Here is a 57671-nt window from a genome sequence, read left to right as displayed (position 1 = left end):
AGGGACGTGTCGGAATGCAACCTCCTGTGGCCTTTAAGCTTTGTTAACCATCCAAGGCCCATTTTCCGGTCTGGCGCCTCGAACCGGGAATGCACGCATGTTTCAGCTCTTCTTGCGGGCCCGCACACACAATTTCCTAAAAGACCGTTTCGGCGGTGAGCAGATGTTCCGCGCCCGTTCGCCCGAGCGCGACGCGGACACCGATCGCGCGCGCATCGAAGCCATCATGGTCGCAATCGAGGACGCGTTGCATGCAGCGGAGCGTGAGCAATCAGGCCTGAACCGCCGGGTGGAGGACGTGCTGGCGCGCGCGGCCGTGACCATCGGCAACGGCGACGACGAATATCTCGAGCGCGAAGCGTTAGACAATTACCATCACGATTTGTTCGACAAGGAAATCCTGAATGGTCAGCGCAGGCTCAAGGAGCTCAGCACCTCGATCGCCCATTTCAAGTTCCTGAAGGCTGCGATCCTCAGCCGGTTCCCGGACTACCGGCCGGCGGCCAATCACACCAATTGACGCTTCGCGGGCGCGAAGACCTCATTAGATCGCGAGCATGCTGCTGCCCTGAATCGAGAGCAGCGTCAGGTTGCCGGTGGCGTACGCCCCGGTATCGATATTGGCGCGGTTCTCGAGCAGCTCGGCCTGGCGCACAGGGGTGTGGCCGTGCACGACGTATTTCCCAAAGCGCTTCTTGCTCTGGAGAAATTCGTCCCTAATCCATAGCAGATCCTGCTCGCGCTGATCGGGCAACGGTATTCCTGGACGAACGCCGGCATGGACGAAGAAGAAGTCGCCACAGGTGAATGTCGGCCGCAACTGCCGCAGGAATGCTATGTGCTGCGGTGGCATCGCGGAGGTGAGTTCGCGCACGAGATCGAACAGCTCGTCCTTGCCGAGGTCGGGCGCTACCGAGATTCCATAGGACATCAGGGTCTGGATGCCGCCGAATCGGAACCAGTCGGCGGCGCGCGAGGGGTCGTCCAGTACCGAGGTGAAGTAGGCCTCGTGATTGCCCTTGAGAAAGACTGTGTTGCGGCGGCGGCTGCGGTCGATCAGGAGATCGAGGGTATGACGCGAGTTCGGTCCGCGGTCGATGTAGTCACCGAGGAAGACCTCGATCGCCCGATAGGGGCGGCTGTTCGCCATGTCCGCATCGATCACTGCGAACATCTGTTCGAGCAGATGCGCGCAGCCGTGGATGTCGCTGAGTGCGTAGATGCGCACGCCGTTAGGGAGCTTCGGCCGAGGCCGGTTCTGAGTTGGGGTTGTGACCATGAGGCCCACCTCTTTCAGAGAGGTTCGCTCGAGATGTCAATACGCGATGGACAAATTCGGTCATCCCGAGGGCCTTTTCTCGTCCACGCCGTGTGAGCGTCCGTTCGCGCGGCGGTAGCATCACGTGTGGTTTGATGAGGGGGCTGATTCGACGGGTCCCGGCCCCTCAGCCGAAGCTACGGCTGTCGAACGACGACGCGGGTTTGGTACGATACGGTGTCGCCCGCGGCCGGATCAGAAGCGCGCCGCAGAGATAGCCGAGCTGGAGCACGGCCGCAAAGACAACGATCGTGACGACAATGTGAAGCGCGCCCTGTCCCTCCCAATCGGAGACGGCGCCAATCATCCCTCCACCAAGCACGATCGCCGGTGGCAGGATGACAATCCGGAACCGGCCTCCCAGCAGCGATCCGATCAGCAGACTGAAAACAACAACTGTGCTCACGCTACAACTCCCCCAGATGGTGGGGAGTGTTAATGATGGCGACCTAATGGCGGCTTAAACAACGTGGTTGAATAATGGTTCAAATGCTTTCGAAATATGCGTGAAATAAAATCGTTGTGGCGCGAAACGCGGCGTGATGCTCGCTTAATGTCAAGCTTGTGACAGGACTCTGGGCATTCAGGTCTCCGCGCAACAGCGTTGCAGAAAATAGATTTATCTTTTTGGTGCGGTGCCGCATTCTTGCTTTGTTTAGTTAAGAGATTGCCGACGGTGCATCGCGAATTAAGGTCGACTGCTCAAAGTGAGGCAGTCGAGAGCGCGTGACGAGGCAGCGAGGTCCGGATGGCTGTAGCAACTTATGGTTCGGAAAACTATTATGCGGTTTTGTCGAGCCGTCGAGGTGCCCTCCAACGCCCCCTCCAGATCGCTCTGATCGCGGGTGACTTCGTCGCGCTCCTGCTCAGCTATTTCGTGGCGAGTAATTTGTATCGCCTGCTCGTCGCCGAGCAGGATTCGTCGGTGGGTGCCGGTCTTGTCGTTGCCGCGGTGTTCGTGACGATCTCTTACTTCCAAGGCATCTACGATCATCATCGCCTCCTGAATGCCGTCTGGCAGCTGCGCAAGACACTTGCAATCTGGATCATCTCGCTGACAATTCTTGCGGTTGAGGCATTCCTGCTCAAATCGTCAGCAGATCTGTCGCGCGGAACCACGCTACTATTTGCCGCGACCGGCGGCGTTGCGCTTGGCGGGCTCCGAGTGCTCTGGCGCAGCGCGCTGAACTCGAGCTATGCCAGAGGTCGCCTGGTCGATCGCAAGGTCGTGCTGCTGAGCCTGAAGCCGCTCGATTTCACGTCGAGCCGATTCAAGGATTTGCGCAAGCACGGCTTCAATGTCGTACGCCATTTCGTTCTCAGGCCGTCCGAAGCCGGCTGGGATCACGAGATTCGCGACATCGTGCGTCAGGCACGCGCGGCCGATGTCGAGGAGTATCTCTTGGTCATCGACTGGGATGAGATGCCTCTGCTCCAAAAGGTGAGCCAGCACCTGCGCATGGTACCCCAGCCGATCCGGCTGCTCCCGGACTTTCCGATCGCCGATCTCGTCTCGCGTCCGTTCCAGCCGGTCAGCGGCACGGTTGCCATCGAGATCCAGCGCGCCCCGCTAACCGTGTTCGAGCGAGCGCAGAAGCGCTGCCTCGATGTCGGACTTGCCTCGGTTGCGCTGTTGCTGCTGGCGCCGCTGCTGGCGACGGCTGCGGTCATGATCAAGCTCGACTCGCGCGGGAACGTGATCTTCAAGCAGTCCCGTCGCGGGTTCAACGGCAAGCCGTTCCAAATCTGGAAGTTTCGTTCCATGACGGTGGCAGAAAACGGCCACACCGTGACCCAGGCGACGAAGTCCGACACGCGGGTCACTCGTGTTGGTCGTATGCTGCGCCGGACCAGCATCGACGAGTTGCCGCAGCTCTGGAACGTTCTTCGCGGCGAGATGTCGCTGGTAGGACCGCGGCCACATGCGCTCGCGCATGACAATTATTACGACCAGCTCATCAGCAACTACGTCTATCGGCATCACATGAAGCCGGGGCTGACGGGTTGGGCCCAGGTCAATGGTTTTCGTGGTGAGACGCCGACTATCGATCTGATGGAGAAGCGGGTCGAGTACGATGTCTGGTACGTCAGCAACTGGAGCATCTGGCTCGATATCAGGATCATCCTGAAGACCGCGCTGGCGCTCATCCATCAGGAGGCCTACTGAGCGTCCGCAGCGGTTGGCGCTGGTGAACCGACTGAACGCGAACGCTGCGTCCGGTGTTCAACGCCTCTTAGTTGTCGAGCAGATAGGGCGCAGGTCACAGATCTCATCCACCAGCCTAACTGCGGGCGACTGGAGGAAGAGGGCGGCCGCGCTGCTGACAGACGATCGTAAAACGCGTCGTTGAAATCCAGCAGCGAACTGTCCGTCAGCTCCCGCGAATTGGCCTGGAGCGCTCGAAAAGCGAGCGGCACGCCTACCAGTTGCAGTCAGAGTTCCTGCGGGGCCGAGCCTTAGAGATTGGCCGAGAAGCGCGAGGATTCCCCGCTGTGACCCCCTCCTGGCGTATGCCGGACCAGAATGCCTCCAACCATTCGAGCGGTTAGCTTGGCGCGCGCGCCAGCAGGCTTCTGCTCACCCGCTGCACGGCATCAACGTCCGCATCCGCCCGCGCCAGATCCAGTTCCACTGACGGTCATGTCAGGCGCGAGAAGCGCCTTTCCTTAGGCGCCCTCGACATAATAGGCGTTGTAGTGCGAGCCTTTGTAACCCTCAATGCGCTTCAGCATCTTCGGGTTCGCGCCGTTGAGCACGGCGCCCACTACCTTTTTCTGAATGCCTTCGGAGCTCGACATAGATTCCTGCAGGGCGGTCCGGGTCGTCCGACTCCATTCGATGACGTAGACGAACGCGTCCATGAGATGGCTGATGGCCTTGGCGTCGGTGACCGGCATCACCGGCGCCAGATCGATGACGATGTAATCGTACTCGTTTCGCAGCAATGACAGCAGATCGGCCATCGCCTTCGAGGCCATGATGTCGGCCGAGTTCACCATGCGCGAAACGGCGAACGAAGGCAGGAAATCCAGTCCGGTCTCCGGGCTGCGCCTGATGTGGTGTCCGACCGACTGCGGATCCTTGAGGGCCTCGAGCAATCCGCTCTTGGCGGTCGGGTCGAGCTCCTTGGTCAGCGAACGCGTGTGAAGGTCGCCGTCGATCAGCAGCACGCGCTTTCCGGTAAACGCGGTCAGGTGCGCGAAGTTGGCCGAAACCGTGGTTTTCCCTTCCTTCGGAAGCGAGGACACGATGCCGATGATCTTCACCTCGCGGGAGAGGCGAGCGAGATCGATTGAGACCTTGATGTTGCGCATGGTCTCGGCATAGCGGGAGAAGGGATGATCGATGACGTAACGGGACAATTGGCCGCCGGGTTTGACCGACACGCCTTCAGGCGATCGCCATCCGCGTATCTTCGGCAGACCCATGGCCTTGGCGCCGATGGCGGGAAGCACCCCGAGACATTTGACTCCGATCTCGTCTTCGACTTCGCTGGGAGAGCGCAGCACGTCGCTCAGCATCTCCCGAGCAAACGCGGCGCCTAGGCCGAAGCAAAGACCGCCGAACAGGGCTCCAATGAGAGAGAGCAACGTCTTGGGAGAGCTCTTGCGATCCGGCTTCACCGCGGTGCTGATGATGCGGGCCTCGCTGATCGGGAAGCTCTGGTTTTGCATTGCCTGCTGCTGCTTCTCGAGGAAGCTGTTGTACAGGTTGCGGTAGGTGTCGGCCGCGCTCTCGAGGTCGCGCAGCTTCACCTGCGCCTGCCCGGTGTTGCCGGCCTGGCTGACGAGATTCTTGAGGTTTTGCTCCAGCGAAGTCTCGCGGCTCTTGGCGATTTCGTAGTCACTGCGATAGGCATCGGCGATACGCTTGACTTCGTCTGCGATCGACTTGCGGAGCTCCTCCATGCGATTGGCCAGATTGACCGACGCCTGATGGGTCTTGCCATACTTAGCCGACCAATCGGCATATTGGGCTGAAAGATCGAGATATTGCGCGCGCAGCCGGGTGATCACTGGATTGTTGAGCGCGTCGGTGACCGTCGGTTGGGCAAGGTCTTTGTCTGTGATGCCGTCGATGCGGTCCAGTCGTGCCTTGGCCTCGGCGGTGGCCGCGCGCGCCTGGACGAGCTGGGTGTTTACGTCGGTGAGCTGCTGCTCGTTCATCAGGCCGCGGCTGGTGCCGACGATATTGTTCTGGCTCTTGAACGTCTGCACGGCGCGGTCGCTGGCAGTCGCCTGCTCGCGCAGCTCGGCGCTGCGCTGCTGCAGCCATTCGCTGGCGCGCTTGGTGGATTGGTATTTCGCGTCGAGGGCGCCGATCATATAGGCATCCGCGATCTCATTGGCGATCCGGGCTGCCTTGTCGGGGTCCTTTGAACGGAAGCTGGCCGACAGGACGTATGTCGTGAGAACGCGCTCGACCTTCAAATTGGCCTGCACGGCGCCAACTGTTCCACGTTCGATGCGCTCTTTCGAGGCGGGGCCATCTGATCCGAACAGCGCAATCACCCGACCAATGAACGCCGGAATGAGGCCGGGATCAGAGCCGTTGAACTCGGGATCTTCCGTCAGGTTCATGCGACGGACGACGGAACGTATCAGATCGTCGGAGGTGATGATTTCGACCTGGCTGTCCACAAAGCCGGGATCGATCAGCGCATTGGAGACGCCGGTGTCCTTGTCGAGGACCTGGGTCTGCCGAGTATCCATGAGGATACGAGTATTCGCCGTATACATCGGCGTTGCAGTCAGCAAGTAGACCAAGACCAGCGCGAAGGCGCCGCCGACGACGGCCGTAATCAGTGGCCACTGCCGCCGCAGGATACCGATGACGCGCTCGACGCTCAGCGTCGCTCCCGCCAGATCTAGTGCGGACCTCTCATGGAGCTGAAACTGCTCTCTCGGCTGGTACATCTGAATGTTCATCAAGCTGGCATGAAGTTATTGGGGAAGCGGGGCAGGAGCGAACGGATCGGCGATATCCGTCTGCCATTCACCGGTCATCAAGGTGCTGGCTTTGGCGGCCGGCTTATCGTTTGATGGCGGCCTTGCATCTCCGGCCGGCTGGGAAGCGACCGAGCTCGAGCTGAATTCTACTGCCTCCAACTCCGATGCGTAGCCGGAACTCACGGCAGAGTCCGCCAACTTCTGCACGAAGTTGCTGATCTTCTGCGCAGTTTCAGGCTTACGGGTGAGACAGATCAGCTGTGCCCGGCGCAAGGCCGCGCCGATCGCGTTGCGATCCTCGTTGGCCGACAGGCTGACGAAGTCCCGCACTGCAGGAAGAATGGAGATGTCGGTCGCGATATATGCAGTGAGGCGGCCGGTGAGCTTGCTTCGATCATTGCGGACCTCGCGCATCAGAGATGCGGGCTCCACCTGAAAACCTTGGAGGGCTGCGGTAGGCACGCGGTCCGCCAGATCGACACATTGAGCGTCGCACGGGTTGGCGAAGCACGCAGCGATCAGTAGCGTCGACGCAATCGCCAGACCGAAACAGGCTGCGCCGCGATCCGCAGACCGTCGTCGTCGAGGCAAGACCAAACCATTCTTCACGTTCATTCAAACCGTCGCAGGGCTTCGCTCAAACCAGTGTCGCGCTTAACTATGTCAAATTCTTGTGCAGTGCAAAATATAGTCTGAAACCACAGAAATTTCGCAACGAATTTAGTAGGGCGCGAGTGCGGCATTGTGCACAAACATAACGCAACGCCTGCGGCAAAATCTGAGCGTGTTGACGCATGTTAAGTCTGCTGTGTGTGATGAGGCCGCGGGTCGTCGATCGGTCAGAGCCAAAAGCTCGCAACCTTCGTAAAGCGCTTCTCGCCAAGTTCGTCCGGGATCGCCGATAGTCACCCAGACAGCAGTGCTTGGTTGCATCGAGATTCACTCACAGCCCAGCGCGTTTCCAGGGGCAGCGCTCGATGAAAAATTGTCTAGCACCAGGTCGCCATCCGAAAGCCGCGCAACCGACACACGATGACCCCATCGGCCTTCGATCCGCACAACTGCAAGACGCAGGGCGGCTTGCGGCCATCCCATCGCGATCAATGGGTGTCGATTGGTGACGGCATAGTCGTCGCGGTGAGGAACCGTCCATTTTGCGGCGATCGGATTCATCGGCTCGCGCATCGGTGCGACGGCTTGTTTGACCGACGTGATCACTTGCCGAGCATTGCCATCGCCGCGGCCCGGATCGAGCAGCACAATCCAGATGCAGATCCACACCGTCTCGGCGGAACCGAAGCGGAGCGGGGCCAACGCGAACACGCCGATCGCCGCAATCCGCGAAATACAGTGCAACATCAACTCCTAAAGAGTCGTGGGGCAACTCCGCAATACAGTTTCTGACATCTCGATGTCCTTTTGCCACATTCGTGCCGGATGCATAGGCTAGTTGCGCTGCTTCGCGAACATGCAGGGTGCACAACGTCAGGGCCCCGGGCATCTTGACAAGCCGGCTACGTCGCAGACGGCGCGCTGCTCCTGGTCGGGGCAAGCGATCTCGTCTCTTCTCCATCGCTGACGGGCACGTTGCCTGCGGCAAATGAGCCGTCGTGCTGCCTCTTGCGAGGTGCACGACTGTCCAATCGAAATGCATGCGACGGATGCCGGGCGAACATTGTATTCGCGTCGAATGCTCAGTAGAGATGTTGCACTGCAAAGTGCAAGGAAATGGCCGTGACGGTGCCTGCTCATCGCGAGAAAGCGCATGTCCTTACGCTGGACAGCATTCGAGGAATCGCAGCGGTCACCGTGGTCATTCACCATGTGATCTTGATGCCGACCTTCCTTGCGGCATTTCCGAACCACGCCTGGATCGACTGTGCGTTCTTCCGCAGCGGCGGATTTCTGGTCGACCTGTTCTTTGTGCTCAGCGGCATGGTGATGTCGCTCAGCTACTTACAAACCGATTTCGGGCGCTTCTCGCTGCGCGACTTCATGGTTCGACGGTTCGCGCGGGTCTATCCGCTGCATATTGTTATGCTTCTCGTGCTGTTGCTGTTTCGTCTGGTGCGCATCGGGCTCGGACTAGCGGTGGCGGGTGCCGTCGTCAGCAGCCCCGCGGCGTTTGAAGTCAACAACGGCTATTCGTTTTTTCTGAACATCTTCCTGCTGCATTCGCTCGGCTTCGTTCAGTACCTGAACTGGAATGCGCCGAGCTGGAGTATTAGCGTCGAATTCTACACCTATCTGGTGTTCGGCCTGTTGCTGCTGGCGGCGCAGCGGCTCAATTCACTCGCCTGGTTCTACTTCGCCGCCGCCACTTTGGCGATCGGCAGCTGGTTTGTGCTCACAACCGTGGTCGCGACACCTCAGCTGGACGTCCAGTTCGATTGGGGTCTGCTACGCTGTTTCACCAGCTTCTTTCTCGGCGTGCTCACCGTAAGAGCGGTCAGGGCGCTGCCGCGCGACATCAGTCCTGCTTTGCAGGGCGCCGTCCAGTTTGCAGTCGTGGCTGCGGCCGTGACTCATGTGTCCCTGACTGAAGCCTATCCGTGGATCAGCTATCTCGCGCCCGTGACCTTTGCCGTGCTGCTTGGCTCGCTATTGGCGTTTCCAGGCGCCGCTCTCGTTCCCGCCATGCTCACGATCAAACCGCTGTTATGGCTCGGTCAGCGGTCATACTCGATCTACATGGTCCACGCTTTCGTCGTGCTGCTCGCCGAGTATTTCGTGAAAGCTCTAGGTGCGCGTCCGATCGCTGCACTCGATTCCATCTGTCCAGGCCTGGCCACGACGTTGAATGTCACCATCGTGGTTGCCGCCGTTCTCGTGCTTTCAAACTTAACTTACCGGTATGTTGAGCTTCCGGGCGGCCGCGTCCTTCGGCGTGCCGTCGGCAGGACTCCAGGCTTTTCTTCGTCACAGGCCGCGCCCTCTGCGCGACCTTCCAACTAGGGGTTTTGGTCCGTATGGTTGGTCTCCGGCGCGCTATGCTTCCGGCCTTCGGCTTCAATTTCGAAGCCATCGCGCTCACCGCGTACATCTTCCGCGACGCGTTCGGAGGCGTCGTACGATACTACATCACGATCTTGCACGTCGGAGCGCTATGGTTCGTGCCGGACGTGATCGCGATGTTCTGCATCTTCTTGTTCGTGAACCGCTGCATCATCAGAAATCGAAGTGTTCTGGCGATTCTGGTCCTGCTCCAGATCATCCTGTCACTCGGCATCGGCTACTTCTTCCTGGGGACCGTGAACGCCTTGTCGTCGTCGTTTAAGATGATACTTCCTGTTTTCGTCGGCTTCTCGTTCTGCGATGCCGATCTATCATCGTACAGGAAGCTGCTCGCCATCTTCACGGGCGTGTTCTACGCATCGGTCTTCGGGGTGATCCTGTCCAAGTACTGGACGATGCCCTGGACCGGCTTCAAATATGAATCGTTTGGCGCCGTTCGCGAGGCGGGCCGTCTTTGGTGGGCGGCCGCGGAGGTCCGGCTATCCGGCTTCGCGTCCGACAATACGATGGCGGGCTTCTTTATCTTGACTTGCTTCGTTACGACGTCCATCCGGCGAAGCACTCTTTGGTGCTTGGCTTGCGGGTCCGTCGCGATCTACGCAATCAAATTGACCACGAGCAAGACGACGATGCTGGTGCTCGCCTTTTATCTCATCGTACTCTTGATCGTACGGATGCTACCTGAGCGAATGAAGTTTTCGGCGGTCCGGACACTCGCGCTATGGTCATTTGCCGCGATCCTTGCGCCGGCGACCCTCATCTTGCTTGCGTCGGGCACTGCGGTTGGCAATAAGAGCCTGCTGTTCAGCATCATGGATCGAATTAACAACAGTTGGCAGTTGCCGTTCGTTTATTTGAGCGACCTGATGCCGATCGGTTACATCACTGGTTGCGGTCTAGGGTGCTTCAATTATCCGCAGCAATTGTTTTCGAATCTCGCATCTTATTGGGTGCCGGTGGACAATTTCTATATCGGAACTTACCTGATGTTCGGATTTCCGTTCGTGATCTTCATGTGGATTGTATTTCGTTCTACGTTCTTTGTTACGGACATCTACAAGCTGTCGCTGATCTTTACCGTCAATCTCTTCACGATCACCGTGCTGAACTATGGTCCTGCAACCGGGCTGCTGATGATTGCTCTCAGCTTTAGCGAGGTCTTCTCGCGACGTGTCTCCGTCGCGCTTCAAGAGCCCTCGCGGCGCCCGGGCGCGCGGCGCACGCAGCTGTCGAATGAAGGCCCAAGTCTTGGTCCAAGTCTTGGTCCAAGTCTTGGGCCAAGTCTTGGACCAAATCTGCCGCGACCGGCATCGTGAGCCTGACCGGCAAAGGGAATGAAGATGCACAAACGATTGGCCTTCGTTGATACGCTTCGCGGCATCGCGGTGCTGTCGGTGGTGCTCCAGCACACACTGGAGCAGATCGTGCTCAATCAGCCGACCGGGACGTACTTTTGGGCATTTCACTATGCGCTCGGAGAGTATTTCAACTTCGGCCGCTTTGGAGTGGTGCTGTTCTTCTTTGTCAGCGGCTTCGTGATTCCCTACAGCTTTCCGAACAGCGCCGCTCCCGTTCGAGACTTCGCCATCAGTCGCTTCTTCCGCCTTTATCCGGCGTACTGGCTCTCGATCGTCGTCCTGCTGGTGCTCTCCCCGGCCATCGAGGGTAAAACATTTCTGTCCTCGCACGTCCTGGCCAACATGACCATGTTTCAGATGTTCATGGGCATTCCCAACATCAGGATCGCCTATTGGACGCTGACGGTGGAGCTGATCTTCTACGTCAGCTGCATTTGCCTGTTCGCGACTGGCTTTCTTACACGCCGCCTGACTGCGCTTCAGATCGTCATCGCAACCTGCGTCATCGGCATCGTCGCTTTCCCGGTGGTCAAAAGTCACGCCGTGTGGGGTGTGCTCGAGCTTGCGCTCGATCTGACGGCGATGTTCTTCGGGAAGGTGATCCGCGACACCGTCATGGAAGGCAAGCTCAACTGGCGCCACGTCGGGATCTGCGCCCTTCTTTATGTGATCTTCGCGGCCGGCGTGACCTACAGGCGTTACGGTATCGACTACCAGGAGAACTTCTTCTGCGCTTACGGAATGGGCGCGGCCTACATTGTGGCAGCCTTTGTGTTCATCGGCTTCGCCGCCTTTGGCGAGAAGGCCGCCTGGCGCTTCATGTCCTTCGTCGGAATGATCAGTTATTCGATCTACCTGATGGGGTCGTTCGCGATGATCGTGATCTTCTACTATTCCGGCGCGGGCAGCGGCCCGGTGCAGTGGCTCCTCTTTACGGTCGCCGTGATCGCAGCCTCGATTCTCGTCAGCTGGCTGACCTATCTGGCGGTCGAAAAACCCTCCATCAGATTCGGGCAGCGGTTCCGGTCCCCACGCGCCTTTGCTTCGGTTTCGCTCCAGTCTCCCCTGCGTAGCCAGGTGGCAGAGTGACGGCGCCAACGCACTCGTCTTTCGCCGAGGTCGGGGGCGGTTTCGTACCGTCCATCCAGGGCCTTCGTGGCGTCGCCGCGATGAGCGTCCTGATCGATCATTTTTGCGACATGCCGAAGGGGGGCGTCTACGACATCCCCGCTCCCGGCTTTTTGCCGCCAATCTGGCCGTGGCTGCAATCGGTGATCAACTCCGGTGGGCACGGTGTCGAGCTGTTTTTCATGATCAGCGGTTTTCTGATCCCCGCGAGCCTGGTGCGGCACGGATCGATCGGAAAGTTCATGTACGATCGCCTCCTGCGCATCATGCCGGTCTTCGTCGTGCTGCACCTGGCGCTGTTCGTGGTCGGCCCGATCGTCGGATACAAGTTCTTCCGGGGGATCGATCTGCCGACCTACCTCCAGGTGTTCTTTGCCAATTTATTCTTTGTCCAGGACGCGCTCGGGTTTCCGATCGCGCAGCAGAACGCCTGGACGTTGACCTACGAATGGGCTTTCTACATCCTGTTCGCAACCTGCTTCGGTGCGGTCGTGCGGCTGAAGAGCTGGTGGCTTGCGGCGCCACTGATCCTCCTCGGATTGCTCTGTATCCTGCGCTGGCCGATCACGGCTTTTTTCGTCGTCGGCATGCTGTTCAGCGCGAGCAATCTGCGCTTTCGGATGACGGGCGTCGTGGGCGTTGTTGCGGGGCTCGCCTGCTTTGCCGCCATGTATGTCGCGCTCGATGTCCTGCATCCGTTCGCAGCGCTGCTTCCGGGTTTTCTCCTGTTCGGAATGGTGCTGGCGACGGGATCGGGGATGTCGGGCCTGTTGAGGCTGTCCCCGCTGCAATATCTCGGCAAGATCAGCTACAGCCTCTATCTCGTTCACCCCTTCGTGCTGTTCCCGCTGCAGGTCATCGGGTTGAAGCTGGTCGATCGCGGCGTCGATCGCTGGCTGCTGTGGAGCGGATTCGTGATCTTCGGCCTTGCGCTCGCCCTGATTGCGAGCGCGCTCAGCTACGAGATCATCGAGGTTCGCCTGCGCCGGTTCGTCGACGGGACGCTCAGGCACATCTTTGTGCGGAAAATGGCGCAAAGCCCGGCGGCTTGATCGGCGCTCAAGCCGGCCGTTGATAGAACCGTCGCAGGCGCAGCGCCGGTTTTTCGATCACGTTCCAGGAGAATGACGCAAATCCGAGCGTCAGCACCGCGACGATCGGTAGGATCACCGCCAGCGAAAGCCGGTGGTCCGGCCCCAGAACGCGCTGGGAGATGTCGATCGTCGCCTGGGTGATGGGAAAGCCGTAGAGATAGATGCCGTAGGAGAGGTCCTGGCGAAACAGGCGATCGAATGCCTTGAAGCTCTGCATGCCGACATAGACCGTGCAGTAGGTCAGGAAGATGCCGGCGAGCGGCAGCAGCACGTTGAGCCACATGATTCCCGCGTAGCAGGCGGCGGAGATCGCAAAGATCGCCCAGTGGATCGGTACGTATCTGGCGTTCAGGCGGAACACCATGCCGAAGAAGAACATGAAAACCAGATACCAGCCGGCCAGCCTGGTAGAATCGGATCGGACGCTGAAGGTCGCGGGATCGATGAAATAGGCGAGGAGCTCCGCTACTAGCGCGGCGCCGACCAGAAGCGTGATCCAGCGGACCTTGCGTGTCTCGCTCGAGATCATGTGCGCCAACAGCAGCGCGAAGGCGAAGACGTAGCACCAGAGCTCCCAGGGCAGGGTCCAGAGATTGGCGTTGACCATCTCCGGCCACGGATTGTGCAGGAACAGGCCCGGCAGTTCGAAGGTAACATGACCGACGATGTTGCCGAAGTAGCGGTAGAACTGGTACTCCGATAGGTATTGCGACAGCGGCAATTGCGTCAGCAGCGGTCCGACCAAGAGCGCGCAGAGCGTCACCTCGACGCTGAGCGCCGGGACGATCCGCAGCACGCGGTTGATGAAAAACGTCTTCAGATCCGGGTTCTTGATGGCGCTTCCGGTCACCAGGAAACCGCTCAGCGCGAAAAACATCCCGACGAGCGCAACCAGGCCCGGTCTGAGAAGCTCCTGGATGATCTCGGTGGCCTGCAGATGGCTGAAGGACAGCGCGGTCAATCCGCCCATCTTGTCAAACGCGGCTGCGGCTGGATCCTTCAGCACGAAAACCGCCATTCCCGGTTCATCGAGCTTCTTGATGAAGGCGGCGCCTGCGAACAGCCCGGCAACGGCCACACGACAATGATGTGACAGAATAACCAATGACAGCAGGTGACGCATCATGTTGAAACCCGGTCCAAGCCCGTTGTTCTTGGCCAGAATAGTTTCCGCGGTCTCGTATCGCGCCAGGCCCGTCTGGATCGCGTCGGGCAGCTGCCGGAAGCGCGACGGAGCGGAGGGGCGCTCGCGGCCGACCGAGCCCGGCAACGAAACGGCCGCGAACTCTGCCTCTCGATCCGTTTGCGACATCTTCGTACGGCCTTTCATGCGCCTGTCTGGACGGCATCACCGGATGCCACGGAGTTGAAGCCAATTCATGGCCGCGGCGGCCGCTGCCATAGCGTCGGATCGCGGTTTCCGCCCAGCGCGGCTATGCGACCACCGTGCGGCGCCCCAGCCTGCGGCAATAGCCGATGAGCGGCCGCTCGACATACCAATGGATCAGGATTCCGGCGAGTATCGAGCCGACCACGGCGAGAATCACGAAGAGAGCCGAGGGCAAGGGATTGTGCAGGCGGGCCGAGACCTGAATCAGCACGATCGCGGCCGCGGCGTGGGTGAGATAGATGGAATAGGAGGCATCACCCAGCAGCATGCCGAGCGAATGCAGCGGCCCCGGGCGCTCGGTCGAGGCGATGCCCAGCCAGACCACCAGCGTCGCGAAGAGGGTCCACCACAAGGCTCGAAGCCCGTTGTCTTCCGAAAGGGTCGCGCCGACAATGACGGTCGCCAGGGTGGCGGCACCGATCGTAAGCAGGAAGGCTCCCGGATAGCGGCTGCGGACCAGGGGATGACCTTTCAGCCATAGCAGGCCCAGGGCAAAGCCCATGCCGAACTGGAGGTTGGGCATCATGATGTTGCCGTAACCGACCACTGTCGCGAGTGCGAGGCCCGTATTGTCGGAATGCAGCAGTTCCGGCCACGCCAACAGACGCGCCGCCGCGTACCAAGCCAGCGGCGCAAGGAACCAGGCCACCAGCAGCGGCAGCAGCGGGCGCGGACGCAACATCGTCAAGGCGAACAGGATGTAGAAGATGAACTCGTGCCTGAGCGTCCACACGACGTAGGGCCTCAGTTCCCCGATCGGCCACAGCACCATGGCCTTCAGTGCAAGCGTGGGGTCCGGTTTGGCCGTGCCGGCGAGCGACAACAGGTTGTAACCGATCACGCATACCCACATGAAGGGAATGATGCGCACGAAGCGTCTGAGAAAGAAATCTGCGCGCGCGCTGCGGGTCGGGCCGAATGAGACAATCGTGATGATGAAGCCGCTGATGACGAAGAAGATCGCGACGCCAAACAGGCCGGTTTCGGCGAGCAGGAACGGGCTCTCGCCATAGGAAGGCGGAAGGCTAACCAGCCAGTTGACATGCCAGATCACGACTAGAATTGCTGCAAACCCGCGCAGATATTGAATTCCTGGTACGATCCCGCCCGTGGGAGATCGCGCGCCCTCGATGTCCGTCAATGTCGCCTCAATGCCGCGCTGTTTCCCGATTCTACCGAACGCTTCGCCGAACGGTCAAATCAGAGTTTTTGGGCGCGATGATGGTGGTCGAGGCAAATGTTGTCGTGGCAGGGGACCGCGATGCGAGCGCGCGGCTTGTGCAGAAGGCACGGGCTCACGCTGATGCGTGCGGCGAAGCCGAGCTCCGCCGCACGCATTGGCAGGTCGGTCAGACGAACGCGAAGTCGTTGCTGGTCAGGTTCATGGCGACGACGTTCTTCAGCAGGATCGAGTCGCTCGCCGTGACATGGACCAGGGTGTCGGCTCCGGATTGGCTGATCTGGAGATGACTGTAGTCCGTGGCCATCAGCTTTGAGATCGCGACCGTGTCGTAGCCCGCCGCGGATCCGGCATGGAAGTCATTCACCGTGTCATTGCCGCCGCCGAACGAAATCGTGGTCGAGCCGGCGCCGGCCACCGCGAAGACGTCGTTGCCGGCGCCGCCGGCGAGCGTGATGCCTGCAACCTTGGCCGACGCGTTGTGCGTGCCGTCCGAGTTCAGGATGTCGACATAGGCCAGATTTCCGGCGGTGTTGTAGGAGTCGTGCTCCGTGTTCGTGGCATTGAAGTAGAAGTTGTCGTGCGACGCGTTGGCGTTGTTGACGTACATCTTGGCCTTGACGCCGTCGGTGTAGACCGTCGTCGAGGACGAGCCGTCGGTGTTCTGGGCGAAGTCGCTGGCGATCTTGCCGCTCGAATACGTCTGGGTGTCCTTCGACCCGTCGGCATTGGTGATGTAGACCGACGTCTTGACGCCGCCGCTGTAGTTGGTCGCCGTGGTGTTGCCGCTGGCCTTCTCCACCGTTTGCGTGACGCTGCCGGTGGTGTCGAAGGTGGAGGTCAGGCTGGAGCCGTTGGTGTAGTTCTGCACCTCGGTGGTCTTGTGCCCGGTCGAGTCGTACAGGTCGGTCGTGACGCTGCCGTCCGAATTGACCACCTTGCTGTATTGCAGGCTGCCGTCGGCGTGCAGATCGGTGATCGACGTGACGCTGCCGTCGGCCTTGATCTGCTGGATCTCGGTCGTGTAGGCCTTGCCGGTGACGTTGAAGAAGGTATTGGTATGTGTGCCGTCGGCGTGCGTGTCGTAGGTCGCGGTCTTGATGTCGTTGCTGTAGACCGTGGTTGAGAACGAGCCATCCGGCTTCTGGATCAGCGTGCTGGTGAGGTGGCCGGTCGTATAGAGGTCGGTTTCCGTGGAGCCGTCGGCGTGCGTGATGTAGACCGACGTCTTCACGCCGCTGCTGAAGTTCGTGGTCGTGGAGTCGCCGCCGGCCTTCGCCACGGTCTGCGTGACGCTGCCCGCCGCATTGTAGGTGGAGATCAGCGTGGAGCCGTTGGCGTAGTTGACGATCTCCGTCGTCTTGTGACCCGTGCTGTCGTACTGGTCGGTGGTGGTGCCGCCGTCCGCGTTCAGGACCTTCGTGTACTGCGTCGTGCCGTCGGCATGCAGGTTGGTGAAGGCCGTGATCGTTCCGTCCGCCTTGGTGGTCTGGATCTGCGTTGTGTAGGGCTGGCCGGTGACGTTGTAGAAGGTGTTGGTGTGGGTACCATCGGTGTTGGTGACATACACCTTGGATTTGACGCCGCTTGCGAAGACCGTCATCGATGACGATCCATCAGTTTTTTGAACGAGATCGGCCGTGATGACGCCGGCTGAGTACAGCTTGGTTTCCTTGCTGCCGTCGGCGTTGATGATGTAGATCGAGGTCGGAACACCCGCGCTGAGGTTCGTCGTGGTGGCGTTACCGTTGGCAGCTTTGGCAACCGTCTGCGTTGCGACCCCTGATGTGTTGTAGGTCGTGGTGAGGCTCGAACCGTCCGTGTAGTTCTGCACGACGGTGATTCTCTGGCCGGCGCTGTTGTAGAGGCCGGTGGTCGTGCTGCCGTCCGCGTTGAGGACCTTGGTGTACTGCGTCGTGCCGTCGGCATGCAGGTTGGTGAAGGCCGTGATCGTTCCGTCGGCCTTGGTCGTCTGGATCTGCGTCGTGTAGGCCTGCCCGGTGATGTTGTAGAAGGTGTTGGTGTGGGTGCCGTCGGCGTTGGTGACATACACCTTGGATTTGACGCCGCTCGCATAGACAGTCGTCAACGAAGATCCGTCGGTCTTCTGGACGAAATCGCTGTTGATCACGCCGGCGGTGAACAGCTTGCTTTCCTTGGTTCCGTCGGCGCTGCTGATGTAGATCGAAGCCAGCACGCCAGCGGTGTAGTTCGTCGTCGTGCTGGCACCCCCGGCCTTTGCCACGGTCTGCGTCACCGTGCCGGTGGTGTCGTAGTTCGTGGTCAAGCTCGAACCGTCGGTATAGTTGCGCACCTCCGACGTCTTCTGGCCGGCGCTGTTGTAGAGGTCGGTGGTTGTGCTGCCGTCGGCGTTGAGGATCTTGGTGTACTGCGTCGTGCCGTCTGCGTGCAGTTGGGTGATGGAAGTCATCGTTCCATCGGCCTTGGCGGTCTGGATCTGGGTCGTGTAGGCCTGCCCGGTGATGCCGTAGAACGTGTTGGTATGCGTTCCGTCGGCATTGGTCAGATAGACCTTGGACTTCAGGCCGTTCGCATAAACCGTGGTCGTGACCGACATGTCGGAGCCGACAACCGTCTCGCTGGAGATGCTGCCGTCCGAATTGTAGTTGATGGTTTGCTTGGCGCCGTTTGCGTTGACGATCACTTCCTGCGTCTTCACGCCGTTCGAGTACAGGATGGTGTCGCTGCTCAAGTCGACGTTGACGAGCGACTTGCTGGTGATGACGCCGTTGCTGAAGTTCGAGGTCTGCGTTCCCGTCAACGTGCAGGAGGCGTTGAAGAACTTGGTCTCGCTCCAGCTCGTCGTGGAGGTGGTGACGGAGAAGGAGTAGCCGCCCTGGATCGCCGCAAGGGCGTGGCCGTAGTGCGAGATGATGTAGCTCATCGTCGATGCGGAGGCGACAGGGAGCACATGCGTATCGGTCAGCGTGATCGATTGCAGGACGGTCGAGGCGGAGAGGTCGGCCAATTCTGCGACGATCTGGGCGGCGGTGCCGGTGACATCGGCCGTCTGGGTCGGATTCGAGGGAACCGCGGGCGTCCCGTCGATCTCGATGATGATCGGGTGATCGCTTACGGGGATCGTGAACGAGCTGACATTGCTGTAGGTCGCGATCGGGTCGGTTCCGCCGGTCGGATCGTAGACCTTGATCGACTGATGTACGGCGCCGAGTTGGACCGCGACGGTCTGGCTCGGATTGCTGATCTCCGAGTTCGTCGTCTGATCCCAGACCCTCGGTTCGGCCCAAACGACGAGATCGTAGGCGCCGTTGCTCTTGCCGAGCACCATGCTGTTGCCGGAGTCCGGCATGTTGCTGAGCGTATAGTTCAGCGGGCTCGTCGGCTGCCCGCTGCCTTTCCCGTCGTCGTTGAGAATCGTCGTCAGGTTATGGACCGCAGTGGCCGCGAGCTTGGGCGTGCCGTCGTCGTAGAACAGCCCGAAATGGCTCTGTGCATTGGTGTCGCTGCTGGACGAGTTGCGATCGAGCAGCTCGTAGAGATAGGTCGTGCCGACGCCGTCCTTGAAGGCGTCCATCACCGTGTTGAGGATGGACTTGGCCTGAACCGCCTCGTTGACGCCGAGGAACGGCGTGGTGCTCAGCGTCGTGTAGCCGGTTTCGGTGATGACCGAAGGATCGCCGGGAGACACCGAGCTAGCGAGATTAAGCGCCGACGACAGAGCCACCGCCGGCGTGGTGCCGGTGCTGACATAAGCGTGCGAGTTGGCGTAATCTGAGTATGCGCCGAGATTGCCGAGCTTCGCGAAGTCGGCGGGATCGTTGTAGCCGAGAGTGAGGTTGTAGACCGGAAGATTGGCGAGCGACGCGTCGGCCTTGATCGAGGCGTAGTACGCTTGCTGAAATTGCGCGGCGGCTTCGATCGTCGAACTGCCGTTGTAGCTGAACGCCTGGAGGTTGACTTCGTTCAGGCCCTCCAGTGCGATGATGCTGCTGGGGTGCGCGGCCTGGAACGCGTCGAGCGCGTCGATGTATTGCTGCAGGCCCGCTGCGCCCGATGCCGGGATCGACGATGAAACGCCGAAATCGAACTTGTAGCCCGCGCTTGCCAGACCATCGAGCACCGGCTGTGCCGCCGGGATATTCGTCAAGCCATCACGAAGCGAAGTGACGCCGAGATATTTCAGATCTGCTTCGACGAGTGCGAGATTGTTGTAGCCGCCCCACGCATAAGACACGTGAGTGTTGACGCCGATGGAACTCGTGAAAGCGCTTGCCGAAAGGACAGTCTGATTGGTGCTGCTGATAGTCGTCGTCATGATCTTCTCTGGTGATGCCCGCTGTTGTTCTTCGGATAGCGGCAGAGTTTGTCAGTGACGTTAGAAAGAAGGCTAAAGATGTAGGTAACGACGGCTTTTCGCAGAACGAACTGCAAGTATTTTCAGCACATTGCGAGGGACTGCTTGTTCCGTGCTGGAACTTGCACGCATCGCGCGATGAGCATCTATCAGCGATGCGTTTCATTGCACCAACTTCCGCGACGACGAGATGAAATGCAGTGCAAGCGAAGGATGATTCGTCGCCCGCATGCCGCGCATTTAATGCATGTGCGTGGTGCTCGATACGGATGCGCCGGGCAGTCGATACTCGGTTCGCCATCCCAGTCGCTGTGCGTCGCCATCGGCGATGGCTTCGAGCAGCGGTCGAAGCGCGTTTCGTGCGCCATGGAACCTGCGATGAGCCAGCATTGCCTCGATCGCGAGGATGCCGACGTAGCTCATCCGGTTGATGCGGTAGATAACCGGGGAGGTTGTATACCGTTTCTCAATCAAGATCCGGTTCCGGCAGGCATAATACAGCCGCCACGCCGGCGCCTCAGGGCTGACCAGGGCGCTGCGCGCGCTGGTGCTCGGCTTGTCCCAGGACTCCTCGGCGTCGTTGATGCAGCCGACATCAGTCAGATAGATGGCTACGCCTGCATCCATCAGGCGCAGCGAGTAGTCATGGTCGTCGCTATAAAGCACGAACTCCTTGTTCGGAGGTGACACCCTTCTGACGGCCGCCATCGACAGCAGCAGTCCGCCATAAGGCGCGGTCTCGATCCGGCGTAGGTGAAATTCCCCGTGATTCTCCGGAGAATGGCTGGCCGAGCGTGTGAACCGTCGCCACAGCTTCGATGGAAGCGAGGCGAGATGAAAGTTAAGAAACGAGTTGTTGCGGATCGCCACCGCGGTCTGGTCGGCGAGAAGGGTCGGATAGATGCCCCGGTGCCGGCGCAACGCGCAAAGGCCGATATCGTCGCTCGCGCCGAGCGCCGTATGCAGCGCGAGCAGGCGCTCCAGGAACCCGTCCTCGCCGACATTGTCGTCGTCCAGGATCAGGACGAACCGCAGGTCCTTGTCCAGGAGGCGCTGAGCCGCGGTGATGCCGGCGTGAAATCCTCCGGCCGATCCCAGGTTTGAATCGAGCCTGATGATGTCGACCGGCGGTTGCCGCGCGAAATCGTCCGGGGCCACCGGGCGGTTGCATCCGTTGTCGACGACAATCACACGCCCGACCGCTGGGCTGGCCTGGACCGCCTCAACTGTCCGTCTCACCAATTGCTCGCGGCGGCCGTAGGTCACGATGACACATGCAACCGAGCGTCCCGCGACCGTCGAGCGGTCGAGGGCGATTTGCGACGTCAGTTCGAGGGGGGCGTTCATCAATTCAGTCTCGCTCGTCATTCGGTCGTTCCGTTCAGGCGACATTATAGATACTCAGTGGAATTGGAACGGCAATTCCAGCGGCAACGTTCGCCGCAAAACCGTGCAATCGTTTTGCGCGGGCCCTGTAGGCGCACTGCGCTGCCTCTTTCGTTGCGAGCGTATTGTGATCACATTGTGAAGGCAGTCTTGGCGCGTGGTCCGATGCCGGATCGGATCGCATGCATAGAGTTCTCGAGCGCGTGGAGGCGCAATGTTCCTGGTGGTGAAGAGATTGTTTCTGGTGGCGCTGTTGCCGGTGCTCGGCCTGGTGGCATCCGTCGGGAATGCCAACGCAGGTCCGCTGACATGGGGGGTCGACGGGCCCGATGGCCGGCGCGCAGACCTGAAGGCGATCTTTGAAGTCATGCGCGCGCGCGGGCTTACGCAATACAGGGTCAGCGCAAATCTCGCGCGGGATACCGATCCTTACGAGGTCCAGATGTACCGGGATATGCTGGCGCTCGCCAAGACGTACGGCATCACGCTGAAACCGATATTGGCGACCCCGTTTGCCTGGGGCGATCGGACCGACGGCGGCAAGTACCCGGCCGGCGATTGGAGTGCGCTGTATCAGCAGGCCTATTCGAGAACTTATACCTTCGTGGTCAATTTTAAGGACCAGATCAACGATTGGGAGATGGGCAACGAGATCAACCTTCTTGCGCTGGATTCCAGCGGCAAGAAGCTCTTCGGCCACGGCTGGACCGCCGAGGAATTCGACATACCGGTCATGAACGATTGGGTCGCGGTCCTCAAGGGCATGTCGGACGCGATCGACAAGATCAATCACGAGTACGGCTTGCACTTGCGACGCGTGCTCAACACCACGTCAACCATGTTCGGCTTCCTCGACTTCATGGCGTCAAAGGGCGTCGGATTCGACGTCATCTCCTATCATTATTATGAATCCCTCAATCAGAATCCGAACCGCGCATGGGGTGGCAGCAGGCAGCCCTACAATCTTTTCAAGAAACTCGCGTCCTACGGCAAGCCGGTCGTTTTCAATGAGGTCAATTGCGCGGAGATCTACAAGCCCACGTACGAGAATGAAGCCGGCAAGCCCATGACAGAGGCGTGTTACAAGAGCCTATATGCAACCCTTAGTTTTATCACGCATCAGGCCGACGCCAACGTCGAGAGCGTGTTGATCTACGAGATGCTGGACGAGCCGGCCAAGGCTCCCCCGGAAAACCGCTTCGGCCTGATGTATGACATCCATACGCCGAAGGTGCCGCTCTACATGCTGTCGCGCTTTGCCGGAAAGGCGCTTGCGCCCCATGAAGCGGAGGAACTGAGTAAGCGGGGAATGTAGGCGCGGTGGGCGCCGGCTGGTGCGGGATCCCACCTATATCCAGAGCCACGGGCAGACGCGGTCCAGTGCCACTCGGATATAAAACTTCCAGATATTGTCTGTCGCATATCCCTTGTTGTCGAGTCCGCGAATTCCGCTCACGAGCGGAACCGTCTGGAACCGGGGAACGAACTTCGATGTCTTCGGCGCGGCGCTGAAATCGTCGCGCAGCGCCTTCTCGGGGAATGCGGCCGCGGAGGTCTCCTCGTAAAGCTTGCATTTACCCTGGAGATATTGCCGATAGCCTGCCTTGGTCCACGCCATCATGTACATGTCGACCACCCGCTTCGGATAGTTCCGCATGTTGACGTAGAAGGCGAATTCTTTCGGGCGCCTCTGGATCAGCTTGGCAAGATTCAGGACGACGTACCGGCCCGTCACCTTCCAGATCGGCGTGTCGGCCTCGCATTCCTTGATGAAGCGCGAATTCTCCATCGCGTGGTCGAGGAGGAACAGTTCGCCATAGCCGCGGCCGTACATCTGCGGATAGTCCAGCCCCGCAAAGGAAATGAACTCGATCTTGTCGCTGATGTTCAATTGCTCGGCGATGGCCTTGAGGCTGGACAGGTCGGATTCCGAGTTCTCGACGAAGACGATGCGGTCGATGCACTGCCCAACCTGCCTGCCGTAAAACCACAGCGCCTCTTCATAATCCTTGCGGCGGAGGGCGGGATCCTTACGGCCGAGGCTGCGCACGTCGGCTTTCGGCGTGATGGTCGCCGTCATGATCAGAATGTTCATGGGTCCTTTCGATTTCATCTTATCGATCTTCTGCGGTCCGGCGCGCGCCGGCGGCTAGGTGGCGGGGACGCGCTCCTTGCTCAGTTCGAGATCGCGCAGACCAAGCAGACTCCGTACCAGCTGGCGATGAAACAGCAGATAACAGATCGCGATCGTCACGATGTAAGCGGTCGTGCCAAGCAGCCAGGCTGACGCCGGGGAGGCCGGAATTTCCATTGCGCGATTTGCGGCGATGAGGCCGAGGATCGTGGCGACAGTTGCGGGCGCGAGTGCCCTGACCAGATTGGCGATGGGCAGATTGGTCTCCCAGGAGGTGATCAGCATTGTGGCGATGGAGACGATCAGCGTCACCGCGAGGTAGATCTTGATGATCCCGATCAGCCCAAACCTGAGCCCGACGACGAAGGCCACGATCGTCGAAAGGCTGTTGGCAGTCGAGACCCAGAATTGAAGCTGCGCCTTGCCTCGCGACAGCAGCATGGCGCCGCTGTAGGCGGTGATCGACTGCGCCGCCCCGGCAATCGCCATCAGTCCGACCAGTGGAATGATGCCGGTCCATTTGGCGGGAAAGAATGCTGTGAACAGGTAGTCGGCGCCGAACGAGAGATAAAGCATGCTGGGAAAGACCACGGCTGCTGTCAGCGACAGCACGCCGCAAATGATCTCGTTGCGCTGCTTCAGCGATCCTGTCACCGCCTGACGGCTGAGCGTCGCCATCAGGACGCCGCTGCCGGGCCATGTGATGACCATCAGCGGCAGGATCATGATCTGATAGGCGAGCCCGTACAAGCCGACGGCAGCCGCGCCCACGGCGCCGCCGATCAGCAGGTTGCCGACGGCGCGGCCGGCAAAGTTGAGCAGATTGCTGGCAAGCACCCAGCCGCCGAAGGTCAGGATCGAGCGCACGCGGCTCCACTGAAAGTTAAGCCGGACGTCTCTTTGCGCAATGATTGCGAAAGCCGCAGCTCGAACGACCTGCACCACCACGTAGTAGCTCACCAGTGCCCAGACACCCCAGCCCCGAAAGGCGCCCGCCACGCATGTGATGACCGAAACGACGACAGCGACGATCTCCACGGTCGCCACGGTCTGATAACGCAGATGCCGTTCAAGCACGGCGCGCGGGCCCAGCGCTGCGATGGAAAGCACCACCGAGATCGACAAGGTGGCCAGAACGCTGCCCAATCCCTCCATCTCGAGGCCGCTGGCGAGCGGCGCGGCGATGGCCGCCAGGATCACGGCGCAGACCAGGCCGATAGCGCAGATCAGCGTGATCGCCGCGCCGGCTTCATCCCTATCGAGCGTACGTCGCTGAACCATCGCACTCGACATGCCGAGATCGGTCAACAGCGCGATGAATCCGACGAAGGGCAGCGAGAACGTCACGAGGCCGAATTCGGCGGGCGCCGCGAAATACGTCATCATCACGGTCATCGCGAACTGCAGACCGGACTTGAGAACGTTCATGCCGGACATCGACAGCAGGTTTTTCAGCATTCCGTCGATCTCCGGGTGCCACGGCGTGACACCCACTCAGGTTCCAATGACCCAGCCCTGTTACCGCGCGTTTATCTCGCACATGCACAACTGGCAAGACAAGCAGCGAAGTTATGAAATGTGTTGCCGCGTCGTTGGGCAAAGTGCTTCTCATCTCGCATCGAGATGTCACGCCATCGTTACACCACCGAGCGCGATGCGCCGGAGGCCTCCAAGAAACGTCCCTTCCACGCTAGCAGTGCGACGATCGCGGCGGCGATCGCGATTTTCAGCATCAGCCAAACCACGGACGGCGAGGAAATGGCCGAAAATGTGGCTATGAACGTGCCGGCGGCAACGGATGCCGCGACAAGGCCCCATCGCGGCGCTGCGCCGAACCGCAACATCGGCCCGCTCGCGAGCACAATGACCACTCCGGTTGCGAGGATCGCGCTGACGAGGACGTAGGTCGGCGCTGCCGTCATGGCCTGCGTCGGCACGGCGACGGCGAGGACCAACACCACTTGGCAGAGAGCGACGACGACGAGGCGCATTGCCGATTTCGTCAGGTGGGGAACGATCGCGAGCGTGGATTGCAGGTGACAGTGCATGAAATAGAAACAGGCTGCGGCGGCCGAGGTCTGCAGGAAGCTCGCCAGAATGGACGATGGAACGAATAAATGTCCCGCATCGGGAAGAAAGCCGATGAGCCCGCCGAGCATCACCAGGGTGGCGCACATGATGAAATCGAGAAGGTGCGCCACGGCAGCGCGGGCCTCGTTGGCACTGCCGCGCTCGAATTGATGGACCACTTCCGGATAGTTGACAGTATGAATGGCGGCGACCAGCACCGCGAACGGCCGCTGCAGGAGGTCGATGGCCATCGAAAATCCGGCTGTGACTGCGGGTGCGGCATCACCCAGGACCGACACGACGACGAAGCGGATCGAGACGGGAACCGAAAGGTGTAGCACCGAGGCGCCGGCGGCAAGCATCCCGTAGCGGGCAAAGCCGCTCCAGTCCTCGAGCAGGGCGGAGCGCGCCACGCTGCGTAGGACGTGGGGATGCAATAATTGGCCGGCGAACAGGCTGGCGATCTGGGCGGCCAGCATGCCCACGAGCGCGGCATTGGCCGTGCCGTAGAGCCATGCGCCCGCGGATGCGCCGCCCACCATCAACGTGGCCCTGAGGATGAGCAGAAAGGCGGCTGCACCGAGCCGGTGCGAGACACGGACCACCATGAAGTGAAGATCCGTTGCGCCCTGGGCGACGGCGAGTGCGAGGCCGACGAGCCCCACGCTGGCGGAAATCAGCGTCACGACCGCGGCCGCGAGGCCCCCGATCACCAGCAGCACAATTGCGCTGGCGAGCGCGGCGCCGAACAGGGATGATCTTAGCCGTGCGGCGTCTTCTTCCCCGGCCGCAGCCAAAAAGCGCACGCCGGCCAGTTGCAGCCACTCGAACATCAGCACGCTGAGCAGCTGGCTCGAAGCGAGCGTGAGCGAAAATTTGGCGTAGGCGAGCGGCGAGAGCACGCGGCCCAGCAGAAAGATGAGAATGATCGCCGCCGCGCTCTGGTAGACCACGCCGACGAGTGCGAACAGACGGGTCATGGGGCGTTCAAGCTGCGGGGCAGGGCGCAGGAAAGTCCAGACGCGTTGCGCAAAATAGCCATCCCAGGATTATCGCGGGTGCCGGCTCAAGAGCGCGAAGGCGTCGCGATATTCGTCGATGACATCGGCAAAGGTGCGATGATCGTTCTTGTTGGCAAGTCTTTCGAACATCTTGGCCAGCTCCTGCGGATTGGCGATGATCCGCAGGATACTGTCAGCAAGGGATTTCGGATCAGGCGCGGTCAACCAGCCGACTGCGCCGCGTTTCACCGCCTCCGGAATTCCTCCAAACCTCGTCCCCAGAAACGGCTTGCGTGCCGCCTGGGCATCGGCCACGACCAGCGGGCCCGGCTCCTCCCAGATCGGCGGGATCACGACGACGTCGATCTGGCGATAGAATTGTTCGGGCTCGACGAATCCCAGGAACTCGATATGCGCCTTCGGCGCCATTGCCCTGAGCTCGTGCTGGATTTCGGCGCCTGCGACCCCTGCGATGACGAGCCGCACGCGGTCGCGCGGTAGGTCCGCGAAAGCCTTGACGAGGTTATAGATGCCTTTCTCCTCGGTGAGACGGCCGATGAAGCCGAATGTCAGCGGCGGGCCGGCCGGGCCTTTCGTGGGCGCGGAGACCGGCATCGTAGATGCATGCGCAATCACCCTGCGCAGCTCGGTGTCGGCGAAAAGACCGGTCTCGAGATGGATGTCGAGAATGCGCTGGCTGACGCCGACCACGCCGCGCAGATATCTGGTCGCCTTGCGGCGGTTGATCGTCAGCAAAGTACAGCTCATGCAGGTGTGCTCGCACGTCTTTCCGTCGGAAAAGCGCGAGCATCGCGGGCAGGTCAGATAGTAGTCGTGCAACGTGTGCAGAACCGGTACGCCGAGCTCGGCTGCGACCTTCCACACCGCCGGGGTGAGGCCCGAAAGGTTGTTGGAATGGAGCACGTCCGGCCTGAAGGCCTTTATTCTGCTGGCGACAAGGTCGGCGCTTCGACTCCAGTCCTCCATCGCATGCCACAAACCCCTCGCCGGCGCGCTTCGCTGTCCGGTGAAGGGCCGGTAGATATTCCTGACCGGGGCCGAATACACCTCGATACCGCCGCTCGTCTCCATCGGCTGTTCGGGAAGCGAGGCAGCCCGAACGACCTCGACGGTGTCGCCGCTCTGGAGCAGGCCTTCGGCAATGCGGCGCACGAATATCTCGGCGCCGCCGATCACCTTCGGCGCGCCCGGTGTCGGGTACAGTGACGATGTGATCAAAATCCTCATGCCAAGAATCTCATCCAATATGCAGCTTTGAACGACCCCCGAGAGTCCTTCTCATTTGTCTCCATCGGTGTTCAAAGTGCCTTCCAAATAGACGTCGAGATATTGTCGGGTGACAGCTTCTGGCGTGAAGCTGGCAGAAAATTCAGGCCGTGGTGGAAAAGCCTTCTTCCAATTGGGCGCCTCGCTGATTGCCTGCTTCATCAGTTCGGCCAGTCCGTGGAAGTCACTTGGTTCGTACGAGCCGAGTGTCGTCGAGAAATGAGAGATCTCCGGTATTCCGCCGGCGGTGGAGCAGATCGTTGCCCGGCCCGCGTTGATGCTTTCTATCAGGGTGCGCGGCAACGGCTCCGGCCAGACCGAGCTGATGAGACAGATATCCACGGTGGAGTAGAACTCCGTGGACTTTACGAAACCCAGCCATTTGATTTTCGGATTATCATATCTTCTCCTCAAGTCTCGTTCGTAAGCTTCGAGGCCCTTTCCGGCGATTTTGAGTTGCCAGCCATGCTCCGGGAGCAGAGAGACCGCCTTGAGCACGACGTCGATGCCTTTTTCCGGCTCGATGCGGCCGATGAAGCCGAACGTCACGTCGGCGTCGGAGGCCGGCGGCGCCGGCCGGACGCTGGAGTCCGCGATGTTGTAGATCACCTTGTGCGGAACGTTCGGAAAGAAGCCGAGTTTCAGATGCCGGTCGAGGACGTACTGGCTGTTGGAGACCACGGCATCGACCATCCGGGATGCGTAGAGGTGCGGCATGGTCATCGTCGAGCATGAAAGGCAGCGCTGCTCGCAAGTGGCGCCTTTGCTGAACAGCGTCGATCGCTTGCAGATTAGCGAATAGTCGCGCAGCGTATGGACGATCCGGATGTTGCGGCGCTTGGCCGCTGCCCACAGGGACACGGAAAATCCGGTCAGGTTGTTGGTGTGAACGACATCCGGCTTCTCGGTGTCGAGAATCGCGCCAAATCGCGTGGCTGCGCGCCTGTTCCAGGTATCCCGCAGATGCCATCGCAAGCGATCGATCCGAGGCGGCTTGCGGTCCTGTCCAAACGGCCAGTACGCGTTATCGATCTGCACCCTGTAGGTGCGAATGCCGTTGCGATCCCCGACCGAGATGTCGCCTGCCTTCTGCAGGCAGACCACGGTGACCTGATGGCCGTTGCGCTTGAAAGCTTCGGCGAGCAGCGACACTGACACCTCGGCTCCGCCCATGATGTCGGGAGGGTAGAGGGAGTTCACGATGAGTATCTTCAACGATCGCCTCGTACGTTGATCGATGACGGGAGCGCACCTCGCTTGCCACGCAAAACCTGGATCTGCAATCGCATTCGAGCCCAAAACGGCGTGAACGATCACGCCGGAATGAGACCGAAATAGTCACACAATATTCAAGAAGCGGGCCATGACATCCTGCCCGAACCTCCGCCGATAGTGAGATCCGTCCGGGCAGGCACGAGTATCGAGCGCAGTCGTTACTTGGAGTTGACTACGACGCTGGAGATGTTCGACGCATTAGTCGAGGCCGCGTCGAGCGGGGCCATGAGCTTGATGAACTCGGTCGATGGCGATTCCGCGACGGAGATCACATCGTGATCGCGCATCCGGAACGTGTCAGCTTGGAACCAGCCGTCCGGCTTGCTCATATCGAACTTATAGACGGCGGGGACGGAGATAGTCGGGAATTGCGATGCGTCGATACCAACCTGCTGGAGTAGCGGCTTCGGCTCGAAACGATAGACGTAGATGTTTTTGGAATCCGCCCGCCCTCCGTCGAGGCCGCCGGCCTTTGCGAGCGCCTCGGCGAGCGACATGTTGTCGTTCTCGAAGGTGAAGCGGCGGTTGTTGGTTCCACCGATCGATCCGGGCGACGGCGTCGAGCCGAATGCCATGTAGACGCGGGGAATGCGTGTGAGGAAGACGACGTCGCCCGGCGCGAGTAGCACGTCCTCGCTCGGGTGATGCACCACTGACGACATCGACTCGTTGTAGGTGCGTCCTTCGCGCTTGATCGTGATTGTGCTCTCGTAGGACGGGTACTTGGGGCCGCCGGCGCGCGCGATCGCGCTCATCAGGCGAATGCCGCCCGGGTCGATCGGAAAGCGCTGGGGCGAATTGACTTCGCCGAGAACGCTGATCTGGTTGCCGCGCTGTTCTGCAACGCTCACGACTATCTGCGGGTCGATGGCACGATCCTTGAGGCGCTCGCGGATGATGTTGGAGACGGCACGCGGCGTCAGTCCGGAGACCTTGACCGATCCTGCGTAGGGGATGTTGATATTGCCAGACTGGTCGACCTGCTGGCGCGGAATGTCGACGAAGTTGCCCGGTCTGACGCCGGCTTCACGCGGAATGAATAGGCCGCCCGCCTGGGCTTCGTACACGGTCACGGTGACGATGTCGCCGACGCCGATCGTGACGTCGCGGTAATTGCCGCCGGGGAGATGGGAGAAGATCAGTCCGGATGAATCTGTAAGTGCGTTGGTCGCCTGGAGCACTGCCGGATTGACGGGCATGAGCGCATAGGCAAGTGGCGCGCTCGGTTCGGTGATCAGTGCGGCATGAGTATGCGTTGCGGCGGCATCGGGAGCGTCCAGGGGAATGAAGCCCGCGCAGCCAGTCAAGCAGATGCTGATCGCTGCGACGGCCAGAATCCGGCTAGTCCCGAAATTCGAATGAGCCTGTTCGGTCTTAGCCAATGTTGGTCCCTCGCACATACTTAACACCTGAAATACCGTAGCAACTGTCCGGCTAGTGAGTCACTGCTGCGTCTTCGCGATCATGGTGAAGCACTCATGCCTGTGACCTTATTGCAACTCGCGAAGCGATACACGAGTGAGAACTGCAGTCTGAGCGTCGAACAGAGGTCTGCTGCCATTCTGTGCAATTTGCAAAATAGACAGGTGAGTGTCGGATCGATGTCGTGATTGAGGCGATCTGTGGCAAGTATGCGAGGGCGGAACCTGGACAATGTGGAAGCCCTCATGATGAGCGTGCCTCCGCAAGGCGGCAAGACGATCTTCACGTTGTTGGTCAACCCATAGGGAAGGCGAAGATAAATTGTGCAACCCGGGTCGTTTGCGGCCGGCTTCTATATGCGCGCGATGGTGGTCATGTTGGCGATCGCGTGGTCGCTGTCGGCTCAATGCGTCATCGACGCCGATCACACTTGTCGCGATGCTAGCTGCTGATCGTCTATCGCTAAGGTCTCAGATTGTTTGAGAAATCTGACTGCAGATTGGCCGGCTGTCCGGCTTCATTCTCGCCCATGTGCAGGACGTCGGCATACACCTGACCGAGCGTCCGGTGGGTCTGCTCGATGTCGTAGAGGCGGACGAAACGTTCATAGCCGGCCCGGCCGACCGCAGCGAGATCCAGTCGGCTCGCGCGCTGAAATCCGTCAATAAGCTTTTCGGGCGTGACCTCATCGCAGAGCACGCCGGTGACGTCGTCCTCGACGATTTCCGGTAGTGCGCCGATGCGAAATGCGATGATCGGTTTGGCAGCCCTCATTGCCTCGATCGCGACCAGGCCAAACGCTTCCCAGCGCGAGGGAATCGCGACCAGGTCTGCCTCGTCCAACTGGGCCTCGATCTGGTTGCGATCCATCCAGCCCAGCAGCGAGACATTAGCCGGCAGGTCGCTCATGTTGAACTTGCTGACGACGGAGGCGCCGATGATACGGACATCGAGCGTTTCTCCCAACTCACGCGCCGCCTTGATAAGAAGATCACATCCCTTTTGGCGATCCAGACGTCCGATAAAGAGGACCTTGATCTTGTCCGAGCGCCATATCTTCTCCGATGCCGATGCGCTCTCTTGATTAAGCGCGGGGCGCTGTTTGGAAATCCCGTTGTGCACAAGAACTAGGCGTTTCGTCGCAATTCCGACCCGCGTGGCATCGAGTTGTTCGCTCCTTGAGATGCAGACGATCCGGTGGGTCAACTTCGACAACGCAAGTTCTGTGAATTGCGTGATTGCGCGACTAACACGACCGGTCTCGCGGCCGAACGCCCATCCATGCGGGCAGTAGACAATACGTGAATGCCGATAAGTTAGCCACAGCATCGGACGCACCACGAGCCCGGCGAACGACGAGTGAAGGTGAATGATGTCCGGCCGTAACTGGCGAACCGCGCGCATGGTCGCCGATAGCATAGCGAACAGGCCCATAGCGTTGCGGCCGTCGCGCGGGAAGGTGGTGATGGCGTCATCCTCGATGCTGACCAGGTCATCGCGATGGTCAGACGGAACGACATAGCTGACATTTCCGCGCCCGAAGCTCGCGCTCTGATGCGGATGAAGCTCGTTGAGGTAGGTCGCGATGCCGCCTCTCACCGTTTCGGCGACGTGCAGAACCTTAAGGCCGCTGGACAACAGTCGATCCTTCCTTGTCTTGGAGGCAGCACATCTAGCGCCTGTAAGCAGCAAAATTTGGGCCGAGTCATCGCGCTGATCCGCCGGAGATGGCTCGCGGCGTCGATTGGGCGAGGACCTCGAGTATGGCTGCGGCCGACTTGGTCCACGAATAGGTCGCTAGCCGCCCCTGCTGCTTCTGTTGTTCGGCTGCAGAGATCCTGCCCAGATCGATTCTTTCGCGCATTCTTGCGGATAGCTCGTCAGGGTTGAGTGGATCGAAATAGACGGCCGCATCGCCGCAGGTCTCGCGTATGGCTGCAGCGGAACTCGCAATGACGGGGCAGGCGAAGTACATCGCTTCCAACGGAGGAATGCCGAAGCCCTCGTAAAGGCTCGGAAAAACGAACGCCGCAGCGCGGGCGAAGAGTGCGGCGACCTCCTCGTCCTTCAGGCGCCCCGCGACGATGAACCCGGCGCTTGATTTGGTGACGCCGCCGCCAAAGACTTTGCTGTTGTCGCCGCCCACCACGACCAGCGGAAAATCCGCGCGACCGAGCCGTTCGGCCGCACGAATGGCGGTGTCGACATTCTTGTTTTTCGTCATCGAGCCGACGAAGAGGAAGAACCGGTAGGGCTCGAGACGCAGCGATTCGATGATCGAGAAATCGGGCTCAATCGAGGCGAAGTGCTCTGCGCTGTTGGGAATAATCGGAATGGACCCGGGATCCAGCGAAAGAGCGTCGGCAAGTTCGTTGCGTGAAAACGTTGAAACCGTTGCAATGGTTGCCGTGCGTGCCAGCAAATGACCGAGCGATCGATGCAAGGCGAGGTAGCGCCAGCTGAAAAAGTCCGGCCGTTTGAAGACTTGCGCGTCGTGAATTACGACGAGATGGTCGCGGTGAAGCACAGGGCCGGAGTTGGCGAGACTGACGAGGCGCGTGCCCGCCGCCGCGCGCGCCAGATCCAGCTGATCCCAGGCGTGACCCTGCAGCGATCCCACTCGTTTGATCTTGATACGACAAAGGCCGCCAAGGGTTTGCGCATTCGGTGGCGCGAGAATCTGCCAGTCTGCATCCAAAAGTGGCGATGGGGCATTCCCGCTCGCTAGCAGGCGGTCCATCGCTTTGACGATTTCGGCGGCATAGCGTTGCACGCCCGTAAGCGATTGTGACAGGAACCTGCCGTTGATGGAGAGTTTCAAAGCCGATCTGTTTCTTTTGCGCGTGTCTTGCGCGAACGATGCCTCAAGACTGGGCAACCGCGCCGAACGTACGGTCTATGATCTCTAGCACATGCAGCGCTATCGTCCGAGCATCCTCGCAGGCGGGTAGCATGCGAGGATGCATGGCGCCATCATGTTTCCTACACATTTCGATGCGCCTACATGGAGCGGCTTGGCGCGACGATCGTCGTCGTTGAAAACTTGGCTTTGATATGACCGGTCTGGCATTGCTTCGCGGAACGAGAAGAGAATGACATCTTTGCGGCCAGTAATCGTAACCGGCGCAGCCGGCTTTATCGGAATGCACGTCTGTGAACGGCTGTTGGCGCGTGGCGAACAGATTGTTGGGATCGATGCATTCACGCCCTATTACGATCCCGCGCTGAAACGGGCGCGGCTCGAAAAACTCAAGTCTCGTCCTGGCTTCAGCTTCCATGAGATCGACCTTGCTGATTTTGCCGCGGTGAAGCGCGTTTTCGATGAAGTCTCGCCCGATCGCGTCGTCCATCTCGCGGCTCAGCCCGGTGTGCGCGCGTCGATCGACGATCCCATCACCAGCATCCGTGCCAATTGTGACGGCTTTGTCACAGTGCTCGAGGCCGGCCGGCGCTGCGAGCTCTCGCATCTCGTCTACGCCTCGTCGAGCTCGGTCTATGGCGCCAACCGCACCTTGCCGTACTCGACCGAGCAATCGGTAAACCATCCCGTGAGCCTTTATGCCGCAAGCAAGAAGGCCAACGAGCTGATGGCGCACACGTTTGCGCATGTTCACAAGTTGCCGGTGACCGGCCTGCGCTTCTTCACCGTTTACGGTCCGTGGGGCCGGCCCGACATGGCCGCCTATCTATTCACGCGCGCGATTTTCGCGAATGAGCCGATCAAGATTTTCAATAATGGCGATATGTGGCGCGACTTCACCTATGTCGACGACATCGTCGAAGGCGTGATCCGCACTCTCGACCGGCCCGCAGCGCCAAACCCCTCGTGGAATGCGGAAGCGCCGGAAAATTCGACGAGCTATGCGCCGTATCGCATCTATAACATCGGCAATAACAGGTCAGTCAGGTTGGTTGAGTTTGTCGATACCCTTGAGAAGATCATCGGCAGGCCCGCGATCCGCAAGCTGCTGCCGATGCAGGCCGGTGACGTCCTGGAGACGCGCGCCGACATTTCCGCTCTTCAGCGCGACGTCGGTTTCGCGCCGTCGACGACGATCGCCGAGGGCCTTGCCCGCTTCGTCGAATGGTATCGCGCGTACCACGGCGTCTGATATCTCGCGATCGACGGCACTGTGTCGTCGTATGCCCTCAGTTCGATACAGCTTGTCCTATTGTTGGGCGAGCGGCCGAATAGAGAAATCGTCTAGGGTGTTCAATGGAACATCCATCTTCAACGGAAAGAGTTTTTCATGCGAATCGCGATGATCGGCACGGGTTATGTGGGGCTGGTGTCTGGGGCTTGCTTTGCGGATTTCGGTCACGACGTCACCTGCGTCGACAAGGACGAGAAGAAGATCGCAGCGCTCCATCGCGGCGAGATCCCGATCTACGAGCCTGGCCTGGACGAGCTGGTCGCCAACAACGTCAAGGCCAAGCGGCTCGGCTTCACCACCGATCTGTCGAAGCCGGTTGCGGATGCCGATGCCGTGTTCATCGCGGTCGGCACGCCGTCACGCCGCGGCGATGGTCACGCCGATCTCTCCTACGTCTACGCCGCCGCGAAGGAGATCGCGCAGTCGCTCTCCGGTTTCACCGTGGTGGTGACGAAGTCGACCGTGCCTGTGGGCACCGGCGATGAGGTCGAGCGCATCATCCGCGAGACCAATCCGTCGGCTGACGTCGTGGTCGCATCGAATCCGGAGTTCCTGCGCGAGGGCGCTGCCATCCGAGACTTCAAGTTTCCTGATCGCGTCGTCGTCGGTACCTCCGACGAGCGCGGCCGCAAGGTGATGGGCGACATTTACCGACCGCTGTCGTTGAACCAGGCGCCGCTGATGTTCACCGCGCGCCGCACCGCCGAGATGATCAAATACGCGGCGAACGCGTTCCTCGCGACCAAGATCACCTTCATCAACGAGATCGCGGATCTTTCCGAGAAAGTTGGCGCCAATGTGCAGGAGGTCGCCCGAGGCATTGGCCTCGACAACCGCATCGGCACAAAATTCCTGCACGCCGGTCCCGGCTTCGGCGGCTCCTGCTTCCCCAAGGACACCAAGGCGCTGATCAAGATCGCGCAGGACTACGACGTCAACTTGCGCATCGTTGAATCCGTGCTCGCAGTCAACGAGAACCGCAAGCGCGCGATGGCGCGAAAAGTGAGCCAGGCGCTCGGCGGCTCCTTGCGCGGCAAGACCATCGCGGTGCTCGGCCTGACCTTCAAGCCCGACACCGACGACATGCGCGATGCGCCGTCGATCCCGCTCGTCACCGGTCTGCTCGACATGGGCGCGAAGGTGAAGGCCTTCGATCCCGTCGGCATGGAGCAGGCCAAGAGTGAGCTGCCCAGCATCACCTATTGCGAAGATGCCTATTCCTGCGCGCAAGGCGCCGATGCAATAGTCATCGTCACCGAATGGGTCCAGTTCCGTGCGCTCGATCTGGACCGGCTGAGGGCGATCATGGCTCAGCCCGTCGTTGTCGATCTCCGCAACATCTATCCCCCCGAAGAGATGGCCGCGGCAGGCTTCGCCTATGAGAGCGTCGGGCGGTCGTCCGAGGCCTAGCGGAATCAGCGGCAGCGAGCCGCGCTTCGCGGCTTTTCCGCCGTCTCACGCCGATGCGGGCAAAATCGTCTCCAATGCGGTATGATCCGGTAACATAAGGTTGCTGCTGTCCGTCAGACTCGCTGCCCACTATGAAGACCGTCATGACCGACGACAGGCACCCGATGCGCAGCGGCTCCTTCACCGCGACGACCAACGCGCACGGCGCCGAGATGTGCTCGCTTAAGCACAAGGACGGCACCGAATTCCTGAGGCAGGCCGGGCCCGCCCGGCCGCGCATGCGCCGCTCTTGCTTCCGATCGTCGGGCGCCGCGCCAGTGACGAACTGCGCCACCGGCGCAAAACGTACCGGATGAATCAGCACGGCTTCGCACGCGACAGCCGTTTCGCGTGGACGGAGCGCGGCGAGAGGCGTTGCGTCCTGCTGCTCGAAGACAGCGAGGCTACGCGCGCGCTCTATCCTTTCGCGTTTCGGTTGACCGTGACTTACACGCTCGACGCTGAACGGCCACGACGTGGTGCTGAAGATCGTCAACGCCGGCGAGGAGACTGCCGGTGCCGCTCGGTGGCCATCCGGCTTTCAATTGGCCGCTTCAAGCCGGAGTACCGAAAGAGAGCTATGCGCTGACTTTCGCAAAACAGGAGCCATCGCCGGTTCGACGGCCGCATTCTCCTCGCGGCAACCGATCCGTGTCCGGTTCGAGGGACGGTGCTTCCTCTGTCGGAAGCCCTGTTCGCCAGCGACGCCGTCATCATCGCCCCAATCAACAGTGACGCGGTCCGCTATGCAGCGGGGCAGGGCAGTGGCCGCGCTTCCGAGCCAGATCGGCCGTCTTCGCCCCGGCCTCATGCTCCTTCAACACCGCGAAAATCTGCTCTTCCGTGAACCGTGCTCGCTTCATCTGTCCGTCCTTCTTCGCGGCGGACTCTAACTCCTTCTGGAGGAAATACTCAGTAGGAGGTTACGGTCCAGGCGGAGTTTCCACGCTAAGAATGCGCGCCGTCCAGATGAACGTGAGATGCGACTAGCAGGCCGTTATCTGAACGGATCCTGGATTGACGGCGACGACTGCCGGATGCGCCGCACGCTCACCGGCGTGCCGTCGGAGACGAATAGCAGTTCATAGGTCCGGCCTTCGCTGTCGGTGGCCGAGCAGGTGATGTCCTTCACCTTCCTGGCGGCGAAATTGCCAGTCTGGCGGCAGGTGCCGGTGGAACTCTGCTCGGCCGGGACCGGCAGACCGTCGACCTTCGGCCGGTCCTTGGAGTTGAGCAGCACGCGATCGATCGGCAGTTCGTAGGAATTGTCATCAGCCCGCCTGCCATTCTCGCCGGAGAACGACACGACGTGGTTCTCGTCGCTGGGGTCATCGACGGCAACGGCGAAATTGACCCGGCCCTTGTCGTCATGGGCGAAGGCCACAGTCTTGCAGGCAAAGGGGTGGCCCGCGACCTTCAGCGTCTTGCAGTGGCCCGACATCAGCGCGAGCATGTCGACAAGCGAATTTTGCTGGGCAGGCGGATTGTTCGCCGGGATTGTGGTGGTAGATTCGGCAAAACAAGGGCTTGCAAGAGAGGCGAGAACTGCGGCCAGAACCGATCGGCGGAGGCGGATCGCATCGCAAATTAAGTGCAACTCAGTTCGCCCCGGCCAAATGTTCGACAAAGCCCATCTGAAATACCACCACGTTCCCATCGACGATTCGCTCCTCAGCCGACCATACTCCTTTATGAAATCTGCTGAGGACAGTCGAGCGGGGAAGCAGCACTTGGGGCAGCGTACATCGGACAGCGTACATCGTGCGAGCCGGACGTGATGCGAACGGCCCGGGCGCGGCTCTGCTCAGGACGCGCAGCGACTAGAATTGGTGCCTAACAAGGCCCAGTTCTCGGCCCCAATCCCGAAAGGCAGGCAGTGTGATTTCCTTCGGCAGCCGTCGCTTCGGGCTTGAAAAGCGCATCGGCCCGCTCGGTCACCTTCTCACCGCCCCCGGATCGGGTACCGGGCATCAATGCTTCCTATCTCTCGTCGTTGCGGCTTTACGAGTGGTTTGGCTCGGGGAGCTTGCCGGCGGCCCCAATGTAGCGGGCTCCAAGGCACGGGACAGATCATGGCGGCCTTCGCATGCTGCACATTGCGCGCCGCGGCCGTCGCGGAAGCCATTTCTGACGTACCGGACCGCGCCGAAACCACGATCGAAAATGTCCGCATTCTCCACGACAGACAGGACCTTCGGCGCCACGTCCCATCCAGCCCGGACGATAGGGCCGTGGCATCGCAGGCAACGTCCGCGCCTTTGGGTCGGGACGCGTATGTCCGGTGTCGCGGCGATACCGTTTCGCTCCCTCGTGATGGGTCATGGGCCCTCGAAATTTTGACGGGATGCTTCAAACCCGCTCGGGGTGGCGCCCCTGGAGTTGATCCGACAGAGCAACAAGAACGGGCCGTCTCGCGGGGGGCGGTCGAATTAGGTCACCGTCGGCAAAAGAAATGCCCGGGCTAGCCCGGGCATGATCCGTGTGGCGAGGCGGCTGGGTAGCCGGCTTTTACTTGCCGTTGCCACGGCAGGCGCCGCCGGGCCCGATATGGTAGCCGCGCGGACAGGCATGCGCGGCGGGGTTGGCGTAGTTTCTCAGGCAGCCGCCATAGGGGCCGCGATGCCAGCCGACGCCGCAGCCGCCGGCGACAGTAATGACATCGCCGCTGCCTTGCGCGACGTACGGCGCCAGCGGCATCGCCTGGGCAGAGCTGATGATCGCACCGAGCGCAACTGCCGCGGCAAAGATGGTCCGGATCACGGGTATGCTCCTGGATCTTGTCGCGTCAGTGGGTGGCAGCAAAAGCGATGCCGGCGCGCACTTCGGCAATCGTCTGGTCGATCAGCCCGAGCGCCCGTTCGCGGTGGCCCCCCTTGTTGGGCTCGGCCTTGGCAAGCTCGGCGCGGGCCGATTGCAGGATCGCGATGGCCTCATCCATATGCGGCTGCGCGCCGAGCGCGTAGCCGATAAAGAAGCTGGTTGCGATGGCGCCGCCGAGCACGAGGCTGCGGGGTATAGAGGTTCGCATGTCGATTTCTCCTCGAGCGGGCGTCAGGCTGGGGCCGCCCAGTTGCCCGGACGCGATTTGTCTGTGGCGGGATGTCGCATCCTCTGCTTGAATAGGACAAGGCTGGGCGGTCCGTCTTGGACTGTCCGGCGCCCGCGACTTCGCGGCTTGGACTGACCGGCGCAGCTTGATTGATCCCGGCGTGTCGCGCCTTTTGAATTTCGAAGAGTCATTCTTAGAAAAGTCGTTCTCGATGTCCGTCGTCAGGAAGTCGCTCTCGACCGAGCTGTTGCCGAAGGATCTGTCCGACCGGCAGCGCTTCATCCGCTTCGCCGAGCTGTTCGAGCATTTCTCCAACACTGGCGAGCTTGACCCGGCCCCCGATGTTCCGTTTCGCGCCGCGATGAACTCGATCCATATCGGCACCACCCTCCTCGGCCGCTGCGACGGCAGCTTCGTCACGGTGCGGCGCGAGAAACGCCAGGTGATCGAGACCGGCGACGACCGCTTTTGTCTCGTGCGCAACAGCGGCGATCGTCCCTCGCAGGTGATCCATCGCGGGCACGAATTCACCATGCGGCCGGGAGCGATGGTGTTGCTCAAGCTCGACGAGCCGTTCTTCGCCGCTGACGGCGCCAGCCGGAAGCGCTTCACTAATGTGCATCTACCGGTCGATTCACTGCGCGCGATGGTCGCTGACGTCGATGACCTCGTCGGCTGCGAGCTCGAGCCCGGCGGCGCGCTGTCGCTGGTGATGGATTACAGCGACCTGTTGCTTCGCCATCCCGCGGCCGCCGACGAGGCTGGCATGGCGATCGCGTCTCACTTACTCGATCTCGCCGCGATCGGCCTCGGCGCCCGCAGCGACGTCGCGGCCGCGGCACGGCGCCGGGGCCTGCGTGCGGTGCGCCTGAAAGCCGTCTTGTCAATCCTCGAGGTGCGATTCCACGAGCCGGATTTTTCCCCAAAAAAGCTCGCCACTTCTGCCGGTCTCTCCGAGCGCTATGTGAACGAGCTGTTGTTCGAGGCCGGCGCCAGCTTCACCACGCGCTTGATCGAATTGCGGCTGCGCAAGGCGGCCGGCTTGCTCGCTCATCGGCAGGGGCGCATCAGCGACATCGCCTTTGCCTGCGGCTTCAACGACCTGTCTTATTTCAATCGCTGCTTTCGCCGTAGGTTCGGCCTGACGCCGACCGCAGCGCGGGGGAAGTAATCGGATCGCGCCTCCCACAACTCCACCATGGGCGGGCGAGTAACCCTACAAAGTGAGGTTAATTCGACGATCGCGTAGCCGTCCATGGTAGGCGCGGGCTACGCTTGAGGCGCCGGGCGAGCTGGTCTTTCCCCCCAAGAGTGAACCCAAGACCAGAATTTGAATCCATCCGGCACGGGCCGCCAGCGATATGCCCCCAAGTCTGGCGGCCCACCTTTTCAAGGCACGTGGGTGGCCTTCGATAATCTCTCAGACCACTCCCGCCAGCATGACGAGGAAGTGCAGCTCTACAAATTCGACGGCTTGGCGCTCGATGGAGTGCATTCGCCGCACAGGCGCAGCGGAGAATTTCTATGCTGAGCTCTCGAAGAATGAACGAAGACAACCTCCAAGCGGAGCTGCGTTGTCGCTCGTCATGTTTACACCGAGCGTAAAAGAGCCCGGACCGCCGTGTGCAACAATCTTTAGTTTGAATATTTTTTCAGCTCGCTCTCCAGGCCACGAACAAGCCACTCCAGCTGACCCCAGGTGTCCATCCCCTTGGGAACAACTTGCATATGATAGTCGCGAAACATGATGAAAGTATTTTTCGATCTGCGGCGCTACCCAATGCTGCACTTCATGCGAAACCATCCAGTACGTTAACGACCTATATCAAAACTCCTTAGGCAACCTAAAATGTTGCAATTTGTAGTCTGCAAAGACCAGGAGCGAGCTAGAACGATTTAAGCGAATGTGATCGTAAATAGTGCGTCGAGCACCGTCATCTCTTCGTTGGTGCGTGTCTCCCGTGGTTTGGTTCACAGGACAGGTAAGCCACTGCCTATTATTCTGTCACAGCAATAAGGGCTGCAGGTGCTGTCTCTACCGCACGTGCATCTTCTCGACAATCGCGTAGAAAAGCATGAAGATGGACAAAAAGACGAAGAACAAAATCGCAGTCGGCTCGGTCTGCGCGAGTTCACGATTTGGGTCGGTGTCAGTTGCGTGCGGTATCGAAGACCGCAGTAAAGCTCGCGGACGACGCTTAGCCGCGCGGAACAGCAACCGGCGAACCAGCGTTTCGGAGGGAGGCGGGGACATGTTGCCTCAGAGCGCAACCAACAACGGGTATTTGCGGACCAATTCGATGTCAACGTAGCCTTCGTGGTTGATCCACTCGTGAGGGCAATAGGCGAGCGATGCAGGGTCAATCTCTAGACGGTCGCGTGCTATCGCTTCGCGGGTGCCCATTTGACCGACCCAGTTCTTCTCTCCATGATCAGCGTCGAGGCGAATAGCGTCGAATACAGCTGTATCGTTTCTCACGGCAATGCTCCCCAGGTGCCAATCAGTTTGCGCAATAGGAAAGAGCATACCGTGCCATCTGTCTCGAGCAACAATCATCGATGTTGCAATTGCTAACAGGTATCCGGAGCTCCGGAGGCGGCTTACTACCATGCCGACGGGAGGATCGAAATTCCAGGGCGCATCTCTGGATGGTGTGTCGACGAAACTAGGCGGCATCTTGGCAAAGCGTTGACGAGTCTTGAACCATGATCGGTATTCTAAAAAGGTATCCAGGAGAGAAGCGGAGGACTGTAAGCAGTCGTCCGTTAAGAAGCCGATTGTAGGGATGAGCGGCCGCTGACATCCGCGATGAGGGTGGCCAGGAAGAGGCACCAAAGAACCCTCAGCCAGGCGAGCATGCGGCGGAAGTTATGACCGACGGCAGGGAGGATGACGTTGGCCGCATCGCCGGCGCGGCCGTTGAGGTAGCAGCGGCCGAGGTGACCATCGGCCAGGTGTCCGATGATGGGTTCGATGGCAGAGCGGCGGCGCAGCTCGCGCTTGATGACCCCGAAGACGCCGCGCTTCTGTCCGGAGATGAAGACGCGGTGCGGGGTTCTGCGCGTCATGGCCGCGGTATCCCTTGTCGACATAGGCCCGCTGGATCGCACAGCCGGTGAGTATCTCGGTGCTGTCGATGACGTCCCGCAAGGTGTGACCGTCGTACGGGTTATCGGGTAGCACCCTGGCGTGCAGCACGAACAGGCCACCGGGAGCCCGGCGGTTGTTGGTGACGATGGAGGCCTTCACCCCGAACTCGTAAGGAGCGGCTGCCTTGCCCTTGCCGATGCACTCGACCTCCGGGGCGTGAAAGGAATAGAGCTTCCAGCCGCGCTGGCGCTGCTGCTGCGAGCGGATCTGGGAGGACCGGCCGAGCGGGAGCGCGAACGCGTTCTCGAGCACGGTCTGACCTTCGATCTTGCGGCGGATATCGCGGATGATCCGGCCGAGCCGGCTCTTCAGGATGCGCAACTGTCGCTGATGGCGCTTGAATTGCTTGGCGTGGGCGTAGCGCCCCGCCATCATCGCTGCGGTCTTGGCAATGCGAAGATAGGACTGCCGCAGCTTGACCCCGTGCTTCCTTGCCAGGCGGTTGAGCCCCTTGATCGCCGCGTGCAGCAGCTTGGCATCGGTCGGGAAGGTGATGGCCTTCGGCTGCTCGGTGGTATCGACCGTGACCCGCTTAAGGTCTGGGCTGCGCAACGCGCCGGCCTCGTGCGCCACCCGCAAGCTCTCGACCAAGAGCAGCTCCAGCTTGTCGCCGAGCCGCTTGCGCCAGTGGCTCAAGTCCGAGCGTTCGTGCGGGAACGCATGCTGAAAGAACTCTTCGCTGGTGAAGTACTGGAAATACGGGTCGTGGACCCAGCGCTCGCAGACCCCCTCATCGGACGGGCCGCAAATATGCTTCAGCAGCAGCCCGATCATGAAGCGGGTCGCGATACCCGGCCGACCGTTCTCGCTGTAGAGCGGCGCGATCTCGCGATCGATCCAGTCCCAGTCGACCTTGCCAGCGAGCTGAACCAGCTCGGGCTTCATATTGATGATTTGGTCCAGCCCAGCCCGGCACAGATCGCTTGATCCCGTCGTCCTGTGCTTCTTCGGTCGCATCGCCACCTCCGATGCGAGCACGGAATCATGAGTGGCGATTCGACGGAATCCTGAAAATGAAATCCCAAGATTCCAGCGCCAAAAGCATCAAAACCCTGCAATCCCAAAACAGTCCACAACGACGAATGCGATTCTGTCTCAGTCGCTTTGCCGCTGTTCACGAAGGACTAACTACACGCCCGCGCTCAGGTTGGCAGGCTGTTGTATTGAGAAGGTGCTGCACCTCCAAAGACCCGGCTCGGTTTTTAGTCAGGCTCTAAGGAGGACCGAGCAACGGATGCCCGGGTCGCTGCAATCTAAGTCACACCATCCGCTGCTTCACAAATTTGGAGTTTTTTGGCGATCCGATCCAGAACCCTCAATGTGCCCACGTCTGCGCGGGTAACCGTTGGATTCGCAGCACTTAGCGTTGAACTGAAGTCCGACGAGTCAGATAGAGATCGTCTCGGGGTTTTCGGAGACGATCGATGCTACGGTTCATTGAAAGCGCGGATCGCGATCAATTGACATTGTTGCCGGAATGCCGAGATGATTGGGTCGGTGGGAGCAATCCTGTTCGCGTTGTCGATGCGTTTGTCGAAGCACTTGATCTCGATGGGATTGGTTTTTGGCGACATCGAACCGTCGGCGACCGGGCGACCCGGCTATCATCCAGCGGTGCTGCTCAAGCTGTACATCTACGGCTATTTGGCAAAACGCAATCTCGAGGTGATCTGGCTACTACAACGGCCTTCGCCGGACGAGAAGACGATCGCCAGTGCGCGAAGTTCGTTTAGCTTTGCCGGCGGACGCGATTGCTGATGGAAGCGAGCGTCGCCATCGACGGATCGAAGTTCAAGGCGGTCAACACGCGGGACAAGAACTTCACAAAGGGCAAGGTGGAGCGTCGTCGCCAGCGACTGGAGGAGAGCGTATCGCGCTATCTCGCACAGCTCGACACGGCAGATCTGCAGGAGCCATCTGAGACTCTCGCCGCGAAGACGGCGCATCTGAAGGAAAAGCTCACCAAGCTCAAGAAATCGTGTGATCTCTCGTTGGGAGCATGAGCACGTCATGGAGGATGCCCAGAGGCGGCTCGATGCTGATCCTCAGGCGAGGCGTCGCCGTTGCGAGACGGTCGAGCATCCGTTCGTCACACTGAAGATGCGCATGGGCGCGACGCACTTCTTGACGAAGCGCTTGCCGAAGGTCGCCACTGAGATGGCGCTGCACGTGCTCTCTACAATCTCACGCGCGTGATGAACTCACGCGCGTGATGAACATCATGGGTGCTGGTTGCGCTGATCGCGGCGATTCAGGCATGAGGAGCATTGCTGTCGCGCGTGCCGCCAGCCTCATCATCGATCACAGCGGCTCGGGCAAGCCACTGGGCTGGCTTCCAGCGCTTCACCGGAAATTATGCCATTTCGGCGCAAATCCGGACCAGACGGAGCTGTTCAAAGCGGCGCCCCCCGCAATGAAATGTTTTCACGTGGCCAAGACCCGGAAGAGACCTCCGCCGGTCAGGGCAATTGAATGTGTCGATTATCATTGCGTAATTAAATAGGGCAGGGTAAATTCTTTTTTAAGATGTCACGATATTGAGAACTTTTTGGGTTGGAATGAGGCGACTGTCATCGTCGAAGGGGAGGAGAAGAATGGTTGTCTTGAAGAAACTTCTTATCGCGCTGACCGGCTTGAGTGCTCTGGGTGTTGCAGGCTCTCTCTGCAGCTCAGCGGCACACGCTGATCCAATGGTGACCTATAATTGGACTACAACGAGCCAAGGCTTCGGATTCAATCTCGGTCAACCTTCGACAGCTTCTTTTCAAGTTCCGCTCGTTGATGTTCAAAGTGGTGTTATTCAACAGAGCGACATCACGAACATTCAGTTGGCCTATCCCGGTCTTTCTCTCGATACCTTCGTGGTCAGCAGCGGCGGGCTTGATGCGGCTGCTTTTGTTAATCCGCTCACGGGTGCCTTGATTTATCATGACCCTGATCAGGGTCTGGCGGTGATTGGGCAGGACAGCAATAACCCCTTCCTCACATTCTTGTCGATCACGGTCGATAATCGGTTTGGTCCGTTTGGCAATCCGCTGAACAGTGTGGCCGACCAGTTTAACGCGCTCAATAATGGTAACCCGGATGCCGGTTTTCCGACCGCGGGCTTCTGGACCGCGACGCTGCCCAGCGTGGCTCCTGCGGTTCCGGAGCCGTCAACTTGGGCCATGTTGCTGATTGGCTTCGCGGGGCTCGGTCTCGCTGGCTACAAACAGGCACGTCGCCGCGCGATCACGGTCTGAAATCCGCGCAAAAATGCGAAAGATGGAGCCGTCTTCGGGCGGCTTTTTCTTTGGTGCGGATCCTTTCGGATTGGCGCGTATCGAAAGAGTTGAGGTGGAAGGCGCCGCGCTTACCGACTTCCGGTCATGGCCGATTTTGTTGCAAAAGTCAGTTGAGACGAGGGGGCAAGCGTGATTCCGTTGTGTTGACGCGAATCGCGACGAGGTCGATCCATGATCGGGCTGTCTGAAGAGTGACCAAGGTCAACTGTTCTACGAGTTTCATCTCAGCGAGGCGGTTCCCGAAGATCATCTGGTGCGGAAGGTCGACACTGCTCTCGATCTGTCGTGGCTTCGCAGCGAACTTGCTCCTCACTATTCGTCCATGGGTCGCCCGTCGATCGATCCAGAGCTGATGATCCGGATGCTGATCGTGGGGTATGTCTTCGCGATCCGCTCGGAGCGGCTGCTCTGCCGTGAAGTGCAGGTGCAGCCGACGCCAACAAGCAGCGCTCGATCGCAGGTCAAGATTGGCGCAGGGACCGCGATCCGGCGAGATCAAGCCGCGCGGTGAAGGAGTATCTGGCGACCCTCGACGATACTGCGTGGGGCGCGGCCAGCGACGTTATCCCGAAGTTCGTTTCGCCCTGCGGCGCAGTGGACCGGCGCTCACAAGGGAGCGGCATTCTTCGCTTACTCCGACAATTATCTCATCGACGTGACGTTCGGTATCATCCTCGATGTCGAAGCTACCCGTGCCATTCGCGAGGCCGAGGCCGGCGCGGCAAAGACCATGATCGAACGGACGGAGGAGCGCTTTGGTCTCAAGCCTGAGCGGCTTGTCGGGGATACCGCCTACGGGGCGGCCTCGTCCACCACCTGCTCAGGCTATGTGCGTCGCCTAGCGTTCGAGTTGCGTAAAGAGCGCCAGGACCGGCGGATCAACGCCGGTCGTTTATCGCCGAATAGCCAACGATCCACCGCCAACAGCCCGACTTATACAACAAAATCGGCCATGAACTGACTCACCGATGCTATGTTGCTCCAACTAGAAAGCCGCCCAAAGGCGGCTCTCGAATAAACCCGGTAATCATTGATCAGGCGGCCGTCGATGCCGGCTTGGGCTCTCGCCGATAGACCATGAATCCGATGCCTGCGAAGCCGAGGAGCATCATAGCCCAGGTCGAGGGCTCAGGCACGGCGCCCTGGATGTTCTGGAAGCGGAAATGGCCGTTCACCTGGCTCTCCTCGGTCGCGTCGCCGTAGTCGCACCCGGTCGGGCAGCCGCCCTGAAGGACGTATGCGTCAGTCAGGCCGCCCCCATTGAGGGTGCCCGAATGGATGTCCGCGTCGTTGACGTTCCAGTTCGCGCTAAATCCATCGCTAAAAGTTCCGATGATCAACAGCGTAATTCCCTGCTGGAAACTGCCAAACGGACCGTTAAATCCGCCTTGATTGCTAGACTCAGGGCTCGTGGCAAAGAACACGGTTTGCCCGGGAGCAAGTCCCACACCAGGAAAGAACACGCTGAAGTCACCGCTGAACTCCGAATGGGCGACATCGGCGAACGTCCCGACAAATGTCGTGTTGCCATTATTTGTAAACGAAACGTAGCTGGTGTCAGGCGAAGGGCTGAAAGGTGAATGTAAATCGAACCCAACACCAGGCGGCGCGTCTGAATAGGATGTGGTGACGTCGATGATGCTGTTGCCGGCGTGAGCGGCAGAAGCTCCTGCCATGAGACCAACTGCAAGGGCGGAGAGACAAAGTCGTTTCATTATCACCTCCCGATCTAATGCTTACGAAAAACTAAATTTAACTGGAGGGGCGCATAAACTGTCAAGACTCGATTTGCGAAAATATGTGACAGTTCCGCAAGATTGGACGTTCGAGCATGTCTCTTCCGGGTCTTGGCCACGTGAAAACATTTCATTGCGGGAGGCGCCGCTTTGAACAGCTCCGTCTGGTCCGGATTTGCGCCGAAATGGCATAATTTCCGGTGAAGCGCTGGAAGCCAGCCCAGTGGCTTGCCCGAGCCGCTGTGATCGATGATGAGGCTGGCGGCACGCGCGACAGCAATGCTCCTCATGCCTGAATCGCCGCGATCAGCGCACCAGCACCCATGATGTTCATCACGCGCGTGAGATTGTAGAGAGCACGTGCAGCGCCATCTCAGTGGCGACCTTCGGCAAGCGCTTCGTCAAGAAGTGCGTCGCACCCATGCGCATCTTCAGTGTGACGAACGGATGCTCGACCGTCTCGCAACGGCGACGCCTCGCCTGAGGACCAGCATCGAGCCGCCTCTGGGCATCCTCCATGACGTTCTCATGCTCCCAACGAGAGATCACACGATTTTTGGCCGTGGTGCAACGCGCCTTCAGTAGGCAACTCCCCCAAGCTTTCGTAACGTAGCGCCGAATGGTGCGTTCGCCATCCACTGACGTCAGCCAATATGCCAGCAACTCGCCAGCCGGGCAGCGATACACATCCTGCTTGGCCAGGTATGCGAAGTCGTTCTATGCAAACTTGCCCTTCGCCTCCATGCGGTCGTGTTTGGCTCGGTAGAGTCATAAGGATATCAGCGTCGGCGCAAGCCATGATCTCCTCACCTGTGTAATAGCCTCGATCGGCCACGGCCTCGAGCTTGTCAACGCCGAGCACGGCCTTGGCCTGTTTGCCCATTTTGCCCGTTAAGCGCGATCTGAACCGCTATTCGTTACTTCGTGCGCGATGATAAGGTGATGCTCGGTATCTACAGCAACCTGCACATTGTAGCCAACGACGCCCGAGCCACGGACGCTCGGTGCCATGGACCGACTGTCGGATCGGTCAGCGATATCTGTTGATCTGTGATGCCAGCATCGCCTCTTCGTAGGCTTCGAGCTTGTGCATCTCGCTCTTGAGCTTGGTGAGCTTTCCCTTCAGATGCGCCGTCTTCGCGGCGAGAGTCTCAGATGGCTCCCGCAGATCTGCCGTATCGAGCTGTGCGAGATAGCGCGATACGCTCTCCTCCAGTCGCTGGCGACGACGCTCCACCTTGCCCTTTGTGAAGTTCTTGTCCCGCGTGTTGACCGCCTTGACCTTCGATCCGTCGATTGCGACGCTCGCTTTCGTCAGCAGCTCCTTCTGGGGCATACTAAGATCGAGAGCACCGTTCGGTATCTCGGCATCGAGGTCGACGACGCCATCGCGATAGCAGAACAAGTCGACGTCTGATTTCGGTGGGGCAGCGCAGAGTGCGTCTGCTCTGCCCTTGACGGCTTCGGGCCATAAGCTGAGGTCGCTACAGCTAGGTTCGCGGCGGCTGCGCCGGCGCGATCAACCCGTGTGGGCGGCGCCGGCTCCTTCACGCAGACCGGCTTCTCCAGCGATATCCATTGCGCCTTGCCGGGATCGAAGCAGACGATGCGCCGCCTCCGCCTTGTCGCGTTCGCCCGCTTTCGCCGCCGCCAACTCCTTCACCAGGCCCCAGTACCCGCGGGTCACGTTCGCATTCTCGGCATAGACAGGGTTGTTCATCAAAAGCCGATGCGCCTTGCCGAGATTGAAGCAGGTAATCCCGGGGTACAGATGGTGCTCCAAGTGGTAGTTCAGACCCCACGGGGCGAACGCCAGAATCTGCCACCATGGTCCCACGATGGTCCGCGTCTCGTTCAGGACGCTCTCGTGTCGCACGCCATAGTGCTCCGAAACGCGCTTGAGGTAGATCACGCCCATGAACGTCGTGAGCAACGGGACCAACCAGTACAGCAGAAGCTCCTTCCAAAAGCCGAAGGCAACCGCCGAGACGAACAAGAGTCCGAACGCCAGAAGCCGGAGCCGAGACGTCCACACAGGTATCTGGCGGGTCTGGGGATTGTTGTGGAAGCTTCCGAGGAACTGCCTCGTCTTCAGCCCCGCGAAATGAAGCGCGACTCTCCGCAGGAACAGATACTGCGGCACCGGAAATTCGTAATCGTCAACGCCGAAGTTGCGCGTCCAGTCCGGGTCCCTCTCGCTGTTGAGTTCCCTGTGATGGGCAAAGTGAGTGTTTCGATATCCCGCCATGGAGGCGGTTGTCGGAAACGCCATGATCTCGCCGACGATGTCGTTGAGCAGCCGGTTCTTCGCCACGCGGTAGTGCGCCGCCTCATGCATCAGCCCGCCAATGCCCACGATCCTGGACCCGATCACGAACAACGCTAACAGGTAGGTCAGCGGATTGAACCACGTTGCCTCGCTCAACCAGATCGCTGCCCCGACCATTGCCATCTCCGCCGCGAACGCTGACAGCACCTTCCCGGAGCTGACTTCGGACAGGCTGCGCATCTCCTCCTTGGTCAAAAACCGGGGGATTTCGCGGACGCACGCGTCGTCCTGCGTTGCGCTGGGCGCCGCCCCCCTCGACCCTTCTGTCATCTCGAAAATCCTCTTGCCTAAACTCCTTATCATCTATCACTTTTTCCCCGACAACTCTAACTAGAATCCTTGATCATCCAACCGATCCGTCGCAACCTCTCTGAAAGGAACTGAGGGGCGCGCCCAAGGACGCCGGCCTACATATGACGGTGCGCAAGAGAGTGGCGATCATTGGCGCGGGCGTGCAGGGGCTCGCTGCGGCGAGGACGCTCGTCGCGCTTGGCTACGAGGTGCGCATCTTCGAGAGGCTAGACGGGGTCGGCGGCACCTGGCACCGGAAAAAGTCCTATCCGGGCCTCGCCAGCCACGGCCCAATGAGAAACATCCTCTATCCCGATTTCCCGGCTCCGGCCGGCTTCGACGAGGACAAGCCATTCGCCCGGGAGGATTTCGCGGACTACCTCGATCGCTATGCGCGCCGCTTCGGGCTCCTCGAGCTCACCTCGTTCGAGACCGAAGTCACCGACATTCGGTACCGCCTGGACGAATCCGACAGGCCCATCATCGCCACCGCACGAAACGCTACCTCGGGCGCTACGATCGCGCACGAATGCGACTTCGTCGTATATACGACATTCACCACCGTAGGCTTCGTGCCTCGATTCGAGGGCGAGGAGACCTACCGGGGACGAATCGTTCACTCATCGGACTTCAATGATGACATCTTGAACGATTCCTTGCGGCGGGGCGACCGGATCCTGGTTCTCGGCGGCAACAAGTCCGCCGCTGACATCGTCTACTATCTTGAGAGCCGGTCGTATAAGAACTACCTATGGGTCTTCCGCCGTAACACGTGGGGCTTCGACTTCGAGAAGATCGCCGCCGGAAGCCTGGCCGTGAGACTGGGGTTCTACCTCTACTTCAAGCTCTTCCAGAGCAGACGCCTGCGCCCGCTCGCAGCCGCGGCCTTCCTGCCGTTGCGGCTCTTCCGGCACTTCCTGTCGCCCTTTCCTGAGTCGCACCCCTTGGCCATCGGCTTCAATGGCGCTATCTGGAAGCGGGAGCAGATCGACGTCCTGCGCCGGTCCCGGGTCCACCGCGGCGAGATTGCCAGGATCGACGGACAACAAGTGCTTCTTGCGACACGTGGAGCTCCAGACGGTCAGGAGCCGGTTCGCGACACGTTCGACCTGATCGTTTGTGGGACTAGTTTCGTCCAAACGAAGGACGCCCCCGTCGTACTGGTCGACAGCAACGGCGAGCGTTCGCTGGACCAGCAGAAATCCGCCTTCCTATTCCGAAGCATGGTCCACCCGGCCGCGCCGCGCATCGTCTTCTGGAACGCGGCGATCTCGCCCGGCCGCATAACGATATCGGCCTACCTGCTGTCGCTATGGTTCCACCGTCACTTCAGCCTTGTCGACGAAGGGCGTCTCAAGCCAGAGGCTATGATCGCCGAAATCGAGAGCGACAAGGAAATGTTGCGCGTGCGTGGTCATGCTGACTACGATGTTTGGAAGACCTTCCAGAAGGCCCAAGGCTCCTTCATCGAGAGAAACGCGACCCTCACGTTGAAGGATCTCGACCTACTCGACACCAAGACCCGCATGATCCTGCTGTCTGCGTCGCCGATTGCGCTCAAGGACATCTATCTCGCCAAGCTCGCGAAGATGCGGGGCTAGACGGGTTGCCCCGTCTCGCCGGATGGCGGCAGATGCTGGAGGTTCCTGCGCAGGGGACTTGAACCGCTCAGCGGCGGTGAAGTTGCGCTCGCACCTGACCTTTTGAGATTCGTGAGAGGGCACGGATGAGCTGCGCCGCCTCCGGATTCCGACGGCCCCGCGGCGACTTGTCAATTACCCAGTCCGGCTACGATACCCAGCGCATGGACAGAGACCACCATCCCGAGCGCGAAGAGGAGGCGACGAGGTTCGCTGCCTTAGGCCGCGCCCTCCTCGACCGCCGCAGCCGAGCGGGGCGCGGAAACCAGCGCGGCGTAGCCCCCGAGCAGCGGCATGACGATTAAAAGAGCCACCGCAGCGACGTCGAAGGCGATGCCCGCACCGCCGGCGCGGTGCGCGAAGAAACCCGCGATCGGCGGCAACGCCAACATGCTTCCGTAGAACGCCGAGAAGTAGATTCCCATTCCGACCGCGCGCGTCTGGACAGGAAGCACCCATGACGGCAGGCTGACGAAACTTGCTCCGGATAAGCCGGACACGAGTCCCAGTCCGGCGAAGATGAGAACGTCGTGGTCGGACACCGGAACGGCTGCCATCCCGAGCGCCGCGAGCAGCAAAGCTGCGGCAGCGATCCAGATGCAAGTGCCTCGCCGGACCGCAAGCGCGCCGCCGACTGGGATGGAGGCGATGGTGACCCAAAGCGCGACGCTGACGTGAGAGGCGGCGATCTCGGCCGTGTAACCCCTCTCGGTCAGAAGCAACGGGCCGAACGCAAACGCATTGGCGAAAGTGGCATTGGCAGTGCCAACGAGCAAACCTGCAAGCACCACCGCGGCTGTGATGGCCGCACTTGGGAAGGCCGCGGACAACGGCGCGCCAAGTCGCGTCTGCTTCGGCAGCGCGAACAACAGGATCAGCGTCGTCAGGGTCAGGATTACCAGCGCTACCGATGCCCCGATCAGCCCGAACTTGTCCGCGATCGGCGGCAGCGAGATCAATGCCAGCGCAATCCCACACGGCCAGGAGCCGGCGAGAGCCGCCATCGCAAGGCCGAGTTGCCGACCTGCGAACATGTCAGTGATCATCTTGGTGCCAGCGACCGTAAATACGACGCCGCCTGCACCCGCGATGATTCTGGCCAGCAGACGCGCGTTCCAGTCACTCGACAAATCGACAGCGGCGCCGGCGACCATCAGCGCCGCGCACAGCAGAAGTGTGGTTCGCTCGCCGAGCTTTTGGATCGCCATACCTCCAGGAAGCGCAACCAGGACGCTGGGCGCCAAGTAGGCGCCGACTAAGATGCCGAGCCGAGCATAATCGAGGCCCTCCGCACGAAGCAGCGGGCCGAGCGCTCCGACGCTTTCGAACTGCACGCCCATGACGCAACGCGCCGTGAAAAGAATCGCTAGAATTCGCCATTTCGATTCCAAGGGGGCCTCCCGACGGATAAGTCCGGCCAGTGTCCCGTCAAAGCTCTCTCGAAGCAAGCCGCGAGTTCGGCTTGACCAGAAGTTTCCGAGCTCAAGAATCGAAGTGAAGGGCTAACCGGAATGAAAATCCAAACGATTGTTATCGGCATGCGTCGGCTAATTTTTGCCTGCGGCTCCGGCCGCTGGTTCAGTCAGACATGGATGCGTAATTTCGCCAGCATCTTGCGTTGCTCAGTCGCCTTCTAACTGATTTCGTTGAAAACGGCCGACAGTATTTCGTTGTAACAGCTCGGTCGCAACGTGGCGAAGTGCTCTACTGATCCCTATGCGGGTTTCGGGATGGGCATCGGGATCTGCTTGGCCATCTTTCGAAGCTTCTGGGCGGTGGCTGCGAGGTTGAACTCGTCGCTCGCGCCGTTTGGACCTCGTAAACGCAACGATCGAGCTTGAGAATGCGCTGAGGGTCGCCGATCGCTCAAGGGTGTATTCGCGCTGCGATGCTGCTGAGGCGTCCTCGCCCCGTGCCTAGCATTGAACTGCGGTCGAGACCATCAGGAGATTTCAGGAGGGAAAACTAACAGAGCGCGACTCCTACGCAATTGCTCGTACGCTGATCGGCGCCATTCGCGCTGACCGTCGAATACAGTCAGCCCCGAGCATGAGGCGCCACAGCGGGTCTGCAATGGTCAAAGCAAACGAAACAGATCGGTGGTCTAGGTCCGCTCAGGGTCAAAGGACTAAACCGCTCGCGCGGTAGGGCATGGCAGCCAGCAGCGCAGCTGAGAGGATAGCGCGACGAGGCGTCCTGTCTTGAGATGAGGGGTTCACAACCTTCACCCAAGACAGGAGCATCCCCATGACCGACGAGGCCATGAGCCCTTTGCGGCGGCGCATGATCGAAGATATGACGATCCGGAAGTTCGCAGCCAAGACCCAAAATGACTACATTCAACGGGTCAAGCATTTCGCTGTGTTTCTCGGGCAATCGCCTGATCTGGCGACCTTCGAGGATGTGCGTCGTTATCAGCTGTATCTGGCATCGAGCGGCGTTGGCGTGCCGACATCAACCAGGCCATCTCGACGTTGCGGTTCTTTTTCAAAGTCACCTTGAAGCGCCACGATATCGTCGAGCACACCCAGTTCATTCACGAGCCGCGCAAGCTGCCGGTGGTGCTGAGCGTGGAGGAAGTGGCGCGGCTGCTCGATGCCGCACCGGGCTCAAATACAAGGCGGCTCTCAGCGTGGCCTATGGCGCCGGCCTGCGCGCCAACGAGGTGGTCTCGCTCAAGATCTCCGACATCGACAGCAAGCGCATGATCATCCGGGTGGAGCAAGGCAAAGGCGGCAAGGACCGCAACGTCATGCTGTCGCCGAGCCTGCTCGACCTGCTCCGCGCCTGGTGGAAGGCAGCACGCCCTCAGGGCTGGCTATTCCCGGGCCGCGATCCGGCCCAGCCGATGACGACACGCCAGCTCAATCGCGCCTGTCATGCCGCCGCCCAGATGGCGGAGATCAGCAAGCGCGTCTCGTTGCACACCCTGAGACACAGCTTCGCTACCCAACTGCTCGAGCAGAACATCGACGTCCGCGTGATCCAGGTGCTGCTCGGTCACGCCAAGCTCGATATGACCGCGCTCTATACCCGCGTCGCCACCAAGACGATCAGCGACGTCATGAGCCCGCTGGAGCACATCGCGATCAAGCTGAAGCAGGCCCGGCCGCCCGGCTGACGCGGGGCCGGCGTGTCTCGTCCGGCTCTGGAGGTTGCAGATATCTTCCGCAACCGTGGTCCGGCATGGCGGCAGACCCATGCGGGCCATGTCAGCCTCGACCAGTTGAAGGTGATGTCGGCGATCGAGAGCTGCCGCACGGCACCTCTCGGCGGCCATGTCACGCGCTGCGAGGTGCAATCCAACGGCGCCTGCCCCGCCTCGATCGCTACGATATCTTGCTCAATCTGCTGAATACTACTTGCACAGTCGATCCCGGTGCACGCATTGAGATCTTCGAGAAGCTTCCGGCGCTGTATACGAAGCTCATCAAGCGCTTTCCGGTCTTTTAGGAAAACATAGCCCTCCACGATCGGTTCGACAGCTCTTGACATCTCTCATGCCCCTGGCCCATCCAAGGCCTCGCCCTTCATACACGAGCTAGGTTTCGAAGTGCGTAGGCAGAGCTACGGCACGCAATCGCCGTGTCGCGAGTTCGCCTAGAACAAACTCTCTCCGCAGATTGTGTGCCGCAGCCGTCAAATGGCAGCCTACGATCAGACCGAGCCGCCTTAGGGTCAGGAGAGCAACGGGGTCACACAGTTCGATAGAAAGTCCGGCTCCCAAGATCGCAATGGCACGTTGCTCATCCGCGTCGAGATCAGCCCATAAGATGCCTTCCATCACGCGCCTCAAAACCGTAGCGGATCTCAAAACCCAAACGCGTGTCTGATTTGCCGCAGCATAGCCATGGCCGCGTCGGTGTATCGACCGTTCGTCAGGTATTGATCCAGCTGCGCTGTACTAATCAGCGCCACAACTGCCACCGTGAAGCCCTTGAACATTGGGCCTCTCCTGAAGAAGACCGCCAACTGGGCGTGTTTAAAACCGTTTTCAGAATGCCTTGCCGCGAACCGCGCGGCCAATGCGCTTATCGTGACAGCGCCCGGTAAGGAATTGCTTAACAGGCGAGTTCAAGCCTGAGCGCCGCGTTCCACAGGCCCGCGGGGTGGCGCTGGCGATTCTGAAGCTCCAGCACGTAACAATCGATCTTTGCATCGTGCACGCCAATGGCAAGCCGCACGTGCCCGATTGATCGCCCGCATCACCCAACGCGCGCCATCATCGCCGGCCCGCCTCGCTCGACCACCAGCATGTGTTTCGGCTTGCAATATTGACCCCCTAAGCCGGGGGATCGGCGTCCAAAATTGTTTGGACGCCGGTTGACACACCAGCAGGCAAGACCTCGTCTCAGGTAGGCGACGATCCCTTGTTGAGCAGCTGAGACACGGCGGTGCCCAATTGTGCGGGAGCAAAGGGCTTCTGCAGCAGGATGCTTCCCGGCACGCCTTCGGCCGGCCACCCGTCGGCGGCTGCGCCAGTCACGTAAACAACAGCCAGGTCAGCATCAGTTTGACGGGCGCGACGTGCGAGCTCCCAACCGGACATGCAACCTTTGAGGTTGATGTCCGTTACCAACGCCTTGTAGGTCGGGATGTCAGTGCTTCTTCGCCTGATACACAGGTCATGAAGTCAAAGGCGCCTTCCGACAAGGCATCTTTGACGATGCGCTGCAGCAGTTCGTCGTCCTCGACGATGAGCACCACTGGCACTTGCTCCATGAATCGCAGTCTCCCACTGCAGCTACCCTGGGCCGGACTAGGTAGCTACGGAACCATGGTTCGTAACAAATGGTAGAAATTCACACTTTCAAGCGTGAGCCGGCGCATGCGGACCGGCCGGACGGTCCGGGCGGTGATCGGTGCTCGTGCTTCGGCGGCATCGCTAGTCCCTGCCTCTACCGACGTGCCCGGGTCCGTTTGTTAGCAAACCTGGCAGCAAGCCGTTCTGCCTCTGTGCCCCTCAAGCCGCTTTTCCGACTTGCCTGAAGGTCAGTCCTTCTGCGGAGTTCGACTCAGTGTAAGAACTGTGATCGCGTTGCCTTCTTCGGCAACGTGGCTTTTCTTGTCGCAATGGGCTTGGGGTTGGACGTGAAAAATCAAATGCTCAGTTCTTGTTGGTCTACTTTCATCGCTGTTCCTTTATTCCCCAGCTTCCGCCGATGTTCTTCTGAACACCATCACGGGGCCATTTTCTTCGGTCGATGTAGGTTGGATCGTTTTCGATGATCCAACGGCACCGATACAGTCCCAATCAGTCGCGGTGGGATTTTCGTCCTTCCGCGCTGAAATGATCACGGAAATACACGCATACATTGGCACTGGGCCACCCGCTCCATTGATCAGCCAAGGTGTTACTCTTGGCGTCATGTCTGACGCGAGCGGGGTGACCTCAGGGGTATTTCTGTTTTCCACTCACGTCTCGCTGAGCCTAAGCACGCCGGTTGATGTTTCCGCGAACTGAACACTAGACGCGGGCAATTATTGGCTAGCAGCGATCGCCGACCTCGGAAGGACTGCTGTATGGTGGAGGGGGAACGCTTCCCATGTATACGCCATCGACGAGGTGATAGCCGTTTCTCCTTCTACGGAGGGGTGGCAGTCCTATTCTCCGCATGGGTTTCCGCCCGAGTGCTCCCCTCAAGCAGAAATCGACGCTGTCGCCGCCGTCCCCGAGCCCTCCATATGGGCCTCGGCTTCTGCGGCCTCGGCTTCATGGCGTATCGGCGCAGGCAGAACGGCAGCGCGTTCGCAGCCGCCTAACGCTTCTCCGATACCGCATTACGACAAAGCCGCTCCTGATCGGGGCGGCTTTTCCATCTCAGTTATTCCCTACTGCGCCAGATCGAATTGAACTCTCAGTCTGTGCGCGATCTCTTCAGCTCGTCTTTGAAATCCGATCGGATCGGCGGGCGCAGAGATAACGGTTGGCACCCAGCCGTATGCGTGGTCCGGCCGGATTGCGATTTTTAGGCCCGCAACACCGATCTTGTCTGTAATGAGGCGGGCGAGATCATTCGCCGTTGCGCGTTCCTTGAGCATGTCGAAATCTCCCAAAATAACTGCTGTAAATCATGACAAGCTCAAAGCATGAAAGATCCCTAAACGGATATGGTTGCCAGGCGCCACAGCCGAAATGAAATGACCCCAGCGCCGGGTTGAGGATGCGCATTCCGACGAAGTCGGCCGTGGATTCCGAGCGAAGCCGGCCGCCTGTACCGATTGAAGCCGGCCAGGGATTCCG

The 57671-nt window shown here is 60.1% G+C and carries 44 protein-coding genes and 9 pseudogenes; 21 read left to right on the top strand and 32 right to left on the bottom strand.

Annotated features, from left to right (window positions below; translation table 11 throughout):
- Positions 1-97: 97 nt before the first annotated feature.
- Positions 98-520, top strand: coding sequence for a hypothetical protein (locus XI06_RS22560; RefSeq protein ID WP_237872839.1), 423 nt, complete (start codon positions 98-100; stop codon positions 518-520).
- A gap of 24 nt (positions 521-544) precedes the next feature.
- On the opposite strand, the gene XI06_RS22555 is transcribed toward XI06_RS22560, so the two are convergent.
- Both XI06_RS22555 and XI06_RS22550 read right to left on the bottom strand, forming a co-directional pair.
- On the bottom strand, positions 545-1279 hold the full coding sequence (locus XI06_RS22555; RefSeq protein ID WP_237872840.1) for a metallophosphoesterase family protein: 735 nt from the start codon (positions 1277-1279) through the stop codon (positions 545-547).
- Positions 1280-1445: 166 nt separating this feature from the next.
- A complete protein-coding gene (locus XI06_RS22550; RefSeq protein WP_237872841.1) occupies positions 1446-1724 on the bottom strand; it encodes a hypothetical protein in 279 nt (92 codons plus the stop codon).
- Positions 1725-2066: 342 nt separating this feature from the next.
- On the opposite strand from XI06_RS22550, the gene XI06_RS22545 reads away from it, so the two are divergent.
- Positions 2067-3485 (top strand): undecaprenyl-phosphate glucose phosphotransferase, encoded by a 1419-nt coding sequence (locus tag XI06_RS22545; RefSeq protein WP_237872842.1) that lies wholly within the window; start codon positions 2067-2069, stop codon positions 3483-3485.
- Between the two features lie 500 nt (positions 3486-3985).
- On the opposite strand, the gene XI06_RS22540 is transcribed toward XI06_RS22545, so the two are convergent.
- The 3 genes from XI06_RS22540 to XI06_RS22530 form a co-directional block, all read right to left on the bottom strand.
- A complete protein-coding gene (locus XI06_RS22540) occupies positions 3986-6235 on the bottom strand; it encodes a polysaccharide biosynthesis tyrosine autokinase (protein WP_237872844.1) in 2250 nt (749 codons plus the stop codon).
- 27 nt (positions 6236-6262) lie between these two features.
- Positions 6263-6883, bottom strand: a complete 621-nt coding sequence (locus XI06_RS22535; protein WP_237872846.1) for a hypothetical protein — start codon at positions 6881-6883, stop codon at positions 6263-6265.
- A 324-nt stretch (positions 6884-7207) separates the two neighbouring features.
- Complete coding sequence (locus XI06_RS22530) at positions 7208-7591, bottom strand: transglutaminase-like cysteine peptidase (protein WP_237872848.1); 384 nt, start codon at positions 7589-7591, stop codon at positions 7208-7210.
- Positions 7592-8002: 411 nt separating this feature from the next.
- On the opposite strand from XI06_RS22530, the gene XI06_RS22525 reads away from it, so the two are divergent.
- From XI06_RS22525 to XI06_RS22510, 4 genes are read left to right on the top strand one after another with little or no spacing between them, the layout of a single operon-like run.
- The gene (locus XI06_RS22525) at positions 8003-9223 is read left to right on the top strand and encodes an acyltransferase family protein (protein WP_237872849.1); all 1221 of its coding nucleotides are present in this window, start codon (positions 8003-8005) and stop codon (positions 9221-9223) included.
- Between the two features lie 35 nt (positions 9224-9258).
- Positions 9259-10599 (top strand): hypothetical protein, encoded by a 1341-nt coding sequence (locus XI06_RS22520; RefSeq protein WP_237872850.1) that lies wholly within the window; start codon positions 9259-9261, stop codon positions 10597-10599.
- A 24-nt stretch (positions 10600-10623) separates the two neighbouring features.
- A complete protein-coding gene (locus XI06_RS22515) occupies positions 10624-11730 on the top strand; it encodes an acyltransferase family protein (RefSeq protein WP_237872851.1) in 1107 nt (368 codons plus the stop codon).
- Positions 11727-12821 (top strand): acyltransferase family protein, encoded by a 1095-nt coding sequence (locus XI06_RS22510; protein WP_271606540.1) that lies wholly within the window; start codon positions 11727-11729, stop codon positions 12819-12821. Before XI06_RS22515 ends, XI06_RS22510 begins: the two co-directional genes overlap by 4 nt.
- 7 nt (positions 12822-12828) lie before the next feature.
- Here the strand turns inward: XI06_RS22510 and XI06_RS22505 are convergent, their stop codons facing one another.
- The 4 genes from XI06_RS22505 to XI06_RS22490 all read right to left on the bottom strand — a co-directional run bounded on the left by XI06_RS22505 (position 12829) and on the right by XI06_RS22490 (position 21137).
- The gene (locus XI06_RS22505) at positions 12829-14193 is read right to left on the bottom strand and encodes an acyltransferase family protein (RefSeq protein ID WP_237872852.1); all 1365 of its coding nucleotides are present in this window, start codon (positions 14191-14193) and stop codon (positions 12829-12831) included.
- A gap of 103 nt (positions 14194-14296) precedes the next feature.
- The gene (locus XI06_RS22500) at positions 14297-15394 is read right to left on the bottom strand and encodes an acyltransferase family protein (RefSeq protein WP_249802122.1); all 1098 of its coding nucleotides are present in this window, start codon (positions 15392-15394) and stop codon (positions 14297-14299) included.
- 208 nt (positions 15395-15602) lie between these two features.
- Entirely contained in the window at positions 15603-19730 is a 4128-nt protein-coding gene (locus tag XI06_RS22495) for a beta strand repeat-containing protein (protein WP_237872854.1), read from the bottom strand.
- Between the two features lie 279 nt (positions 19731-20009).
- Positions 20010-21137, bottom strand: coding sequence for a glycosyltransferase (locus XI06_RS22490; protein WP_237872855.1), 1128 nt, complete (start codon positions 21135-21137; stop codon positions 20010-20012).
- Between the two features lie 232 nt (positions 21138-21369).
- Between XI06_RS22490 and XI06_RS22485 the strand changes: the two genes are divergently transcribed.
- The gene (locus XI06_RS22485; RefSeq protein ID WP_237872856.1) at positions 21370-22470 is read left to right on the top strand and encodes a glycosyl hydrolase 53 family protein; all 1101 of its coding nucleotides are present in this window, start codon (positions 21370-21372) and stop codon (positions 22468-22470) included.
- Between the two features lie 33 nt (positions 22471-22503).
- Here XI06_RS22485 and XI06_RS22480 read toward each other — a convergent pair whose 3' ends face one another.
- The 8 genes from XI06_RS22480 to XI06_RS22445 all read right to left on the bottom strand — a co-directional run bounded on the left by XI06_RS22480 (position 22504) and on the right by XI06_RS22445 (position 33165).
- A complete protein-coding gene (locus tag XI06_RS22480) occupies positions 22504-23250 on the bottom strand; it encodes a hypothetical protein (RefSeq protein WP_237872857.1) in 747 nt (248 codons plus the stop codon).
- Between the two features lie 54 nt (positions 23251-23304).
- Positions 23305-24747, bottom strand: a complete 1443-nt coding sequence (locus XI06_RS22475) for an oligosaccharide flippase family protein (RefSeq protein WP_237872858.1) — start codon at positions 24745-24747, stop codon at positions 23305-23307.
- Positions 24748-24926: 179 nt separating this feature from the next.
- A complete protein-coding gene (locus XI06_RS22470) occupies positions 24927-26339 on the bottom strand; it encodes a hypothetical protein (protein WP_237872860.1) in 1413 nt (470 codons plus the stop codon).
- Between the two features lie 69 nt (positions 26340-26408).
- On the bottom strand, positions 26409-27608 hold the full coding sequence (locus XI06_RS22465; RefSeq protein WP_237872861.1) for a glycosyltransferase family 4 protein: 1200 nt from the start codon (positions 27606-27608) through the stop codon (positions 26409-26411).
- A gap of 51 nt (positions 27609-27659) precedes the next feature.
- Positions 27660-28820 carry a glycosyltransferase family 4 protein gene (locus XI06_RS22460; RefSeq protein ID WP_249802134.1) on the bottom strand — a complete coding sequence of 387 codons (1161 nt, stop codon included), beginning with the start codon at positions 28818-28820 and terminating at the stop codon, positions 27660-27662.
- Positions 28821-29080: 260 nt separating this feature from the next.
- Positions 29081-30304: a polysaccharide biosynthesis/export family protein gene (locus XI06_RS22455; RefSeq protein WP_237872863.1), complete on the bottom strand. Its 1224-nt coding sequence runs from the start codon at positions 30302-30304 to the stop codon at positions 29081-29083.
- 502 nt (positions 30305-30806) lie between these two features.
- Positions 30807-31982: a glycosyltransferase gene (locus tag XI06_RS22450; protein ID WP_237872864.1), complete on the bottom strand. Its 1176-nt coding sequence runs from the start codon at positions 31980-31982 to the stop codon at positions 30807-30809.
- 67 nt (positions 31983-32049) lie between these two features.
- Positions 32050-33165, bottom strand: coding sequence for a glycosyltransferase family 4 protein (locus XI06_RS22445; RefSeq protein WP_237872865.1), 1116 nt, complete (start codon positions 33163-33165; stop codon positions 32050-32052).
- A 271-nt stretch (positions 33166-33436) separates the two neighbouring features.
- Between XI06_RS22445 and XI06_RS22440 the strand changes: the two genes are divergently transcribed.
- From XI06_RS22440 to XI06_RS22425, 4 genes are all read left to right on the top strand, one after another.
- A complete protein-coding gene (locus XI06_RS22440) occupies positions 33437-34456 on the top strand; it encodes an NAD-dependent epimerase/dehydratase family protein (protein WP_237872866.1) in 1020 nt (339 codons plus the stop codon).
- A gap of 138 nt (positions 34457-34594) precedes the next feature.
- Complete coding sequence (locus XI06_RS22435) at positions 34595-35908, top strand: UDP-glucose dehydrogenase family protein (RefSeq protein ID WP_271606539.1); 1314 nt, start codon at positions 34595-34597, stop codon at positions 35906-35908.
- 143 nt (positions 35909-36051) lie between these two features.
- On the top strand, positions 36052-36264 hold the full coding sequence (locus XI06_RS22430) for a hypothetical protein (RefSeq protein WP_271606574.1): 213 nt from the start codon (positions 36052-36054) through the stop codon (positions 36262-36264).
- Positions 36198-36536, top strand: coding sequence for an aldose epimerase family protein (locus tag XI06_RS22425; RefSeq protein WP_237874423.1), 339 nt, complete (start codon positions 36198-36200; stop codon positions 36534-36536). Before XI06_RS22430 ends, XI06_RS22425 begins: the two co-directional genes overlap by 67 nt.
- Positions 36537-36690: 154 nt before the next feature.
- Here XI06_RS22425 and XI06_RS22420 read toward each other — a convergent pair.
- The 4 genes and pseudogenes from XI06_RS22420 to XI06_RS22405 form a co-directional block, all read right to left on the bottom strand.
- Positions 36691-36810: pseudogene (locus tag XI06_RS22420) on the bottom strand (transposase); the annotation flags it as partial.
- Between the two features lie 134 nt (positions 36811-36944).
- A complete protein-coding gene (locus XI06_RS22415) occupies positions 36945-37523 on the bottom strand; it encodes a hypothetical protein (RefSeq protein WP_237874426.1) in 579 nt (192 codons plus the stop codon).
- 932 nt (positions 37524-38455) lie between these two features.
- Entirely contained in the window at positions 38456-38707 is a 252-nt protein-coding gene (locus XI06_RS22410; RefSeq protein WP_442869468.1) for a GCG_CRPN prefix-to-repeats domain-containing protein, read from the bottom strand.
- A 25-nt stretch (positions 38708-38732) separates the two neighbouring features.
- A complete protein-coding gene (locus XI06_RS22405; protein ID WP_271606538.1) occupies positions 38733-38975 on the bottom strand; it encodes a hypothetical protein in 243 nt (80 codons plus the stop codon).
- 232 nt (positions 38976-39207) lie between these two features.
- On the opposite strand from XI06_RS22405, the gene XI06_RS22400 reads away from it, so the two are divergent.
- Complete coding sequence (locus XI06_RS22400) at positions 39208-40167, top strand: helix-turn-helix transcriptional regulator (RefSeq protein ID WP_271606537.1); 960 nt, start codon at positions 39208-39210, stop codon at positions 40165-40167.
- Positions 40168-41256: 1089 nt separating this feature from the next.
- On the opposite strand, the gene XI06_RS22395 is transcribed toward XI06_RS22400, so the two are convergent.
- Positions 41257-41475, bottom strand: coding sequence for a hypothetical protein (locus XI06_RS22395; RefSeq protein WP_237874418.1), 219 nt, complete (start codon positions 41473-41475; stop codon positions 41257-41259).
- 287 nt (positions 41476-41762) lie between these two features.
- Positions 41763-43104: pseudogene (locus XI06_RS22390) on the bottom strand (IS5 family transposase).
- Positions 43105-43571: 467 nt separating this feature from the next.
- Here XI06_RS22390 and XI06_RS43950 point away from each other — a divergent pair.
- From XI06_RS43950 to XI06_RS22370, 5 genes and pseudogenes are all read left to right on the top strand, one after another.
- Positions 43572-43869 (top strand): annotated as a pseudogene (locus XI06_RS43950) (IS5/IS1182 family transposase); the annotation flags it as partial.
- 11 nt (positions 43870-43880) lie between these two features.
- Positions 43881-44360 (top strand): annotated as a pseudogene (locus tag XI06_RS43945) (transposase); the annotation flags it as partial.
- A complete protein-coding gene (locus XI06_RS22380; RefSeq protein WP_271606536.1) occupies positions 44357-44650 on the top strand; it encodes a hypothetical protein in 294 nt (97 codons plus the stop codon). The pseudogene XI06_RS43945 and the gene XI06_RS22380, both read left to right, overlap by 4 nt.
- Before the next feature lie 91 nt (positions 44651-44741).
- Positions 44742-45389 (top strand): PEP-CTERM sorting domain-containing protein, encoded by a 648-nt coding sequence (locus XI06_RS22375; RefSeq protein ID WP_271606535.1) that lies wholly within the window; start codon positions 44742-44744, stop codon positions 45387-45389.
- Positions 45390-45615: 226 nt separating this feature from the next.
- Positions 45616-46236 (top strand): annotated as a pseudogene (locus XI06_RS22370) (transposase); the annotation flags it as partial.
- Positions 46237-46465: 229 nt separating this feature from the next.
- Here the strand turns inward: XI06_RS22370 and XI06_RS22365 are convergent.
- Positions 46466-47146, bottom strand: a complete 681-nt coding sequence (locus XI06_RS22365) for a PEPxxWA-CTERM sorting domain-containing protein (protein WP_237874438.1) — start codon at positions 47144-47146, stop codon at positions 46466-46468.
- Positions 47147-47500: 354 nt separating this feature from the next.
- Positions 47501-47854, bottom strand: a complete 354-nt coding sequence (locus XI06_RS22360) for a transposase (protein ID WP_271606534.1) — start codon at positions 47852-47854, stop codon at positions 47501-47503.
- Positions 47855-48485: 631 nt separating this feature from the next.
- Here XI06_RS22360 and XI06_RS22355 point away from each other — a divergent pair.
- Positions 48486-48584, top strand: a pseudogene (locus XI06_RS22355) (tyrosine-type recombinase/integrase); the annotation flags it as partial.
- Positions 48585-48686: 102 nt separating this feature from the next.
- On the opposite strand, the gene XI06_RS22350 reads toward XI06_RS22355, so the two are convergent.
- The gene (locus tag XI06_RS22350; RefSeq protein WP_271606533.1) at positions 48687-49766 is read right to left on the bottom strand and encodes a fatty acid desaturase family protein; all 1080 of its coding nucleotides are present in this window, start codon (positions 49764-49766) and stop codon (positions 48687-48689) included.
- Positions 49767-49909: 143 nt separating this feature from the next.
- Between XI06_RS22350 and XI06_RS22345 the strand changes: the two genes are divergently transcribed.
- The gene (locus XI06_RS22345) at positions 49910-51388 is read left to right on the top strand and encodes a SidA/IucD/PvdA family monooxygenase (RefSeq protein ID WP_271606532.1); all 1479 of its coding nucleotides are present in this window, start codon (positions 49910-49912) and stop codon (positions 51386-51388) included.
- A gap of 257 nt (positions 51389-51645) precedes the next feature.
- Here the strand turns inward: XI06_RS22345 and XI06_RS22340 are convergent, their stop codons facing one another.
- Together XI06_RS22340 and XI06_RS43940 are read right to left on the bottom strand one after the other, a co-directional pair.
- Positions 51646-52818, bottom strand: a complete 1173-nt coding sequence (locus XI06_RS22340) for an MFS transporter (RefSeq protein WP_237874384.1) — start codon at positions 52816-52818, stop codon at positions 51646-51648.
- A 323-nt stretch (positions 52819-53141) separates the two neighbouring features.
- Positions 53142-53278: pseudogene (locus tag XI06_RS43940) on the bottom strand (IS5/IS1182 family transposase); the annotation flags it as partial.
- 396 nt (positions 53279-53674) lie between these two features.
- Between XI06_RS43940 and XI06_RS22335 the strand changes: the two are divergent.
- Both XI06_RS22335 and XI06_RS22330 read left to right on the top strand, forming a co-directional pair.
- Positions 53675-54548: pseudogene (locus XI06_RS22335) on the top strand (tyrosine-type recombinase/integrase).
- A gap of 12 nt (positions 54549-54560) precedes the next feature.
- Positions 54561-54722, top strand: a pseudogene (locus tag XI06_RS22330) (transposase zinc-binding domain-containing protein); the annotation flags it as partial.
- Positions 54723-55237: 515 nt separating this feature from the next.
- On the opposite strand, the gene XI06_RS22320 reads toward XI06_RS22330, so the two are convergent.
- The 4 genes from XI06_RS22320 to XI06_RS22305 all read right to left on the bottom strand — a co-directional run.
- Positions 55238-55372 (bottom strand): hypothetical protein, encoded by a 135-nt coding sequence (locus XI06_RS22320; protein WP_271606531.1) that lies wholly within the window; start codon positions 55370-55372, stop codon positions 55238-55240.
- A 627-nt stretch (positions 55373-55999) separates the two neighbouring features.
- A complete protein-coding gene (locus XI06_RS43555) occupies positions 56000-56149 on the bottom strand; it encodes a response regulator (RefSeq protein ID WP_333909358.1) in 150 nt (49 codons plus the stop codon).
- Positions 56150-57259: 1110 nt separating this feature from the next.
- Positions 57260-57469 carry a hypothetical protein gene (locus XI06_RS22310; protein WP_237874385.1) on the bottom strand — a complete coding sequence of 70 codons (210 nt, stop codon included), beginning with the start codon at positions 57467-57469 and terminating at the stop codon, positions 57260-57262.
- A partial coding sequence (locus XI06_RS22305; RefSeq protein ID WP_271606530.1) for a hypothetical protein occupies positions 57441-57671 on the bottom strand: 231 nt, incomplete at its 5' end. The genes XI06_RS22305 and XI06_RS22310, both read right to left, overlap by 29 nt.

The sequence above is a fragment of the Bradyrhizobium sp. CCBAU 11434 genome (assembly GCF_028128895.1).
In the GTDB taxonomy this organism is placed as follows: domain Bacteria; phylum Pseudomonadota; class Alphaproteobacteria; order Rhizobiales; family Xanthobacteraceae; genus Bradyrhizobium; species Bradyrhizobium zhengyangense.
The sequence above is the reverse complement of the archived record's forward strand: the minus strand, read 5'-3'. Positions and strand labels throughout refer to the sequence as shown.

Bases quoted from the DNA above. Each gene is read 5' to 3' on its own strand.
- XI06_RS22545 (WP_237872842.1), top strand. From the start codon at position 2,067: ATGGCTGTAGCAACTTATGGTTCGGAAAACTATTATGCGGTTTTGTCG.
- XI06_RS22555 (WP_237872840.1), bottom strand. From the start codon at position 1,279: ATGGTCACAACCCCAACTCAGAACCGGCCTCGGCCGAAGCTCCCTAAC.
- XI06_RS22365 (WP_237874438.1), bottom strand. From the start codon at position 47,146: ATGAAACGACTTTGTCTCTCCGCCCTTGCAGTTGGTCTCATGGCAGGA.
- XI06_RS22435 (WP_271606539.1), top strand. From the start codon at position 34,595: ATGCGAATCGCGATGATCGGCACGGGTTATGTGGGGCTGGTGTCTGGG.
- XI06_RS22375 (WP_271606535.1), top strand. From the start codon at position 44,742: ATGGTTGTCTTGAAGAAACTTCTTATCGCGCTGACCGGCTTGAGTGCT.
- XI06_RS22465 (WP_237872861.1), bottom strand. From the start codon at position 27,608: ATGAGGATTTTGATCACATCGTCACTGTACCCGACACCGGGCGCGCCG.
- XI06_RS22310 (WP_237874385.1), bottom strand. From the start codon at position 57,469: ATGCTCAAGGAACGCGCAACGGCGAATGATCTCGCCCGCCTCATTACA.
- XI06_RS22345 (WP_271606532.1), top strand. From the start codon at position 49,910: ATGACGGTGCGCAAGAGAGTGGCGATCATTGGCGCGGGCGTGCAGGGG.
- XI06_RS22320 (WP_271606531.1), bottom strand. From the start codon at position 55,372: ATGTTCAAGGGCTTCACGGTGGCAGTTGTGGCGCTGATTAGTACAGCG.
- XI06_RS22480 (WP_237872857.1), bottom strand. From the start codon at position 23,250: ATGAACATTCTGATCATGACGGCGACCATCACGCCGAAAGCCGACGTG.
- XI06_RS22495 (WP_237872854.1), bottom strand. From the start codon at position 19,730: ATGACGACGACTATCAGCAGCACCAATCAGACTGTCCTTTCGGCAAGC.
- XI06_RS22350 (WP_271606533.1), bottom strand. From the start codon at position 49,766: ATGACAGAAGGGTCGAGGGGGGCGGCGCCCAGCGCAACGCAGGACGAC.
- XI06_RS22485 (WP_237872856.1), top strand. From the start codon at position 21,370: ATGTTCCTGGTGGTGAAGAGATTGTTTCTGGTGGCGCTGTTGCCGGTG.
- XI06_RS22460 (WP_249802134.1), bottom strand. From the start codon at position 28,820: ATGGGCGGAGCCGAGGTGTCAGTGTCGCTGCTCGCCGAAGCTTTCAAG.
- XI06_RS22515 (WP_237872851.1), top strand. From the start codon at position 10,624: ATGCACAAACGATTGGCCTTCGTTGATACGCTTCGCGGCATCGCGGTG.
- XI06_RS22440 (WP_237872866.1), top strand. From the start codon at position 33,437: ATGACATCTTTGCGGCCAGTAATCGTAACCGGCGCAGCCGGCTTTATC.
- XI06_RS22430 (WP_271606574.1), top strand. From the start codon at position 36,052: ATGACCGACGACAGGCACCCGATGCGCAGCGGCTCCTTCACCGCGACG.
- XI06_RS22540 (WP_237872844.1), bottom strand. From the start codon at position 6,235: ATGTACCAGCCGAGAGAGCAGTTTCAGCTCCATGAGAGGTCCGCACTA.
- XI06_RS22505 (WP_237872852.1), bottom strand. From the start codon at position 14,193: ATGAAAGGCCGTACGAAGATGTCGCAAACGGATCGAGAGGCAGAGTTC.
- XI06_RS22475 (WP_237872858.1), bottom strand. From the start codon at position 24,747: ATGCTGAAAAACCTGCTGTCGATGTCCGGCATGAACGTTCTCAAGTCC.
- XI06_RS22535 (WP_237872846.1), bottom strand. From the start codon at position 6,883: ATGAACGTGAAGAATGGTTTGGTCTTGCCTCGACGACGACGGTCTGCG.
- XI06_RS22560 (WP_237872839.1), top strand. From the start codon at position 98: ATGTTTCAGCTCTTCTTGCGGGCCCGCACACACAATTTCCTAAAAGAC.
- XI06_RS43555 (WP_333909358.1), bottom strand. From the start codon at position 56,149: ATGGAGCAAGTGCCAGTGGTGCTCATCGTCGAGGACGACGAACTGCTG.
- XI06_RS22490 (WP_237872855.1), bottom strand. From the start codon at position 21,137: ATGACGAGCGAGACTGAATTGATGAACGCCCCCCTCGAACTGACGTCG.
- XI06_RS22400 (WP_271606537.1), top strand. From the start codon at position 39,208: ATGTCCGTCGTCAGGAAGTCGCTCTCGACCGAGCTGTTGCCGAAGGAT.
- XI06_RS22405 (WP_271606538.1), bottom strand. From the start codon at position 38,975: ATGCGAACCTCTATACCCCGCAGCCTCGTGCTCGGCGGCGCCATCGCA.
- XI06_RS22520 (WP_237872850.1), top strand. From the start codon at position 9,259: ATGCTTCCGGCCTTCGGCTTCAATTTCGAAGCCATCGCGCTCACCGCG.
- XI06_RS22470 (WP_237872860.1), bottom strand. From the start codon at position 26,339: ATGACCCGTCTGTTCGCACTCGTCGGCGTGGTCTACCAGAGCGCGGCG.